Raw genomic sequence first — 54472 nt, forward strand, 5'->3', positions numbered from 1 at the left:
GACGGCGGGTGATCGTGCTCGACCAGGAGCCCGCGGCATCGCTCGGCGGGCAGGCGTACTGGTCCTTCGGCGGGCTCTTCCTCGTCGACTCGCCGGAACAGCGCAGGATGGGCGTCCGCGACTCGCGGGAGCTCGCGCTGCAGGACTGGTTCGGCAGCGCCGGGTTCGACCGCGGCAGCGACGACCCGGCGGGCGAGGACTACTGGGCCCGGCGCTGGGCGCAGGCCTATGTCGACTTCGCCGCCGGGGAGAAGCGGTCCTGGCTGTACGCGCAGGGTATGCGCTGGTTCCCGGTGGTTGGCTGGGCCGAACGCGGCGGCTACCTCGCCGACGGGCACGGCAACTCCGTCCCCCGCTTCCACGTCACCTGGGGCACGGGGCCCGCGGTGCTGGAGCCGTTCGTGCACCGGGTCCGCGCGCATGTGTCCACCGGACGGGTCGAGCTGCGGTCCCGGCACCGGGTCGACGAGCTGAGCGTCACCGACGGGGTGGTCGACGGCGTCCGCGGCGCGGTCCTGGAACCCTCCGGCGCCGTGCGGGGCGCGGCGAGCTCGCGGACCGAGATCGGCGGGTTCGAGCTGCGGGCGCAGGCGGTCATCGTCACCGCGGGCGGGATCGGCGCGAACATCGACCTGGTGCGGGCCAGCTGGCCCGCGCGGCTGGGGCCCGCGCCGAGGAGGCTGATCTCCGGGGTGCCCGAGCATGTCGACGGGCGGATGCTCGGCATCACCGAGGCGGCGGGTGGGCGGGTGGTGAACCGCGACCGGATGTGGCACTACACCGAGGGCGTGCGCAACTGGAACCCGATCTGGGCCCGGCACGGGATCCGGATTCTGCCCGGCCCTTCCGCGCTGTGGTTCGACGCCCGCGGACGCCGTTTCCCGGCGCCGAACTTCCCCGGTTTCGACACCCTCGGAACGCTGCAGACAATCATGGAAACGGGCTACGACCATTCGTGGTTCGTGCTCACCCAGAAGATCATCGAGAAGGAGTTCGCGCTCTCGGGGTCGGAGCAGAACCCCGACCTGACCGGCAAGGACATCCGGCTCACCCTGAGCAGGGTCAGCCCCGGCGCGCCCGCCCCCGTCGAGGCGTTCAAGCGCCACGGCGCCGACTTCGTGGTCGCCGACACCCTCGCCGAGCTCCTCGCCGGAATGAACAAGCTGGCCGCCGACACCGGCGCCCCGCCGATCGACCTCGCCGATCTCGAACGCCAGATCGTCGCCCGCGACCGCGAGATCGACAACCCGTTCACCAAGGACCTGCAGATCACGGCGCTGCGCGGGGCGCGCCGCTACCGCGGCGACCGGCTGGTCCGGGTGGCGCGACCGCATAAGATCCTCGATCCCCGCAACGGGCCGCTGATCGCCGTGCGGCTCAACATCCTCACCCGCAAGACGTTGGGCGGCTTGCAGACCGACCTGTCCGGGCGGGTGCTCGGCGCCGCAGGCGAGCCGATCCCCGGGTTGTACGCCGCGGGCGAGATCGCCGGGTTCGGGGGCGGCGGCATGCACGGCTACCGTTCACTGGAAGGGACCTTCCTGGGCGGCTGCCTGTTCTCGGGGCGCCAGACCGGGCAGGCGGTCGCGGTCGCGACCGCCTGATCACCGGGTCGACGCGAGCTCGACCGGGCTCCTGCGAGGAGATCCACCCCGCAGACGCCGCTACGGCTTCCGGCGGCGAGGTGGGCGCCGGCACGGCAGCATAGGGCACGATGCCGGACATGCCCGACGACGCCGAAGAGGAGCCGCTGGTCCGGCTCGACCGCTGGACCGGCCCCTGGCCTGAGGACGACCCGGACGCAAACTTCAAGGCCGAGGTCGCCGACTACATGCGGCTGGACCCGACGGCAACCATCCGCGGGCTGAGCCGCACCACCGGGGTCCCCGAGGGTGCTCTCGTCCGCTACGTCCTGGCGCGGTTCGCCACGACCGGCTCCGGCGGCCTGCTGGAGCTGGGTCCAGCGATGATCCACCGGCTGTGGGAGCCCATCGCCGCCGCCGAGGCGGCGGGCACCGACGAGGCCAGGCTGGATGCCTACCGGCGCCTGTCGGCAATGGTGAACTGGTTGCGGGCCCCGCTGCAGGAGCCGTCGCTGTATCCCGGGACGGATCAGACCGAGACGCGGTCATATCGCTGACGTAGCCCTCCGGGTCACCCTCGCGCCGCCACGATCCGGGCGTCGATGGAGTCGAGGACGAGGTCGAGACCGAAGGCGAAGCGGTCCAGCGCCCGCTGATGCGCTCGTACAGGAGCGGGGCGCGTCGCTCCCGCCACTCGTCGTCGCTGCTGCCGGTGTGGACGGGCACCTGCGCGCCGCGTTCGGGAAGGTGCCGGTGTCCGGGATTTCCGCGGATGACCCGGCCACGGCGCAGGCGCCCCCGGCGGATTCACGGTCGTCGATCCCGGGGGCAACTGGCTGCGGATCAGCAGGCACAGCGACAGCGACGACGAGCCCGCCGCGTCAGGGCGCTGGTCTACCTCGCCGGGCTACGGCTGCGCACCGGCGAACGCGACGCCGCGGTCGCGCTGCTCGCCGAGGTCAACGCGCTGGAGCTGTCGGTGGCCGACCGAGAGGCATTGGCCACCGACCTCGCGACCGCGGCCGAACTGGCCGTCGAGCTGGGCTCCTGACCCGTCAGAACAGCCGCGTGCCACGCTCCGTCGAGCGTCGTCCGACCTGGTTCGCGGTCCGGGCCAGGACCAGCCCGGTCCGGACCGCGCTGGCGGCGTCGAGGGTCGCGTCGCGGGCCGCGGCGCTGGCCGCCGTGAAGCTCGCGTAGCCGTGGACCAGTCCGGCGAACCGCCGTGCGACCACCGGGACGCCCGAAGCGCGCAGCCGGTCGACCAGCTCCTCGCCCTCGTCGCGCAGCGGGTCGAACCCGGCTGTCGCGAGGTAGACCGGCGGCATCCCGGACAGGTCCTCGGCGCGCAGGATCGCCCCGCGGACGTCGTCGGAGGGCACGCCGTTGGGCAGGTACAGCCGTTCCAGCTGGGCGAGGAACTCGGCGGTCAGCCCGAAACCCGTCCCGAACAGCTCGCGCGAGCCGCCGCCTCGCTCCGCGTCGGTGACCGGGTAGAGCGCGAGGACGAACGCCGGGCCCTCGGTCGCACCCTCCTGGTGCGCGACGACCAGCGCGAGGTTGCCTCCGGCGCTGTCGCCGCCCACGGCCAGCAGTTCGGGGTCCGCGCCGAGCGACGCGGCCTGCGACCGGGCACAGCGGAACGCCGCGATCGCGTCCTCGAGACCGGCCGGATAGGGGTGTTCCGGCGCCAGCCGGTAGTCCACCGACAGCACCCGCAGCCCGGACTGTGCGGCGATGAGCCGGCACAGCGGATCGGTCGAGGCCAGGCTGCCGAGGACGAACCCGCCGCCGTGGTAGTAGACGAGCAGCCCGGACGGCTCGGGCGCCGCGGGCGGGACGTAGAGCCGGGCGGCGATCGGCCGGTCCGGTCCGGGCAGATCGAGGTCGCGGGTGTGGATATCGTCGAGCCCGCTGTCGTTCGCGAGATCGGCCGCGAGATCGGCCTGCCTGCGCTGCTCCGCCAGCGTCGCCTCACCGATCGGGCCGTCGTTGGCGCTGACCAGGACCTGACCGGCGCGGTTGAGCAACTGCAGGTCCAGATCGAGGACCTGCCCGTCGACCCGCACCGGTGCCCCCGCCAGCCGCCGCTTCACCGGCCTCGGCAATCCGAAGAGGACTCTGAACCCCATTCGCAACGCCCGCACCCGGGCCCTCGATCGGACCATGTCCGCACGGTACGCCGAGGGCGCGCACCGCTCACCCGGAGAACGTGTAGCGCAGCACCGCGAGCATCGCGTCGTCGTCGGCCGGTTCGGTCCGCTCGCAGGCTCGCAGCGCGGCCCGCAGCGGATCATGGTCCACACCGGACCCGATCAGCTCCAGGCTGGTCCGGCGCGGCTCACCGCGGGGCCACGGCGAGCGATCGAACCGCAGGTACCGGCCGACGGCGTGCAACCCGAACCGCTGCCGGTGACCGGTCGATCCGAAGTGGACGAAACCCTTGATCCGGTAGGTACCCGTGGGTCGCTGGTCCAGGAAGTCGACGAAGCGTCGCGGGTCGAGCGGCCGGTCGCTGACGAACGAGCAGACATCATAGGCGGCGTGCAGGTGCCCGTCGTGATCGTGACAGTCACGGCCGGGCTCCGGCGCCTGGCCGAGCATCAGCTGCCGCCCGGCGACCACCCGGATATCGAACAGCAGCCGCGGGTCGACCGCCCCGTGGCTCGCCGGGACGATCGGGGCCCGCTCGTTGGCGTCCCGGCACAGTCGCCGCACCCGCCACAGCCGCGCCGCGTCCACCCGGTCGACCTTGTTGAGCACGACCAGATCGGCGAGCTCGAGATGGCGGTCGATCTCGGGGCGCCGCCCCCGGGTGGCCTCGAACTCCGCCGCGTCGACGACCTCGACCAGCCCGCCGTAGGTGATATGCGGATTCCCGCAGGTCAGGACGAGCTGCACGAGCACGCCCGGTTCGGCGATCCCGCTGGCCTCGATGACGATCACGTCGATATCGGTGCCAGGATGGGCGAGCCGGTCGAGCAGCGGGCCCACGCCCTCCTCCCCGACGGTGCAGCACAGGCAGCCATTGCCCATCGACACCACCCCGTCGGCCTGCCCGCCGATCAGCATCGCGTCGACGCCGATGTTGCCGAAGTCGTTGACGATCACGCCGATGCGCACATCGAGGCTGTGTGCGAGCAGGTGGTTGAGCAGTGTCGTCTTGCCCGAGCCGAGGAATCCGGCGAGGACGAGAACGGGGACACGCCTGCTGCGCACCGGCCATCCCTATCACGCGGCCCGGGACGGCGGCAGGATAGGCGGCATGGCTACCGTCACCGCTACCGCGGAGCGCACGATCGGCGCTCCCGTCGACCGGGTGCGCGCCGCCGTGGCCGACTACCGGACCACCCGCCCGTCGATCCTCACCGGGCACTACCGCGACTACGCCGTGCGCAGCGGCGGCCTCGGCGCCGGGACCGATGCGGAGTGGAAGCTCGCCGCCACCCCGAGGCGGGTGCGCGACGTGCATGTGGAGGTCACCCAGCCCACCCCGGGACAGCTCATCGAGCGGGACATGAACTCCAGCATGGTCACGACCTGGACGGTGAACCCGGTCGGCGCCGACTCCAGCTCGGTCACCATCACGACGAGCTGGCAGGGCGCGGGCGGGATCAGCGGGTTCTTCGAGAAGACCTTCGCGCCGAAGGGGCTCAAGCGGATCTACGACACGGTGCTGGCGAACCTCGACCACGCCGTGCGGAGCTGACCGGCGTTGCGGCCGGGGATCGTCGCGGTCGCCGGCGAGGCGCTGGTCGATATCGTGCCCGCCCCGGTCGGCGGGTACTTCGAGCTCGCCCCCGGCGGCAGTCCGGCCAACGTCGCCGTGGGGCTGGCCCGGCTCGGCGTCCCGACCCGGATGCTCGCCCGGCTGGCCGCCGACCCGCTCGGCGAGCGGCTGCGTACCCATCTCGCGGCGAACAGCGTCGACCTCACCCATGCCGTCGCGGCGACCGAGCCGACGTCGCTCGCGCTGGTCTCGGTGGACGCCGACGGCGTCGCGAGCTACGACTTCCGCATCGACGGCACCGCCGACTGGCAGTGGTCGCCCGGCGAGCTCGCCGGCGCCCTCGACCCCGGGCCCGCGGGCCCCGTCGTCGCGGTGCACTCCGGCTCGCTGGCGTTGACGACCCCGCCCGGGGCCGCCGTGCTGCGCGAGCTGCTCGCCGCGGCCGCGGCCGCGGCGACGATCAGCTACGACCCGAACTGTCGGCCGCCGCTGATGGGTGATCCCGGCCGCGTCCGGGCCGGGGTGGCGGAGCTGTTGGCGACCGCTGACGTCGTCAAGGTCAGCGCGGAGGACCTGGTGTGGCTGCTGCCCGGCCGTGCTCCCGCGGACGTGCTCGACGACTGGCTCGGCCGCGGTCCCGCCCTGGTCGCCATCACGCTCGGCGGAGACGGCGTCCTCGCGGGCACCGCATCCGGGCTGCGCGCCCGGCGGCCGGGCCGCGGCGTCGCCGTGGTCGACACCGTCGGCGCCGGCGACAGCTTCTCCGCGGCGCTGCTCGCCGGACTGCACCGCCGGGGTCTGCTGGGCGCCGCCAACCGGGCCGCCCTGCGCGCGATCGACGCGACGAGCCTGGACGACGTGCTCGACGACGCCGTCGCCGCCGCGGCGATCACCTGCTCGCGGCGCGGGGCGGACCCACCCACGGCCGGCGAGCTGGCAGGCCGGTGGCAGGCCGCGCGGCGAGGGTCGTGAGCGGCGGCGAACGGCCCCAGATCGATTCGCCCGCCGCCGCCCACGAGATCTAGCCGAGCCGGCGCGGGGCGCGCTCGGGGTAGTCGCGCGGCTGACCGGTGGCCGGGTCGCCGGGAGCCAGCGACAGTTCCGCGGGCTCGCTCTCGGGCAGTGCCCACTGCTTGGCCCAGTCGAGATGCATCGCGGCGTCCCCGGCCGCGGGCGGGAAGTAGTCCAGCTGCATGGTCATGTTCATCGGTCGCGGCGGGAAGTGGTCGGTGTCGGTGTTCGTGTACCACGGCTCGCCGTTCACGTAGGCCGTCATCCGCTCCGGCGTCCACTCCAGCGCATACGCCGACCATTGGGTGGAGTCGTGCCGCACCGACCCGTAGTCCTGCTGGTTGTCCGTCCCGTAGTGCAGGAAGAAGCTGGTCTCCTGGCGGTCGTCGGACATGATCTCCATCCAGTCGATCTCACCGCCGACCGGGAAGTCCTCCGCCACCGGCCACAGCAGAAGCAGTGCGTTGAACCCGCCGTGTGCGGGGTCGGAGCGGACACACGCCTCCCAGCGGCCGAAGCGCTGCCCCGGATGCCAGCTCATCGCCCCGGTCGTCCCGTCGACGGTGCCGCGGATGGTCGCGACGCCGGCGCTCACCGTGATGGCGTCCGGGGTGCGGACGCCCTGCTTGTTGTGCCCCGGCTCGGGACCGTAGGCGTGCCAGTCGGGGGGCAGCGCACCGTCCTGCTCGAAATGCGAGGCCCGGGTCGGTTCGCCCCAGCCGTAGCGGTCGGCCGCGGTGACGGTGCACTGCGACGACGGGACGGCGGGTTCTGGCTGCTCCGAGTCCGGTACCGCACACGCCAACAGGGCGAACCCGCTGAGCACCGCGACCAGTACCCGCCGGGTATCCGACATGCGCACCACTGCCCCCCTCCTGTCACATCTGCCCCACCAGCCTCCACATTCCACCGCGGATCGTGATCGGAACGGAGCGAATCCACCCGCAAGAGTGGCATCCGGGCGCCGTCGATGGCCACTGTCCGTGAAGAATTACTCACACGCGGTAGTGGATGCCGCGAGCACCCACGCCCGCCTGGCCCGACGGCAGCGGGATCCTCGGCGGTCGCTGCCACGATGTGCGGGTGGTGATCGTCCGATACCGGTACCGCGTCTATCCCACCCGGGGGCAGGCGCGGGCGTTCGGGTGCGCCCGGGTGGTCTACAACGACGCGATCGGCGAGGTCATTGAGAACCCGCGGTATCTACGGTCGCGACGGCGGCTCGCCCGCGCCCAGCGAGCGTTGGTGCGGAAGCAGAAGGGTTCGGCGAACCGCCGCAAGGCGGTCCGTCTTTCGGTCCGGTCATGGACCCGTCCGCCCTGCGGCACCGCATACGATCGCGACCTGAATGCCGCCCGCAACATCCTGGCCGGGGGTCGCCGGGTGGCCGCCGGGCCGGCGGAGACGGCAAACGCCTGTGGAGGCGACGTCAGACCGGAGCCCGCTCCGGCGGTTGCCCGCGAAGCGGGAACCCACCGAGGTGCCGCATGAGCGGCACGGCCGGAGTCCCGGCCGGTTACGGCCGGGAGGAGACCAGGAGACCGCGGCTGGCCATCGAGCTCGACCTGACGGCGCATCCCGAGGGCGGCTGGTACCGGCGGACGTGGACCTCGCCGATGGTGGTCCAGACCGCATCCGGGCCGCGGCCCAGCGCAACCATGATCCTGTACCTGCTCGACGGCGAGTCCCGATGGCACCGGGTCCGCTCGACGGAGTTGTGGTGCTGGCACGGCGGTTCGCCGGTCGCGCTCTGCCTCGGCGGGGACGGCCCCGTCCCTGCCGACCCCACCACGGTGGTCCTCGGACCGCCCGGACCCGGGGCGCTCCCCCAGCGCCCGGTCCCGCCGAGGCGCTGGCAGGCGGCCCGGCTCCTCGGTCCGGAACCCGCACTCGTCAGCTGCGTCGTCTCCCCCGGGTTCGACTTCGCGGACTTCGAACTGCTGCCCGGGAAACAGGTGGTACCCGACGAACCGGACACGTAGGGTTGCGTCCATGAGCGTCTCGCCCCAGCCGCCGGAGTCACTCGATCCGCGGCGGCAGACCGCGCAGCAGCAGCTCGAGCGCGCGGTGGGTGAGGGCAGGCTGACCCTCGACGAGTTCACCGACCGCAGCGCGCTCATCTGGCGGGCCTCAACCCCCGCGGAGATCGACCGGACCGTCGCCGACCTGCCCGCCGCCGTTGTCGGGCAGACCGCCCCGGCGCGGTCCTGGCTGGTCGGCCTGATCGGTGACATCCGCAGGCGGGGCCGCTGGTCATTGCGCCGCCGGACGTCGGCGGTGCTGCTCATCGGCGATATCGAGCTCGACCTGCGCGGCGCCGTGATCACCGAAGAGGGCCCGATCGAGATCGACATCTACAGTCTGATCGGCGATGTCGAGGTGATCGCGCCGGAGGGCGTCGAAGTGGAGCTGGGCGGGTTCACCCTGCTCGGGGACCGCAGGATCGACCTGGCACCGGTCCCGCGGGTGCCGGGGACGCCGACCGTGCGGGTGCGGATGTTCTCCCTGATCGGCGACGCCAAACTCCGCAGCTCCCGCTGACCCATCCCCGCGAGTCGGGGTGTTCCGAGCGCGAGTCGCGGTATTTCCGTGACCGAGGCGGGCCGGGCTCACCGCCGCTGGGCGAGCAGCCGCTCCACCGGCCAGCTGTTGACGACCCGCCCCGCCGGCACCCCGCACGCGATCGCACGCGAGACCCCGTGGTCGAGCCAGTCGAGCTGGCCGGGCGCGTGGGCATCGGTGTCGACGGCGAACTCGCAGCCGGCCTCCACCGCGAGCCGCAGCAGCCGCTTCGGCGGGTCGAGCCGCTCGGGTCGCGAGTTCACCTCCACAGCGACGCCGTGTTCGGCGCACGCGGCGAACACGGCGTCGGCATCGAACTGCGACTCCGGCCGTGTGCGCCTCCCCGTGACCATCCGGCCGGTGCAGTGGCCGAGCACGTCGACGTGTGGGTTCGCGATGGCCCTGAGCATCCGTTCGGTCATCTCCGCGCGCGGCATCCGCAGCTGCGAATGCACGCTGGCGACGACGAGGTCGAGCTCGGCGAGCAGCTCCTCCTCCTGGTCGAGGGCGCCGTCGGGGAGGATGTCGACCTCGATGCCGGTCAGCACCCGGAACCCGTCGAGCTCGGCGTTCAGCTCGGTGATCTGCTCGATCTGGGCCCGCAGCCGCTCGGCCGACAGCCCGTTGGCCACCGTCAGCCGGGGCGAGTGATCGGTGATCACCAGGTACTCGTGGCCCAGCTCGCGGGCGGTCTCGACCATCTCGCGCAGCGGCGAACCGCCGTCGGAGGCGTCGGTGTGGGTGTGGCAGTCCCCGCGCAACGCCGCCCGCAGCCCGGCGGCCGCCTCGTCGAGCGGCGTCCCCTCCGTCGCCTCGAGCCGCCGCAGATAGACCGGCACCTCACCGGCCAGCGACTCCGCCACGCAGCGGGCCGTCACCTCGCCGACGCCGCGCATCTGCCGCAGCTCGCCCGACTCGACGAGCCGGATGAGCTCGTCGGGCGTTCGGCGGCGCAGCGCCGCAGCGGCGCCCCGGAAGGCGCGGACGCGGTAGGTCGACTCGTGGGCGCGCTCCAGCAGAAAGGCGATGCGCCGCAGGTCGGCCACCGGGTCGCGAGGGTCGGTCACGACCGCGATCGTGCCACCGCGGCCGTCGGCGAGCGCGATGCCTCGTCGCGGAAGTACCGCGACTCGGCCACGGAAATACCGCGACTCGCGGACGAGTTACAGGCGGCGCTTCTGCACCTTGCCCATGTCGTTGCGCGGCAACGCCTCGACGAACCGGATCTCCCGCGGGCGCTTGTGCGGGGCGAGCAGCGCGGCGACGTGGTCGATCAGTGTCCGCGCGGTGGGCGGCTCACCGGCCGGGACGACGACGGCGACGACGCGCTCGCCGAGATCGTCGTCCGGGACCCCGATCACCGCGGCCTCGGCGACGCCCGGGTACTCCAGCAGCGCGTTCTCGATCTCCCCGGCCCCGATCTTGTATCCGCCGGACTTGATCAGATCCGATGCCATCCGGCCGACCAGCGCGAGTGACCCGGACAGCGTCCAGCGTCCGATGTCACCGGTCGCGAACCAGCCGTCGGGAGTGTGGGCGGCGGCGGTGGCGTCGGGCCGGTTGAGGTAGCCGGAGAACAGGCCGGGGCCGCGCACCTCGACCGCGCCCAGCTCGTCGTCGCCCACCGGGGCGTCCGGGTCGGCGGCCAACGGGGCCAGCCGGACCTCGGTTCCGGGGAGCGGGCGCCCGACGGTGCCGGGCTCGGCCTCGTCGTCGGCCCGGGCCGCGGTGAGGATGAGCGTCTCGGTCAGCCCGTAGCGCTCTCGGACGGCGAGCCCGGTGGCCTTCTCGATCCGCGCGTGGTCGACGGCGGTCAGCGCCGCCGAACCCGACACCAGCAGGCGGGCGCGCCCGATCGCCGCAGCGGCGTCCGGGTCCGCGGCGAGCTCGTCGGCGAGCCGGTGGTAATGCGTGGGGACGCCGAACACCATCGTCGCGCCGCTGCTGACCGCGGCGGCGAGGCCGGCGGCGTCGAACCCGCCGAGGTGATGCAGCGAGCCGCCCCGACGCAGCGGGCCGAGCACCCCGAGCACCAGCCCGTGGACGTGGAACAGCGGCAGCGCGTGGGCGAGCCGGTCGCGGTCGGTCCAGGCCCAGACGTCGGCGAGCGCGTCGAGGTTGGCCGCGATCGCGGCGCGGGTGTGAACCGCGCCCTTCGGCGGGCCGGTCGTGCCGGAGGTGTAGATGACGAACGCCGGGGCGTCCGGCGCCGGCTCGTGCGGCGGAGCGCTGCACGACGCCCCGACTCGCTCGCGGAAAAACCCCGGCTCGCGGGAGAGGTGGGTGAGCGGGGCGGGGAGCTCGGCGTCGGGGGCGGCCAGCACCGTGTCGGGGGCGGCGTCGGAGACGACGTGCTCCAGTTCGCGCTCGCCGATCCTCGGATTGATCGGGACCACGGGCACACCGGCCATCAGCGCGGCGACGACCCCAACGGCGGTCGGCAGCGTCGGCGTCGCCCACACCGCGACGCGGGCGCGACCGGCGAGGGCCCCCGCCAGCTCGGTTGCGGCGGTGGCCAGCTGCGCGTAGGTCAACTCCCCGTCGGGGAAGGTCAGGGCGGGGCGGTCGGACGGGTCGAGCAGGGCTGGGAGAAGCGGCTGGCTCACCCCACTACCTTGCCCGGGTTGAGGATGTCGTGCGGATCCAGGGCCGCCTTGACCGCGCGCTGCAGCGCCAGCACCCCCGGGCCGAGCTCCTTGTGCATCCCGGCCCGTTTGAGCAGGCCCACGCCGTGCTCGCCGGTGACCGTGCCGCCCAGCGCGATCGCCGCGTCGACGATCTCGTCGAACGCCACCTGGGCGCGCGCCTTCGCGGCCTGGTCCCGGTGCGGAACGATGATCAACGGATGCAGGTTGCCGTCGCCGGCGTGCGCGACGTTGGCGATGAAGGTGTCGTTGCGGGCCGAGATCTCCTCGACCCGCTCGAGCATCTCGGCCAGCCGCCCGCGGGGCAGGCACACGTCCTCGGTGAGCAGGGCGTCGCCGCGCTGCTCGAACGCCGGGTAGGCGAGCCGCCGCGCCTCGAACAACGCCTCGGCCTCGACCGGATCGGTCGACATGATCGCCTCGCTCGCCCCGGCGCCGACGAACGCGGCGTGGAACGCCTCGGCCTCCGCGGTCGCGGCAGGCTCGGGCAGGTCGGTCTGCGCGAGCAGCAGCGCGGCCGCGTCCTCGGGCAGCCCGGCGCGGCGCCATTCGTTCACCGCGCGCAGGCAGTGCCGGTCGATCAGCTCGAACGCGGCGGGCTGCAGTCCCTGCGCGGTGACCGCGGCGACGGCGGCGCCGCATTCGGCGAGCGTGTCGAAGAACCCGACGACGGTCCGCGGTGGAGTGGTGCGCAGCGGCCGCAACCGCACGGTGATCTCGGTGATCACGCCGAGGGTGCCCTCGGAGCCGACCATCAGCCCGGCCAGGTCGTAGCCCGCCACGCCCTTGGCGGTGCGCCGGCCCAGACGGACCACCTCCCCGGCGGCCGTGACGACCTCGAGCGCGAGCACATAGTCGCGGGTCACGCCGTACTTCACGCAGCACAGGCCGCCGGCGTTGGTCGCGACGTTGCCGCCGATCGTCGACCACGGGGCGCTCGCCGGGTCCGGCGGGTACCACAGCCCGCGCTCGGCGCAGGCCGCGCGCAGATCGTCGTTGACCACGCCTGGCTGTACCACCGCGAGCCGCTCGGCCTCGTTGATCTCGACGATGTCGCGCATCCGCTCGGTGCACAGCAGTACGCAACCCTCGACGGCGTTGGCGCCGCCGGAGAGCCCCGTGCCGGCCCCGCGGGTGACGACAGGGACCCGGTGCCGCGCGCAGGCGGCGACGACGGCGGCGACCTCGGTGGTGCCCCGCGGACGGACCACCACGACCGGATGGCCGTGGTCGGCCCATTCGGCCTCGTCGTGCACGTAGGGGGCGACGGTGTCGGGATCGGTGAGCAGGCGATCGGCCGGCAGCGCGGCACGCAGCTCGGCGAGCACCGCCTCGGCGGCGGGATCGTGTGGCCCGGCCTCGGTGAGCGTGGCCTGCGGATGCTGGTCCCCGAACGGTCGGGTGGACGGCGCTGGCACGACGTCAACCTAGCCAATGCGGCCGACACCGCGCTGTCCACGATCCGCCGCGGCGCCCGTCCAACCCAGTGACCACATCCGCGACCTGCTACGGAGGCCTCACGTGGGTTTCGTCAAGTTCATGACCCGGTCCGGCCGGACGGCTGCTGCGCATCGTCGTCGGCCTGGTCGCCCCGCTGTTCCGGGCCGATCTCCGCGGGCGCCCGAGGCCGCAGGCCGGCTGACGACCGGTCGGCCGCGCGGACGGGCGGGCCGCGTTGTCCCGGTTGCGTTTCGACGAGCGGATGATGCTGGCGCTGCACGACGGCGAGGGCTGGACGGCGCGCCGCATCGGGGAGGTCCGGGCCGGCGAGCCGCCGGAGGACATCCTCCTGTCGCTGCACGCCCTCGACTGATTCAGTCGCTGCGCCGCCGGCGAGCCAGCTCTCGGCCGAGCAGGGTGCCGGACCGCCAGGCCGTCTCGATCCGCGGGCTGCCCCAGCCGTCACCGGCCAGCCCGATGCCGTCGTCGCCGAACAGGAACGGCTCGTCGCGTCCGATCTCCGGCGCGGCGCACGGCCACCAATGGATGTCCGTCCACACTGTATAACTTGCGAGTCCGAGTAGGTCGCGAACCGCACCGACCACCGCGGCCACCGCGGCGTCGGGGTCGCTGTCGTAGCGGCGGGCGAGCGCCGCGGTGGAGTGCGCGACGAGCACCGGCGCGCCGTCGCCGCGGCGGTCACCGTCGTCGGCGACGAGCGAGAGCACGGGATGGTCGTTGACGAACGCGGCCGGCAGGTCGGCCCACTCACGCTCCGGGAAACCCGCGGCGACGGCGAGCACCGGGTGCCAGGCTCGACCGGTCACGCACGCCGCGGCGGGCGAGGCCGGATCGAGCAGACGGACGGCCTGCGGGTCCGGCATGGCGAGCACCACGGCGTCGGCGGGTTCGCCGTCGACCACCGGGCCGGGGCCGACGCGGCGCACCTCGTGGCCGAGTTGAAGGTCGAGTCCCGCGGCGAGATCGGCGACCAGGCTGCGCAGCCCGCCCGGGGCGGCCCAGCGCATCGGACCCGGTGAGTGCCCCCTGCCCCCGGCGTCCAGGACGGCGAGCTCCGCGGTCCACGGCCGGGCGAGGCCACGCGCCTGCCAATGGGCAACGACGTCGGCGAACTCGCGGTCGCGCACGGTGAAGTACGCGGCGCCGTAGTCGACGACCCGCCCGTGCAGCTCTCGGCTGGCCATCCGCCCGCCGACAACCGGCGCCCGATCCAGCACACGCACGGCCACCCCGGCCGCCCGCAGCTCGAGGGCGCAGGCGACCCCGGCGATGCCGGCTCCGACGACCACCACGGACATGGTCCGGTCAGCCTAGAGGAGATCCACGCGGGCCCCGCCGAATAACCCCAGGTGAAACGCCCTGTGAGTGCGTAACAGTGTTCTAACACTGTTACGCACTCACAGGGGGATCAGACCAGCAGCTCGTGGTCGGCCGGATCGATCCTGCGGGTGCGCCTGCGGAAGCTGAACGTGGAGCCGGGCCAGAGCGTGCGGTTGCGACCGTGCTCGTCGAGGTACCAGCTCACACAGCCGCCCTGGCTCCACACCGCGTTCTCCAGCCGGGACTGGATCTCGGCGTTGAACGCGTCCTGCCGCTCGGCGACGGTGTCGATCGCCGTGGCTCCGTGTCGGTCGACGACACGCAGCGCGTCGAGAATGTAGTTCAGCTGCGACTCGATCATGTAGATCATCGAGCTGTGCCCGAGGCCGGTGTTCGGACCGACCACGAGGAACAGGTTCGGGAAGCCCGCGACGGTCGTGCCGAGCAGCGCCTGGCTGCCGTCGCGCCAGGCGTCGACGAGCTTGACGCCGCCGCGGCCCGTGACCGCCACCTGCGCCATCCCGTCGCCGACCTTGAATCCCGTGCCGAAGATGATCGTGTCGACCTCGTGCTCGACGCCGTCTGCGGTCACCACGCCGTTCTCGGTGATCCGGGCGATGTCGCCGGTCTCGACCGTGACGTTGTCCCGGCGCAGCGTCGGGTAGTAGTCGTTGGAGAGCAGGATGCGCTTGCAGCCGATGGTGAAGGTCGGGGTGAGTTCGGCCTTGAGCGCGGGCGCGCCGGCGAAGGCGCGGTCGAGGCAGCGGCGGCCGAAGCGCGCGATCAGCGTCATGAACCGCGGGTTGAGGAAACCCGCGACGAGCATCTCGTGCTGCCAGTAGAGCTTCCAGCGGATCAGCTTCTGCAGCACCGGGAACCGCGCCGTCAGCCGACGGGTGCGGTCGCTGATCGGGCGGTCGGGTTTGGGCAGCACCCAGGGCGCGGTGCGCTGGAACAGCGTCAGGGATGCGACGCCGGGTGCGATGGCCGGGACGAACTGGATCGCACTGGCCCCGGTGCCGATCACGGCGACCCGCCTGTCCCGCAGGTCGTGCGAGTGGTCCCACCGCGCGGAGTGGAAGGCGGTGCCGGCGAACCGGTCGAGCCCGTCGATCTCCGGGATCGACGGCACGTGCAGCGCTCCGGTACCCCAGATGACGAACCGGGCGCGGACCGTCGAGCCGTCCGCGATCCGGACCTCCCAACGCGAGCCGTCCCATTCCGCGCCGACGACCCGGGCTCCGAAGTGGATGCGATCGCGCAGCCGGTAATGATCGGCGATGTCCTCGAGGTAGTCCCAGATCTCCGGCTGCCGCGCGAACGTGCGGGTCCAGTTCGGATTCGGCCGGAAGGAGAAGGAGTACAGATAGGACTCGACGTCGCAGGCGCAGCCGGGGTAGTCGTTGTCCCGCCAGGTGCCGCCGAGGGCGTCGTCCTTCTCCAGGATCACGTAGTCGGGCCGGCCGGCCTCATCGAGTTTCACCGCGGCGCCGAGGCCGGCGAACCCGCTGCCGACGATGACGATCTCGACGTCCGAAGGGACCCGTTCGGCCATCGCCCGCCCCTCCAGTCTCATTACCGAACGGTAAGTTACCACGGGTAAGTTCCCTGGGATAGGGTCTCCGCCGTGGAGACCAGGGCCCCCCGCCAACGTGTCGGCCGGGCCGAGCGCGAGCGGCAGATCCTCGACGCCGCCGTGGCCGTATTCTCCGAGCGGGGATACCAGAACGCGTCGATGGACGCCGTCGCCAAGCAGGTCGGCGTCACCAAACCCGTGCTGTACAGCCATTTCGGCTCCAAGGAGGGGCTGCTGCTGGCCTGCATCACGCAAACCCGCACCCAGCTGCTCGAGGTCACCTCCGTCGCGGCGGCCGCCGCCGACGGTCCGGAGGACATGCTGCGCCGCGGCACGAAGGCGTTCTTCGACTTCCTCGACGTCCAGCGCCCCGCGTGGGCGCTGCTGTGCTCGGAGTCGGCGATCTCGGCCGCCACCTGCTCCGCGCTCGAGGAGATCCGCCGCCAGCAGACCGACTTCATCGCCGGGATGCTCGCGGTGCAGGTTCCCGACGCCGACCCGCACCGGCTCATCGGCTGGGCCAACGTGATCGTCGGGGCTTGTGAGCGGCTGGCCGTGTGGCGCGGCCGCGACCCACGGCTCACCGGCGAGCAGGCCACCGAGTACCTGATGGACCTGGTCTGGACGGGGCTTGCGCCAAGGCGCCCGTGAGCAGCGAGTAGCGCGGAGGCAGAATGCCATCCGTTGACTTCCTCCCCACGCTTGGAAGCGGGGATTCCCAACCTCGCGGTGGGGATCTTCCTGTTTCAGCGACGGTCGCCCGCCGGGGCTTTCGCCCTGGCCGGTCTTACCCCGTCTCCGCAGGCGAGCACGGCCAGCCCGGCCGCTTTGATGTTGACCGCCGCATTCACGTCCCGGTCGTGGACCGCGCCGCACCGCCACGTCCACTCCCGCACCGCCAGCGGCAACTTCTCGGCGATCGCCCCGCACGCCGAGCAAGTCTTGCTGCTCGGATACCGGCGGTCGATCGCGATCACGGTGCGGCTGTATCAGTCGGCCTTGTACTCCAGCATCCGCCGCAACTGCGACCACGACGCGTCGCTGATCGCGCGGGCCGGACGGTGGTTGCCCACCAGATTGCGGACGTTCAGGTCCTCGATGACCACCGTTTGGTTCTCACGGATGATCCTCGTGGACAGCTTGTGCAGGAAGTCGTGGCGACGATCCCGGATCCGGCAGTGAATCTTCGCTACCTTCGCACGGGCCTTGGCCGGTTCGCCGGTCCCTTCTGCGTGCGGGCCAGCCGACGCTGCGCCAACGCCAACCGCTTGCGGTCGCACCGTTCGTGCCGCGGGTTGGCGATCTTCTCCCCGGTGGAGAGGGTGACCAGGCTGGTGATCCCGGCGTCCATCCCTACCGTCTGCTCGTTGGTCGGGTAGCAGCGGTAGCGGTACGCCCGCTTCACCACCCGGGACCCCATACTCACATGGTAGGGCTTCATTCAGTGAAAGGAGGGAGCGGCGTTTCCTCCCCACGGCTGAAGCCGGGGCTTCCACGCCGCAGACTCGATGACGACGACGGCACCACGGCTGCTGCAGGTCCGGCGCAGCGAGCGGATCACCCCGCGGATGATCCGGATCACCCTGACCGGCGACGAGCTGACGGGTTTCCCTGGCTGCGGCCCGGACCGCAGAGTCAAGATGTTCTTCCCGGTCGAAGGCCAGGAGCGTCCGGCCGTCCCCCGCGCCAGCACCGGCGGGCCGGTGTGGCCCGCGGGCGAGGCTCGCCCCACGATCCGCACGTACACCGTCCGGCGCTTCGACGAGGGCGCCGGGGAGCTCGACGTCGACTTCGTGCTGCACTCCGGCCACGGCCCCGCCGCGGCGTGGGCGCGCGACGCCCGACCCGGCGCGTGGGTGGGGGTCTCCGAGCCCGGCGGACGCTGGACGCTCGACCCGGCGGCGGAGTTCCACGTCGTGATCGGCGACGAGACGGCGATGCCCGCCGTCGCCACGGTGCTGGAAGCGATTCCACCGCAGGTCCCCGCGGTGGCCTATCTGGAGGTCGCCGACACCGACGAGGAACAGCGACTCCCCGGGTCGGCGCAGGTGCACTGGGTGCACCGGGGCGCCCGTGCCGCCGGCGAACCCATGGTCGATGCGGTGCGCGCCGCGACGTATCCGGACGGGCGCGGGCAGGCGTGGCTGGCGGGCGAGTCAGCGGCGGTCAAGGAGCTGCGCGGACACCTGATCGGCGAGCGCGGCTTCGACCGCCGCGCCGTCTACGCGACGGGCTACTGGCGCGCTCGCTGAGCGCTCCGCCCGCCGGCCGTCAGGCCGGATCCACCACCGCGAAGCCATCCCGAAGCTCGACCCGGACCCGACGCCCGACCACCTCCCTGCTGGCCTTCTCCCCGTAGAGCGAGAGCACCTGCACGCTGGCCGCGTCGCCGGGAGCGGTCTGCACGGCGAAGCGCTCGCCGGCGGCGGTCCGCGCGACGAGGAAAGCCCGGTCCGGACCACCCTCGCGACCGTGCTCGACCGTCGCGGTCTCCACGACAGCCTCGCCCTCGACCGGTGAGATGACCCGCGGCGCCGGGCCGGCGGTGGCCACCGGCTCCGGGTCGCCGATGTATCCGCGGGGGTGCGGGTCGCGGCCGAGCAGCACCGCGTGCTGCTGCGTGAGATAGCCGCCGTTGGCCTGAACGAGCGCGGTCCGCGCCCCGGAACGCAGCCGCCCGGCCGCGGCCACGAGCGCATGCAGGCTGTAGTTGCTCAGCGGTCCGCCGAAGGCTGAATGTCCGCCGGTCACGGTCGGCACCGCGGCGGAGGGCAGCCCGAGGTGGCGGATCGCGATCTTCGGGACGACCGGGAAGCAGCTGTAGACATCGATGACGTCCAGCTCGTCGACGGTGAGACCGCCCGCCGCCAGGCACCGGTCGAGCACCGACGCGAGCGCCGCGGAGTCGCCGAACGACGGCCGCTGCAGCACGTCCGCGGCGTCGACGGCACCCGCGCCGCCCCACACGTGCACGATCTTCTCCTCGGGGACGCCGTACTCGCGGGCGGCGGCGAGCGAAGTGAGCACGACCGCGGCGGCCTGGTCGACCAACGGCATCGCGTTCATCGCCAGCGGATAGGGCTCGCAGACCATCCGGTTGCCGGGCGCCACCTCGGCGATCTCGGCCGCGGTGCGCACCCGCGGGTCCCATGCCGCGGGATTGGCCGCCGCGACCTGCGAGAACCCCGCATAGAGCGCGGCCGACCAGGCAGCGGCCTCGGCGGGGGTGTGGCCGAGCCGGTGGGCCAGCGCGTTCTCGAACAACGGATAGACCCTGGTGGGCAGCACGAGACCGGCGGCCCGCATGGCCGGGCTGCCCAGCACGTCGGGGTCGAAGCAGGCCGGGCCACCGGGCTCGGCGCTCCAGCTCAGATCACGGGCCGGGTCGACCCCCGCCCTGGCCAGCACGGCGACGCTCGCCTGCGCCTCTCCGCCGACGATCGCCGATACCCGGGACTCCCCGGCCGCGATCCGCGCCGCGGCGCGGTCGACCAGTTCGGCCGGGTGATGCCCGCCGACCGGAACTCCGCCACGGTACCTCGGATCGGCGCCGAGCCGCTCGGCGAGCATGCTCGCAAGATCGGCGTAGGTCCAGCTCACGACGTGCACGGTGTCGATCGCGTCGAGGTCGCGCACCAGCCGGCAGCTCGCGTCGGGGGTGGCGTCGGCCGCGGCGGCGCACAGCGCGTCGAGGATGAGCCGGACCGGCTCGCGGGCCCCCGCGACCGTCCGCTCCCGGTTGCCCCGGACCTGGCCGATCCCCACCAGCACCGGCAGCTGCCCTGCATCGCGCATCGCGTGACGCTAGTACAGACGGACCAGCCCGTGCCCTCGGGCCGGACGCCCGTCCGGGCCGTCGCTGCCGGTCTCCCGTCGGGTCCGCCCGATCGGCAGGGAGCGCGGCCTGGGCCGCGCGGTGGACGCCTCGCGAGTCCACCGGCTGATCTCATCCGGAGCGTCCGATCGCCGCGACCCGGGTCCGGCAGAGTGGAGCCATGCAGACCGCGCTTCCGTTGCGCCCGCCCGCCCATCAGGTGAACCCCCGCGCGATCCGGTGGTGGCAGCTGCGGGCCGTCGTCGCGCTGATTCTGCTGACCGTCCCGCAACTCTCCGCGCTGGTGGTACTCGCCGACTCCGCCCCGGGCTGGCTGGTCGGTACCACGATCGCGACCGCTGTGACCGTCGCCGGGTATGCGCTGATCGTCCCTCCGATCCTGTTCCGGATCCATCGCTGGGAGGTCACCGACCAGGCGGTCTACACCCTTTCGGGTCTGCTGGTCCGGGAATGGCGGATCGCCCCGATCTCGCGGGTTCAGACGGTGGACACCGAACACGGGCCGTTGCAGCAGCTGCTGCGGCTGGCCAGCGTCACCGTGACGACGGCGTCCGCACGTGGTCCGGTGAAGATCAACGGGCTGGCCGCGGCCGACGCCGCCGAGCTCGCCCGGATGCTCACCGAGACCACCCAGGCCACCCCCGGGGACGCGACGTGACCGAGTCCCCCCACCACGCCCGGCAGGCAGGTGTCGCTCCGGATGAACCGCGGCGAGACGACCCACCCTGGCGCCGTCTGCACCCGCGGATGCTCGTGGTCACTCCGCTGGACACCATCGTGCGGCTGCTGCCGGTGTTCGCGATCGTGCTGCTCACCGGGCGTGGTGACCCCGTCCGGGTGTGGATCGCACTCGGCATCACCGGCCTGCTGATTCTGCTGGGTGCCATCCGCTGGCTGACCACTCGCTACCGCATCACCGCTGATCGCGTCGAGCTGCACAAGGGCTGGCTGAACCGGCAGCGCACCTCGGTGCCCCGCGACCGCATCCGCACCGTCGATCTCACTGCCAAGCTGGTGCACAGGATCTTCGGGCTGAGCGTCGTGCGGGTGAGCGCCGCCGCTGGTTCGCACGCCGGGCTTCATCAGCTCGACCTCGACGCGGTCGACACCGCGGAGGCCGAGGGGTTGCGCCGGGAGCTGCTGGCGCTTCCCGTACCCGCGCCCGACGGCTCGGCCGAGGCTCCGGCTCCCGCGGCGCCGCCCGCCGAGGAGCTGGCCCGGCTGGACCCGTCGTGGGTGCGCTACGCGCCGCTCACGGTCTCCTCGCTGGCCGGGATCGGCTTGGTGCTCGGGGCGGTCTGGCGGCTGTTCGACGACCTTGGCGTCGATCCGCGGGACGTCCCCACCGTCGACACGGCCGCGGACCGCCTCGCCGAGGCCCCCGTCTGGGTCGGGACGGCGGTGGTGGGCGTGGTGCTGCTGGTGATCGCCGTCGTCGGCTCGGTGCTGCTGTTCATCGAGCGCTGGTGGAACTACCGGCTGACCCGCGAGGCCGACGGGACGCTGCGGGTGCGGCGCGGGCTGCTGACCCGGCGATCGCTGTCGGTGTCCGGGCGACGGCTGCGCGGGGTCCTGGTCAGCGAGCCACTCCTGCTGCGGGCCGGTCGCGGGGCGCAGGCGCGGGCCGTGTCGACCGGGTTGGCCGAGGACACCCACGGTGGTGCGCTGCAGCCCCCGGCCCCGCGCGCCGAGGCCGGCCGGGTTGCGGCGGTGGTGCTGCACGAGGATCCGTCCATGATCGTCGGGGCTCCGCTGCGGCGGCATCCGCGGGCGGCGCTGACCCGCAGGCTGACCAGGGTCCTCGGGTCGGCGGTCGGGCTCATCGCGGCGGCGTGGCTGGTCGCGGCGCTGCTCCCCGGCCTCGCCTGGCTCGGGCCGGTGTCGCTGGCGCTGCTGCCGATCGCCCTGCTGCTGGGGCTCGATCGCTACCGCAGCCTCGGCCACGCCCTGACCGCCCGCTATCTGGTCGCGCGGCAGGGCAGCCTGCACCGGCGAACCGTCGCGCTGCAGCGCACCGGCGTGATCGGCTGGACGTTCCGGCAGAGCGTGTTCCAGCGGCGGGCCGGGCTGGTGACCGTGCAGGCCGTGACCGCGGCCGGCGACGGCGGCTACCGGGTGCTCGACATCGCCGCCGCCGACGGGGCGGCCCTGGCCGACGCGACCACCCCCGATCTGCTCGACCCGGTGCACCACACTCACAGGGGGGTCAGCGCCTCCGGCGGCGGGTACCGAACAGGCCCCGGTTGATCTCCCGGCCCAGCGCGCTGGCGGCCGAGCGCAGGAAGGACTTCACCACCGGCGAGCCGAGCACCTCGGCGACCACGCCGGGCTCCTCCCGCTCCGCGCGACGAGACTCGGGCGCGGCGGCAGCCGGCGGAGCGGGGGCCTCGGCGATCTTGGTGGTGAGTCGCTCGTATGCCGACTCCCGGTCGACGGTCTCGCCGTACGTGGCATACAGCGGGGAGCCCTTGGCCGCCGCCGTCACGGCGTCGTCGCCGATCGCGGCCATGAGCGACCGCGGCGCCCGCATCCGGACCCAGGCGACCGGCGTCGGCGCACCCCGCTCGGACAGCACCGTGACGATCGCCTCGCCGATGCCCAACGACGTCAGCGCCTCGTCGAGGCGGTAGTGCTTCGTCGTCGGGTAGGTCTTGACCGTCCTGGCCAGCGCCGCCTGATCCTCCGGGGTGAACGCCCGCAGCGCGTGCTGGATCCGCGCGCCGAGCTGGGACAGCACCGCGTTCGGCACATCGGTGGGCAGTTGCGTGCAGAAGAACACCCCGACGCCCTTGGACCGGATCAGTTTCACGGTCTGCTCGATGCGTTCCAGAAACGCCTTCGACGCGTCGGTGAACAACAGATGCGCCTCGTCGAAGAAGAACACGAGCTTGGGCTTGTCCAGGTCGCCCGCCTCGGGGAGCTCCTCGAACAGCTCGGCGAGCAGCCACATCAGGAAGGTGGAGAACAGCCGCGGGTTGGTGGTCTGATCGGCCAGCTCGAGCAGGGTCACGACGCCCCGGCCGTCGACCACCCGCATCAGCTCGGCCGGATCGAACTCCGGCTCACCGAAGAAATCCTCGCCACCCTGGGCCTCCAGGTTGACCAGCGCCCGCAGGATGACCCCCGCCGTCGCCGACGACACCCCGCCGATCCCCTTGAGGTCAGCCTTGCCCTCGTCGGAGGTCAGGTGCTGGATGACGGCGCGCAGGTCCTTGGTGTCCAGCAGCGGCAGCCCCCGCTGGTCGGCCCAGTGGAAGATCAGTCCGAGGGTCGACTCCTGGGTGTCGTTGAGATCGAGCACCTTCGACAGCAGGATCGGGCCGAACTGGGTGAGCGTCGCCCGGATCGGAACGGCCGAGCTCTTCCCGCCCAACGACACGAACTCGACGGGGAACGCGGCGGGCGCCCAGTCGTCGCCGGTGTCCGCGGCCCGGCTCTCGATCTTGGCGTTCGGTACGCCCTGCCTGGCCAGCCCGGACAGATCGCCCTTGATATCGGCGAGCAGCACCGGAACCCCGGCCGTGGCGAGCTGCTCGGCGAGCCCCTGCAGGGTCTTGGTCTTCCCGGTTCCGGTGGCACCGGCGACGAGGCCGTGCCGGTTCAGGGTGGCGAGGGGGATGCGCACCCGCGCGGCCGGATCGACCGCCCCGTCGATCAGAACGGTGCCGAGCTCGAGGGCCGCCCCCTCGGTCGTATAACCGGCGGCGATCTGCTGTGTGGGACTCGTCTGTGCGGGACTCTGCTGGGCCGCGTTCGGGTTCTCCCCCACGTCCGGGGAGCCTAGCGCTTAATGTGGCGGAATGAACGATCGTCTGGTGTGGATCGACTGCGAGATGACCGGGCTGGATCTCCGGCGCGACGCCCTCATCGAGATTGCCGTGCTGGTGACCGACGGCGAGCTGAACGTGCTCGGCGAGGGCGTGGACGTCGTCATCCACGCCGACGAGTCTGCGCTTCGCGGGATGCCGGAGGTGGTGCGGGACATGCACGCCCGCTCCGGGCTGACCGACGAGGTGCGCAGCTCCACGGTGCGCCTCGCCGAGGCCGAGCAGCTCGTGCTGGCCTATATCCGCAGCCACGTTCCCGAGCCCCGCACCGCGCCGCTGGCCGGAAACTCCATCGCGACCGACCGCGGCTTCCTGGCCCGCGACATGCCTGAGCTCGACGCTCACCTGCACTACCGGGCGGTCGACGTCTCCTCGCTCAAGGAGCTCGCCCGGCGGTGGTACCCGGACGTGTACAACGCCAAGCCGGAGAAGACGCTGGCCCACCGCGCCCTCGCCGACATCCGGGAGTCGATCCGAGAGCTGTCCTACTATCGAAGGACGATGTTCGTGGCGGCGCCCGGCCCGAGCGCGGAGGAGGTCAAGGCGGTCGTTGCGGCGCTCGCCGAACCGCAGCCGGGGTCCCCTGTCGAGGGGGACGCGGCCGGGCGCTAGGATCGTTCTCGACACCGACCGCGGTCGGTGCTGATGGTGGGTGTAGCTCAGCTGGTAGAGCACCTGGTTGTGGTCCAGGAAGTCGCGGGTTCGAGTCCCGTCACTCACCCGGTGCGGTTCCCACCGCCCGGTGCCTCCGAGACGCTGTGCTAGCGTTCCGCAGGCGTCGAGCGGTGGGGCGCAGCAGCACAACAAGTCAAGATCTGCGCCGCTAGCTCAATTGGCAGAGCAGCTGGCTCTTAACCAGCGGGTTCGGGGTTCGAGTCCCTGGCGGCGCACAACTCAGCAGACCACGGGGTTGGTCCGTTTCCGGTTCACGAGTGAGGAATCGTTGTCGGATCGGAAACCCTTGCGCCCATGATCGGTAATAAGGGACATACGCCGCAGACGTGCGGCGTATGCCCCCTTTCTGGTGATCACCGGACGGGCAGGTGTGACAGCCGCCGCCCACAACGGGTGCGGACCTCACCGGCTCCTCATCGCGGCGTTCCGCCGCTCGATCAGCCGCAGGATCATCGGCGTGAAGATGAGCTGCATCGCGAGGTCCATCTTCCCGCCCGGGCACACGATGGTGTTCGCCCGCGACATGAACGAGTCGTGCAGCATGGCGAGCAGATACGAGAAGTCGATTCCGTGCGGGTCACGGAACCGGATGATGAGCATCGACTCGTCCAGCGTCGGGATGGTCCGGGCGATGAACGGGTTGGACGTGTCCACCACCGGCACCCGCTGGAAGTTGACGTCCGTACGGGAGAACTGCGGGCAGATGTAGTTCACGTAGTCGGGCATCCGGCGCAGGATCGTCTCGGTCACCGCCTCGGTGGAGTACCCGCGCGCGGTCTTGTCCCGTTGGAGCTTCTGGATCCATTCCAGGTTGATCACCGGGACGACACCGATGCGCAGGTCGGCGTGCCGGGCGACGTCCACCTCGTCGGTCACGACCGCACCGTGCAGGCCCTCATAGAACATCAGGTCCGAGTCCGCGGGCAGATTCTCCCAGGGCGTGAACGTGCCCGGCTCCTGCCCGTAGGGCGCCGCCTCCTCCTCGTTGTGCAGGTAGCGCCGCACCTTGCCGGTGCCGCTCTCGCCGTACGTCCGGAACAGCTCCTCGAGCTCGCCGAACAGGTTCGCCTCCGGCCCGAAGTGGCTGAAGGCATCGTCGCCGCGGGCGTGCGCGTCGGCCATCGCGGCCCGCATCTCGGCCCGGTCGTGGCGGTGGAAGCTGTCGCCCTCGATGAACGCCGCGTCCACGCCCTCCCGACGGAAGATCTGCTCGAACGTACGCATGACCGACGTCGTCCCGGCGCCCGAGGAACCGGTGACCGAGATGATGGGGTGCTTCTGTGACACGTGTCGCCCTTCCTCAGACAGCCGTCGCGCGGAAGAGGCCGCGGGTCCCGTACAGCGGAGAGTCGAAGGCGCGCTCGTTGTGCTCGCGGTGGTACCGCTCGATCCGCTCGACCTCCTCGGTCACCCCGAAGATCAATGCGATGCGCTGGTGCAGCCCGCCCGGAACGACCTCGAGCACCTGACCCCACCCGGTGCTCGCTGCGCCGCCCGCCTGCTCCACGAGAAACGCCACCGGATTCGCCTCGTACAGCAGCCGCAGCCGCCCCGGTTTCGCCGGGTCCTTCGAGTCCCGGGGATAGAGGAAAACCCCGCCCCGGGTGAGGATGCGGTGCGCCTCGGCGACGAGCGACGCAACCCAGCGCATGTTGAAGTCCTTCGCGCGGGGACCGGTTCGGCCGGCGAGGCATTCGTCGACGTAGCGCTCCACCGCCGGTTCCCAGAAGCGCCGGTTCGAGGCGTTGATCGCGAACTCGCTGGCGGTGGCCGGGAGCCGGATCGACGGGTGGGTGAGGATGAACTCCCCGAGCTGGGGCTCGAGGGTGAAGCCGTGCACGCCGGTCCCGACCGTGAGGACCAGCATGGTCGAGGGGCCGTAGATCGCGTATCCCGCGCAGACCTGCTCGGTGCCGGGTTGCAGGTAGTCCTCCGCGGTCGCGTCCACGCCGGGGTGGGGGGCCCGCAGGATCGAGAAGATGCTGCCGACCGCGACGTTGACGTCGATATTGGACGAGCCGTCGAGCGGGTCGAACACCAGCAGGTATTTTCCGCGCGGGTACTGCGCCGGGACGAAGTAGGGCTCGTCCATCTCCTCCGACACCATGCCCGCCACGTATCCGCCCCACTCGTTGGCGCGCAGGAACAGCTCGTTGGCCAGCACGTCGAGCTTCTGCTGGGCCTCGCCCTGGACGTTCGTCCGGTCTGCGGCGCCGAGCACCCCGCCGAGCGCCCCCTGGGCGACCCGCTTGGAGATCGCCTTGCAGGCGAACGCGACATCGAGGATCAGCCCGTTCAGATCCCCGCTGGCGTCCGGATGGTGCCGCCGCTGCTCGATGAGGAACTGGGCGAGCGTCGTGCGGTCGGCGAGCATGATTCTCCCTCGGGCCGGCGGACAGGTGACCGGTGGGCAGGCCGGTCCTTGCCCGGGGACCGAACCGCCCAGACGAGGGTCCTGGCGAGAGGCGCGCCGGCCATCCCCCAGCGGGGTGGGCATGTGGGTGGGGCCGCGTGCCGTCCCTCACTCGCACCATCGAGATCGCGGGTGTCCGATGCTCGCCGAGGATGCGCGAGGGTCGACGGCTCGGTCCGGGGCCCGCCGACACCCCGGGAGGGACGGGTGGTCGCAGCCATCCAGGCGTACCCCTGGTGGCTGGGCGGCACCGGACGCCCGGTGACCCGGTTCGTCGAGGGTGTTCCCGGGCTGGTCGCCAAGGACGATGCGGAGGGCGTGTTCGCCGCGGCCCTGCCCGACGGGCGGGCGCTGGCGATCAAGATCCTGGACGGTTCGCTGCGGCCGGTTCCCGCGGTCGTCGCGGCGGCCCTGCGGCAGCTCGGCGTCGACGCGCCGGCGCTCGGCGAGATCGGCCGCGTCGACGTGCTGGGGCACGGCGTCCCGGTGGGCCGCGTCGGGGCCGCCGGCTACGCCTCTTCGGCGTAGGCCTCCACCAGGCGTTTGGTGCGCCTGCGCACGATCCAGCCGATCGTCAGGCCGACGGCGAGCGCGACGGCCAGCCCGATCCAGGAGAACCGCGAGAGCCACGTCTCGGCGACGATGCCGAGGTAGTACACCGCGGCCGTGGTCCCCCCGGCCCAGACGATCCCGCCCGCCACGTTGGCGGCCAGGAAGTGGCGGTAGACCATCCGCAGGGCGCCGGCGAGCGGGCCCGCGAAGATCCGCAGCAGCGCGATGAACCGGCCGAAGAACACCGTCCAGACGCCCCACCGGTTGAACACCCGCTGGGCGGCGGCGACGTGTGCCGGCCCGAAATGCCGCGGGAACCGGCGTCCTGCCCAGTCAAACAGCCGCATCCCGAAGCGCCGCCCGATGAAGTAGCCGATCGAGTCGCCGATCACCGCGCCCGTGATCGCGGCCGCGCCGATCCACACCGGCGAGACGTCGAGCTCGTGGCGCGACGACAATAGGGCCGCGCTGACCAGGACGATCTCACCGGGCAGCGGAACGCCGAGGCTTTCCACCCCGACGACCACACCCACGACGATGTAGACCGCCAGCGGCGGGATCAGCTGCAGCAGATGATCCACCGACATTGTCCGTTGCTCCTTTACCGCCGACGCTCCGCCGGCCAGTCTGCCCGAGCGGTGGATCACGGCCTCGGCCGCCGTCGGCCGAACCTTGTCGAGGGAGTCGGTCAGCTCGCGCAGCCGCGCCTCGTCCAGCGCCCTTCGGATCTCCGCATCGGTCACGTCGGGGTGCGCGAAACACAGGTTGTCGCGGATCGTGCCGGGCACGATCGGCGTCTCCCGCTCGGCGCAGGCCAGACCCGCCCGCACCTGCTCGGTCGATGCCGGACACCACCGGAGCCAGCTGCGGCCCGGAGGCCTCGGTGACCTCTGTGCCGACCTCCCGGGGGCGCCGCGCGGCCACGATCCCCGACTGCAGCGTCGTGGCGTTCTGGGTGAGCTCCGTGATCGGTCGGCGGCTGAGCCGCTCAGCTCAGCGGAACCACCAGGATCCGGTCGTCCTCCGTGGTGGGTGAGCCGCGGCCGTCGCGGTTGCTGGTGGTGATCCACAACGCCGAGCCGTCCGGGGTCGCGACGACCGTGCGCAGCCGGCCGAACTCGCCGGTGAACAGCGGTGCCGGCGTGCCGACCCCGCCGGCACCGTCCGCGAGCGGGACCCGCCACAGCCGTTGGCCACGCAGCGCACCTGCCCACAGCGAACCGCCCGCGTAGGCGAGTCCGCTGGGTGAGGCGACGTCTGTCTCCCAGGTGAGCAGCGGGTCGGTGAGCCCGGCCCGGTGCCCGATGCCCTCGACCGTCGGCCAGCCGTAGTTCGCGCCCGGGGTGAGGAGATTGATCTCGTCCACCCTGTTCTGCCCGAACTCGGCGGCGTACAGCCTGCCCTCGGGGCCGAACGCCAGGCCCTGAACATTGCGGTGACCGTAGGTGAACACCGCCGTGCCGAACGGGTTGCCCGCGGCGGGTGCGCCGTCGGGAGTGATCCGCAGGATCTTGCCGCCGAGATCGTCGAGATCCTGTGCCGGATCGCGACGGCCGGCGTCACCGGTCGCGACGTAGAGCAGGCCGTCGGGGCCGAACGCGAGCCCGCCGCCGTTGTGGATCGAGGCCGCCGGGATGCCGGAGACGAGGACCTGCTGCGCCGCGCCGTCGATGGTGCCGTCCGGGGCGGCCCGCAACCGGACCACCCGGTTGTCGGTCACCGAGGTGTAGTAGACGAAGACCGCCCGGTCCGTGCGGAAGTTCGGCGACACCGCAATGCCGAGCAGCCCGCCCTCGCCGCGGACCGCCACCCCCGCCACCGTCCCCACCGGGGTGACGGCGCCGTCGGGGGACACCCGCAGCAGCCGGGCCGACTCCCGCTCGGTGACCAGCGCCGAACCGTCCGGGAGAAACGCGAGGCCCCACGGGACCTCCAGGCCGGTCACGAGCGTTCGGGGCGTGCCGACCGGACGCTGCGGGAGCAGGGACCCGCTCGGCGCCGTGGCGGCGACCTCGACGGCCGAACCGGCCCCGGATGACGTCGGCGGCGTCGCACCGGCGCACGCGGCGAGCACGAGCGAAAGGCCGAGGACGATGCCGGCAGCTGCGATGCGCACGCTCGCACGCTATCGGTCCGGGCATGGGATCTGGGTGGACGCCCGGATCCTCAGCGTTGCGGTGTCGAGGGCACCCACCCGTAGCTGCGGTGGACGGCGCGACCCCAGTTCTCGTGCTCGCGTCGGTGCAAGCGCAGCCGCGGACCCGCGAAGCACGGTTGCCGGGGCGCGGCCGCTGAGCTCGGTGAACAGCGGCGCCAGCCCGTCGGTGACGAGCCGGGCGACGATCTCGTCGATAATGGCGAACGCTGCCCGTTGCCGCCGTCATCTCCGGTTTACCGTCGGACCGAGACCCGAGCGGAGACGATCAATGGCTGAGTTCATCGGTGCGGTCGACCAAGGCACGACCAGCACCCGTTTCATGATCTTCGACCACGGCGGCAACGAGATAGGTCGCCACCAGCTCGAGCACGAGCAGATCCTGCCGCGAGCGGGCTGGGTCGAGCACAACCCGGTCGAGATCTGGGAGCGCACCTCGGCGGTGCTCCAGTCCGCGCTCAACACGACCGGCCTGAGCTCTCGCGACCTCGCCGCGCTGGGCATCACCAACCAGCGTGAGACCGCGGTGGTCTGGGACCGGCGCACCGGGCGGCCGTTCTACAACGCCATCGTCTGGCAGGACACCCGCACCGACCGGATCGCCGCCGCGCTCGACCGCGACGGCCGCGGCGACGTCGTCCGGCGGAAGGCGGGCCTGCCCCCCGCGACCTACTTCTCCGCCGGCAAGGTCCAGTGGATCCTGGAGAACGTCGACGGCGTACGCGAGGCCGCCGAACGCGGCCACGCGATCTTCGGCAACACCGACAGCTGGCTGATGTGGAACCTCACCGGCGGCCGGGACGGCGGCGTGCACGTCACCGACGTGACCAACGCCAGCCGCACCATGCTGATGGACCTCGAAACCCTGGACTGGGACGACGAGCTGCTCGGGTTCTTCGGCATCCCGCGCCAGATGCTGCCCGAGATCAAACCCAGCTCCTCGCCCGACCCGTACGGCCTGACCCGTGCCGCGGGCCCGCTGAGCGGCGAGGTGGCGCTCACCGGCGATCTCGGCGACCAACAGGCCGCGACCGTCGGCCAGGTGTGCTTCGCCCCCGGCGAGGCCAAGAACACCTACGGCACCGGCAACTTCATGCTGCTCAACACCGGTACCGAGCTGGTCCGCTCGAAGGCCGGGCTGCTGTCCACGGTCTGCTACCGGTTCGGCACCGAGCCCGCGGTCTACGCGCTGGAGGGCTCCATCGCCGTCACCGGCTCGGCGGTGCAGTGGCTGCGCGACCAGCTGGGCATCATCTCCGGAGCGGCGCAGTCGGAGTCGCTGGCCCGGCAGGTCTCCGACAACGGCGGAGTGTACTTCGTGCCCGCGTTCTCCGGGCTGTTCGCGCCCTACTGGCGCTCCGATGCGCGCGGCGCGATCGTCGGGTTGTCCCGGTACAACACCAACGCGCATCTGGCCAGGGCCACCCTCGAGGCGATCTGCTACCAGAGCCGGGACGTCGCCGAGGCCATGGCGGCCGACTCCGGGGTGCAGCTGGAAGTGCTCAAGGTCGACGGCGGCGTCACCGCCAACGAGCTGTGCATGCAGATCCAGGCCGACGTGCTCGGCGTGCCGGTCAGCCGTCCGGTCGTCGCCGAGACCACCGCGCTGGGCGCGGCCTACGCGGCCGGGCTCGCCGTCGGGTTCTGGTCCTCGACCGACGAGCTGCGGGAGAACTGGAACGAGGCCAGGCGGTGGGTCCCGCGGTGGACCGCCGAGCAGCGCAAAACCGGGTACGCCTGCTGGAAGAAGGCCGTGCAGCGCACCCTGGACTGGGTCGACGTCGGCTGAGGACCGGCCGATGCCCGCGAGTCGCGGTATTTCCGAGCGCGAGTCGCGGGGGCCGAGCTTCCGGTTGACGCGGGGTTCGCCGAGAAGGTCGGATGAGGTGATGACGCCACCCCACCCGACCGCCGCACCCGCCGGCGCGCACCGCGACGCGATCGCCCGTGACGTGGTCGGCCGGCGCCGGGAGCTGGACCTCGTGCTGGCCGCCGTGTCGGCGGGGCGGGACATCCTGCTGGAGGGCCCGCCTGGCACGTCGAAGTCGACGATCCTGCGGGCGATCACCACGAACTGGGACGTGCCGTTCGTCCTGGTCGAGGGTAACGCGGAACTGACGCCGGCCCGGCTCGTCGGGCACCACAACCCGGCGCGGGTGCTGCGCGAGGACTACAGCGCCGAGAACTTCGTCCCCGGCCCGCTCGTGGAGGCGATGCAGTCCGGCGGGTTCCTCTACATCGAGGAGCTCAACCGGGCCCCGGAGGACACACTGAACACGCTGCTGGCGGCGATGGCCGAACGTGAGGTGGCCGTGCCGAGGGTCGGGCTGATCGCCGCGCTGCCGACGTTCCGGGTGCTGGCCTCGATGAACCCGTTCGACAATGTCGGGACCGCACGGATCTCCGACAGCGTCTACGACCGCTGGTGCCGGCTGGCCATCGGCTACCAGGACGCCGCCGAGGAACGCGCCATCGTCGCGGTGCGCACCGGCGGGAACGGCGCCGCGGACCAGCAGCTGATCGCGGACGCGGTGGCGCTCACCAGGGCCACCCGCACGCACCCCGACCTGCGCCGGGGCAGCTCGGTGCGCGGCGCGATCGACCTGGTCGCGATCGCGGTCGAGCTCGCCGAGCTGGGCTCCTTCCCGCAGCGGGAGCGGCTGATCCTCGAGGCGGCCCTGCTCGCGCTGTCGGCCCGGATCGGCATGGACGAGACCGTCGACGCGACCCCGGAGCAGGTGATCACCGAGATCTGGGAGAACCATTTTTTCTCCGCCCCCGGCGGGCAGCGCCGGGTCCGCACCGGCTGAACGTCGACAACGCCGTCACGCTGCCCGGAGCCGGCGATACCCGACGCGGACTCGCACCGCTGCGCCGCAGGCCGAAACAGCTGGCAGAAGCCCCCGCACTGTTCCAGACGGGCCCGGGCGCGCCGCTGGTCGTCGAGCTCGGCGACACCCGCGGGACCGGCGACCTCACGGCGCCCGCAGGCGGGCAGGGTGTCGTCGCCACCGCGCAGGCCGCCACCCAGCGCGACATCACCGAGCTGCTCGAGGACCGGCCTCCCGATCGCGAGGTCGCCGCGATGGCCCAGCACATCGCGCGCAGGCTGTCGATCCGTCGTCGTCCCCGCGACCCGCGGGCCCAGCGTGGCGCAGGCACACTCGCCTCGGTCCCGTACCGCTACCGCTCCGACGACATCGACCTCGACAAGACCATCGACGTGCTCACCGAGCGCCCCGTCCCGGAGGACACCGACATCATCGTGCGCGAGCGGATGCGTTCCCGGCGCGCCGCGGTGTTGATCGTGGACGTATCCGGGTCGATGCGCGGGGAGAAGGTCCGGATCACGGCGGCAACCGTCGCCGCACTGGCCGCCGAGCTGGCCGACGACCAGCTCGCGCTGGTGGCGTTCTGGTCCGACGCCGCGCTGCTCAAGCGGCTCGAGGCCGCGGTGGCGCCGGCGAAGCTGCTCGACCAGCTTCTGCGCATCCCGGCCCGCGGACTGACCAACGTCCATTTCGGACTCGCCGTCGCGCACGCCGAGCTCGCGGGCTCCGCCGCCCGGCAGCGCACCGCGATCCTGCTCACCGACGCCGTGCACAACGCGGGCCCCGACCCCCGCACGCTCGCCCGCCGCTTCCCCGAACTGCATGTCCTGCTGCAGACCGACGGCGAGCACGACGTTCCGCTGGCCACCGACCTCGCCCGCCTCGGCCACGGCCGCCTCGCACCCGTCCGTACCCATCGTGACGCGGCACCGGCCCTCAACCGTCTCCTGGCGGGTTGACGTGCACCAGGTGGGCGGACTCGTCGATATCTCCGACATCAGGGCAGCGGCCGAGCGGATCAGCAGGCATGTCCTGCGCACCGCGACGCTGCCGAGCCCGGGGCTGAGCGCGCATCTGGGTGTGCCGGTGACCGGCGAGCTGGAGCTTCGGGTGGCTTCGCCTCATGAGCGCCGGGTAACGCTATCGCGGTATGCGACGCGCACGGGCGCGCTCGCGCACGATGAGGACGACGATCGCGACGTCGATCGCGGCGAGGAACGGCAGCACCACCGAGCCGGTCTGCGTGGCGCGGAAGATCTCGTATCCCGCGAACGCCCCCAGCACGACGATCGCGATCGGGTAGGCGGGCGACCACCGGCGCAGCAGCGCCACGACCAGCGCGACCTTCACGATGCCGTGCAGGGCGAGATAGAGCACCGCGAACGTCCGGTTACCGGAGGCGAACTCGGCGGTGCCCGCCACGAAGTGGCGGGCGAGCGAGCCGTCGGGCGGCCCGAGCAGGTCGTGCGCCAGCACCTCGCCCACCAGCCGGTGCACCGTCGCGCCCGAGACCAGCAGCAACACGACGGCCCCGATCAGCTCCGCGGCCCCGTCGATCCCCTTGATCAGCAGCGCGAACCCGAACAGCCGATCGGTGGCGTTCGCGGCCCGAGGTTCGTTCACCGGGTGATCCCGGTGTGCCCCAGCGAGTACCGGCCCGGCTGCGGCCACACGCAGAGCCCGTGCGGGCCGGCGCCGACGGGGATCTTCTTGATCAGATGCCCGTCACCGGTGGACAGCACGTACACCGTCGCGTCGTACCGCCCGGACAGCCACAGCTGGCTGCCGTCGGCGGTCACATTGCCCATGTCCGGGCTTCCGCCACCCGGGATCCGCCACTTCGTCAGCACCGCGCCGGTGTAGGCGTCCAGCACGCTGACGCTGCCCTCGTGCCGATTGGTGACGAAGAGCCGGGTGGCGTCGCGGGACAGGTAGAGCCCGTGCGCACCGTGTCCGGTGGGGATCTCGCGCAGCACCTTCGTCGCCGCGGCATCGAGCACCCAGAGACCGTTCTGCTGGCTGTCGGCGATGTAGAACACCGAACCGTCCGGGGCGAGTTTGATGTCCTGCGGCCCCATCCTGGAGTTGCGGACCGGCATGTCGATCATCCGCAGCAGCTTCCGGTTCACCACGTCGACGACGGCGATGCGGCCGGCGAACTCGCAGGTGAAAACGGCGGTCCGGCCGTCAGGGGTGAACTCGGCGTGGTCGATGCCCGCACAGTCCGGGGTGAGCAGCTGGCCCTGCTCGGCCCAGGTATGCGGGTCGTAGAAGACCAGCCGCTTGCGCGCCTCGGCGACCGAGATGGCCGACGTCCCGTCCAGCGTGAAGTACAGGTTGTAGGGATCGATCACCGGGATGCTCGGGCCCGGCAGCCCGGTCCGCGGGTCGAACGGGGTGAGCTTGTTGCCGGTGTCGTCGCTGGCGTAGAGGGTCCGCATGTCATATGACGGGACGACGTGCTGCAGCTCCCCACCGAGCCGGTACTTCCCGACCACCGCGTAACTGGCCGGGTCGATCACCCATACGTCTCCCGACTTGGTGTGCGGCACATACACCAGCGGTCTCGCGGCTCTCGCGGCGTCGGACAGCATGCCGGCGCCCGCGCTCGCATAGATGTTGTGTCGGTCGAGCACCGGCGGCATCCCGGGTGGCGGGGCGGTCGCCGGGGCGGCGGTCGCGGGTACCTGTGCCGCGGGACCCGGCGGCGGCGCCGGGCCCGCCGCGCAGCCGGCGAGCAACAGCGCGGCCGCGATCAGCCACGGCGTTCGGGATGATCTCATCACCTGCGCCCCCAGACCGGTCGATCAGCGCTCCGCTGCAGTCATGTGCTCGGCGCGCAGCTGCCTCTTGAGGAGTTTGCCGGACTCGGTGCGCGGCAGCAGAGCTCGCTCGCTCCACGTCCGCGGACATTTGTACCCGGCGAGATGCAGGCGCACATGCATGTCGAGGTCGTCCGGATCGAGCGCGCGGCCCGGACGGGGCACCACCACCGCGTGCACTGATTCGCCCCATTCGGCCGACGGCACCCCGAACACGGCGGCGTCGTCGACGTCGGGGTGGGCGTACAGCACCGCCTCGATCTCGACGGGATACACGTTCATCCCACCGGTGATGATCATGTCGCCGAGCCGGTCGCAGATGTAGAGGTAGCCCTCCTCGTCGAGATAGCCGACGTCGCCGACGGACTTCCAGCCGTCGCGATCCCCGGCGGGGCCGTGACCGTGGTAGCCGCGGTAGGTCGACGACGACCGGACGAACAGCTCCCCGGCGACTCCGCTCGCCGCCGGTTTCCCGTTCGCGTCGAGCACCGCGACCTCGACGCCGGGCACCGGCAGCCCGCAGGAACCGGGCTTGCGCAGCTGGTCCTCCGGGGCGAGCACGGTGTCGACGCCGAGCTCGGTGGAGCCGTAGACCTCGAAGAGGAAGCCGCCACCGAACCGCGCGATCACCTCCTGTTTGAGGGCATACGGCATGGGCGCCGCGTTGACCACCAACGACCGCATCGACGAGAGGTCGGCGTGTCTGAGCGCCTCGGCGGGTAGCGAGACGATCCGCTTGAGCGGTGTCGGCGCGGTGAACGTGTTCGTCACCCGATGCTCGCGGACCAGCTCGAGCCAGCGCCGGACGTCGAAGCGGCGCATGAGCACCACCGTGGCGCCGAGCGTGTGGTTCAGGCTCGCCCAGGCCAGCGGCCCGGAGTGGTAGAGCGGCCCGGTGGTCAGATGTACCTCGTTACCGGGCCGTAGCCGCAGCGTCCGCACCAGCGCGGCGGTCATCTCCGGGTCGGGCGGCCCGCGGAGCGCGCCCTTGGGTTTCCCGGTCGTCCCCGAGGTGTAGATCATCGAGCCGCCCGGTCGCGCGGGGGCCCCAGGTTCGGTCTCCGTGCCGCCGGCCAGCACATCGTCCCAGGCCAGCGCCCCGGCGGTGCCGAGACGGGGCTCGCCGCCGAAGACGAGGACATGCCGCACCACGGGCAGCGACGCCCGGATCTCCGCGACCCGATCGGCCTGCTCCGCGTCGACCACGACGAGCACGGCCTTGCTGTCGGCGATCACGTAGCGCATCTCGTCGGCGGTGAACCGGTAGGCCAGCGGCACCGCCATCAGCTGGATCTTGCGCGCGGCGTGCAGGAACGTGATCACCTCACGACTGTTCGGGCCGCACCACACCGCGCGGTCGCCCGGCCGGAACCCGAACCCGAGCAGGCCGTGCGCGAGCCGGTTGACCAGCGCGTTGAGCTCGCCGAAGCCGATGGCCCCGTGGTCGTCGATGATCGCGGGGCGCCCGGGATCCGCGGCCGCGTGGCCGGCGAGCGCATCGGGGACGGGGGCGGTGGGATCGGCGACCATCGGACGACCTCCTGCACGCGACGACGGGTGCCACCCCACTGTGGTGCATCACCGCGCCCCGGGGAACTCCTCGCGGACCCGGCGGTGAGCCGGGCCCGCTCAGCCGTCGGTGCGGACCTCGACGCCGTCCTGGGCCCAACGGGTGTGGAAGCTGCCCTCGGCGTCGAGCCGCCGGTAGGTGTGCGCCCCGAAGTAGTCCCGCAGCCCCTGGATGAGGTTGGCCGGGCCGCGCTCGCGACGGTAGCCGTCGTAGTAGGACAGCGACGAGGAGAAGGCCGGGATCGCGACCCCGTGCTCGGTGGCCATCATGACCACCCGCCGCCAGGCGTCCTGCGCGTTCGCCACCGCCTCGGTGAAATACGGCACCATCAGCAGGTTGTCCAGGTCAGGGTGCTCGGCGTAGGCGTCGCGGATCCGGTTGAGAAACTGCGCCCGGATGATGCAGCCGCCCCGCCAGATCGTGGCCATCGCGCCCAGATCGAGGTTCCATCCGTTGGCGATCGAGGCGGCACGCATCTGCGCGAAGCCCTGCGCGTAGGCGACGACCTTGCTCGCGTACAGCGCCTCGCGGATGTCGTCGACCAGGTCCGGACGGTGCTCGCCGCGGCCCGGCGCCGGGCCGGCGAGCGTGGCCGCCGCGGCCCCGCGCTCGTCACGCAGCGCCGAGAGGGTGCGCGCGAACACCGCCTCGGTGATGGCGGTCAGCGGGACGCCGAGCTCGAGCGCGTCGATGGCCGTCCAGCGCCCCGTGCCCTTCTGCTCGGCCTGGTCGACGATGACGTCGACGAGCGGGCCGCCGGTGCGCTCGTCGGTCTTCACGAGCACCTTCCCGGTGATCTCGATGAGGAACGACTCCAGGTCCCCGGTGTTCCATTCGGAGAAGATCGAGCCGATGGCCGGGGCGTCGAGCCCGGCGACGTGGGTGAGCAGGTCGTAGGCTTCGGCGATCAGCTGGATATCGGCGTACTCGATGCCGTTGTGCACCATCTTCACGTAGTGCCCGGCCCCGTCGGGGCCGACGTGGGTGCAGCAGGGCGTGCCGTCGACCTGCGCGGCGATGGACGCCAGGACCTCCTCGACCTCCGCATAGGCCGCCGGGTGCCCGCCGGGCATGATGCTCGGCCCGAGCAGTGCCCCTTCCTCACCGCCGGACACCCCGATCCCCATGAACCGCAGGCCGTGGCGCGCGCAGTCCTCGGTGCGCCGCTTCGTGTCGGCGAAATGCGAGTTGCCGGCGTCGATGATGATGTCGCCCGGATCGAGCAGCGGTACCAACTCGCCGATCACCCCGTCGACCGGGGCGCCCGCCTTGACCATGACGATGATCCGCCGGGGTTTCTCCAAGACCGCGACGAAGTCCTCCAGGGTCTCCGCCCCGGTGAACGTGCCCTCCTGCCCGTGGGCCTCGATGAACTCGGTCGTCCGCGCGGTCGTTCTGTTGTGCACGGCGACCGGGACGCCGTGGCGCGCGATGTTGCGGGCCAGGTTGGCCCCCATCACCGCGAGCCCAGTGACCCCGATCCGGCTCTGTCCCGTCATCGTCGCTCCCTCGTTGCGCTGTGCGTCCTCGCGGTCATCCTGTGAGTGCGTAACAGTGTCCTAACACTGTTACGCACTCACAGGGGGTCAGAAGGCGGGCCAGGGGATGGCGGGCCCGTAGCCGGAGGGCTCGGGGTAGCACCGCTGCCGCAGCAGGGCATCCACCCGGGCCGACAACGCCGCGACCTCTCGGCGGGTCACGTGCTCGCCCAACGTCTCGCACAGCCCGCCGTCGAGCGCGGCGCGCAGCTTGCGCAGCCCGGCCAGCACGTCGTCGGGCAGCTGTTGGCCGATCCAGCCCCACAGCACGGTGCGCAGCTTGTCCTCGGCGTGCAGCGTCAACCCGTGGTCGACGCCGTAGATCCGGCCGTCGGCCCCAGCGAGCACGTGCCCGCCCTTGCGGTCGGCATTGTTGACGATGACGTCGAACACGGCCATCGCCCGCAGCTCGGGCAGATCGGCGTGGGCGAGCACCGCGGGTTCGCCGAGCCGGTCGCGGGCGCGCAGCACCGCGAGCCATCCGGGCGGGAGGTCCGAGGGCGAACAGACGTCGACGAGCTCACGCTCGTCGTCGGTCTCCACCCAGACCTGCACCATTCCGGGTCCGAACGGGCCGTCGCGCAGCAGCGTCGGCGGGACGACGTGCCAGCCGGCGGCCTCCGAGACCAGGAAGCTGGCGACCTCGCGGCCGGCCAGGGTCCCGTCCGGGAAGTCCCACAGCGGGCGCTCGCCGCGGATCGGTTTGTAGACGCAGCGCAGGTCGACGCCGTCGAGGGCGATGGCGCCGAAGAGGGTGGCGTTCGAGGCGTCGACCAGCCGTCCGGTGATCTCGATCCGGCCGTCGCGCAGCGCTCCCGGCACCGCCGGGTCGAGGGGGTCCAAGTGCGTGAATCTAGTCCGCCATCGCGGACCGCTGGTGGTACCCGTTCAGCCGGACGCACACGTGGCCCTGGGGATCGAGCGGCTCGGCGCACAGCGGGCACGGCGCTCGCCCCGCGGACACGACCATCTCGGCGCGTTCGGCGAACGCCCTGGCCTGAACCGGTGAAAGGAACACCCGCACCGCGTCCGGGCCCTCGTCGGTGTCGTCGAGCACGACCGACTCGTCGATCTCCTCCTCGGTCACCGCGAGCAACTCGACGACGATCGATCGGGAGTCGGCGTCCCAGCCAAGGCCCATCGTGCCGACCCGGAACTCCTCCTCGAGCGGGACGACGAGCGGGTCGGTGTCCTGGTCGGACTCGTTGTCCGGCAACTCGGTCCCGAACCGGCGGGCGATCTCGGCCAGCAGAGCGCTGATGCGCTCGGCCAGTACCGAGACCTGCTGCTTCTCCAGCAGCACGCTGACGGTTCTGGCGTCCTCCATGGCCTGGAGGTAGAAGGACCGGTCGCCGGGTTCACCGACGGTCCCGGCGACGAACCGCTCGGGCTGGCGGAAGACATGGATGACGCGTGACATGGCACCTCCGAGGGTAGGCCACCAGCGCGCGCCGGGCACGCCTCTGCACGGCCCCGCCCGTCATGTCGATCCCCCGACGACGGCGTCCGAGCTGCGCTTGGCGGCCCGGCGCCGCCGCGGCTTGGGCGGGATCAGCGCGGCGAGCGCCCCCGGACCGTCGCCGAGGTCGTTGACCCTGGCGACGAACGGCCGGGTCTCGGTGTAGTGCACCACGCTCACCGAGCAGGTATCGACGATGATCCGCTGAAAGTTGTCCAGATGCGTGGCCAGCGCGTCGGCCAGCACCGCCTTGATCACGTCGCCGTGGCTGCAGGCCAGCCACAACGCGTTCGGCCCGTGTTCGACGGCGATCCGGGCGGCGTGCGCGCGGACCGCGGCCACGGCGCGGGCCTGCATCCCGGCCAGTCCCTCACCCTCGGGGAACACCGCGGCCGACGGGTGGGCCTGCACCACCTTCCACAGCGGCTCCTTGGCCAGCGACTTGAGCGTGCCGCCGGTCCACGAGCCGTAGTCGACCTCGTTGAACCGCTCGTCGAGGACCGGGGCGAGCCCGCGCGCGGCGGCCAGTGGCGCCACGGTCTGCTGACAGCGCGTCATCGGCGAGGTGACGATCTCCGCGATCGGCAGCGGCGCCAGCCGCTCGACCACCCGCTCGGCCTGGGCCCGGCCGGTCTCATCCAGCTCGACACCGGGGCTGCGGCCGGCCAGGACGCCTGCCGCATTGGCCGACGACCGGCCGTGCCGCAGCAGGATGAGGGTGGTCACGTTGATCGAGCCTACGTCCCGGGTCAGATCGGGGCGACCGCGCCGATCCCGAGTGCCGCGAACAACGCCACACCGAGGGCGATCCGATAGGCGACGAACACGTAGACGGTGTTGGTCTCCACGAACCGCAGCAGCCAGGCGATGGCCGCGTACCCGACGACGAACGCGATCGCCGTCGCCACCACCATCTGGATCCCGCTCGGTCCCCCGGGCTCGAACACGTCCGGCAGCTGGAAGATCCCGGCGCCGACGACGGCGGGAATCGCCAGCAGGAACGAGTAGCGCACCGCGGCCGGCCGGGTCAGCCCGAGGGCGAGCCCCGCGGTGATCGTCCCGCCCGACCGGGAGACGCCCGGGACCAGGGCCAGCGCCTGCGCGAACCCCAGCAGCACGCCGTCGCGCACGGTGAGCTGGTCCAGGGGACGCCGCTGCGTCCCGAGATGCTCGGCGAGCCCGAGCAGCACGCCGAAGACGACCAGCGTGGTGGCGACCAGCCACAGGTTGCGGGCGACCGTCTCGATCTGGTCCTTGAACAGCACGCCGAACACCACGATCGGGACGCTGCCGACGATCACCAGCCAGGCCAGCCGATAGTCCGGGCTCGCCCGCACCTGCCGGTCGCGCAGGCCGCGGAACCAGGTCACGACCAGCCGACCGATATCGCGGGCGAAGTAGATGAGCACCGCGAGCTCGGTTCCCAGCTGGGTCACCGCGGTGAACGCCGCACCCGGATCGTTGCCGAAGAAGGCCCCCGAGGCGATCCGCAGATGCGCCGAGGAAGAGATGGGCAGGAACTCCGTCAGCCCTTGGAGCAGGCCGAGGACCAGCACCTCGAGCCAACTCACGAACAGGCCTCCGAACGGGACACGGTCACGGCGAGGCACCGTACTCGGACGGCCGCGGGGCCCACCAATAGGCTGCGACGCGTGCGACACAGGCGGGTCGGAGCCAGTGGTCTTCAGGTATCCCGGATCGGGCTGGGCACGATGACCTGGGGTGACGGCGTCGACACCGAGGCCGCCACCGAGCAGCTCGTCGCGTTCGTCAACGGGGGCGGCACCTTCGTCGAGACCGCCGACATCTACTCCGACGGCCACTCCCAGGAGATCCTCGGCAAGATCATGGCGAGCAGCGTCCGGCGCGAGGACCTGGTGATCGCCGGCCGGGGTGGGCTGCCCGCCGGGGTGCTCGGTGAGGGTGCCGCGCGCGGCACCCTCCTGCATGCGCTCGACGCGACGCTGCGCCGACTCGGTATCGATCACCTCGACCTGTGGCAGCTCCCCGGCTGGGACGTCGAGGTGCCCCTGGAGGAGATGCTGTCGGCCGTGCAGGTGGCGGTGCTGACCGGACGGGTGCGCTACGCCGGGCTGGTGGCGCCGTCGGGCTGGCAGCTCGCGACCGTCGCCGAACGGGCCCGCGTCCTGAGCAGCGTCACGGTTCCGATATCGGCGCAGGTGGAGTACTCGCTGCTGGCACGCAGCGCCGACGCCGAGCTGATCCCCGCGGCCCGGCACCACGGCGTCGGGTTGATCGCCTGGGCCCCGCTCGGACGCGGCGTCCTCACCGGCAAGTACGTCAACGGCACCCCGGCCGACTCCCGCGGTGCTTCCCCGCTGCTGGCCCCCTATGTCGAGGCCCGGCGCAATGAGCGGTCGGCCAGGATCGTGCACGCCGTGCTGACCGCCGCCGACGGGCTGGGCACCTCTCCGCTGGCTGTCGCGCTGGCCTGGGTCCGCGACCGGCCCGGGATCGCCACCGCGGTCGTCGGTGCCCGAGACGCCGCACAGCTCTCGGCGTCGATGGCAACCGAGACGATCGAGCTGCCCGCCGAGATCCGGTCCGCGCTGGACGACGTGAGCGTCCCGGTCTGAACGACTGGCCGGAACTGGCCCCTGGCAGCGCTGCGTCACCACGCCTATGGTGTGGGGCAACCCCGCGTTCACGTGGGGTTTGGCTCGCAGCCGGGCCCGGCGGCGCCCGGCCGCAGGACCTGGCGGGAGGTGGGCCCGTGGGAGCACCCAGCGCGACCGCGGAGGACGCGGGGGATCTGAGCGAAGGGGAGTGGGAATACCGCCCCGTCCAGTTGCCCGGTGATGTGTCCCGGGTGACCGCGGCGGTGCGGCTGAGCATCCACGCCGAGTTCGGCGGCTGGGAGCTCGCCCGGGTGCGCCTCTACCCCGGCGGAGTTCGCAAGGTCGTGTTGCGTCGTCGTCGCTCCAACCAGATGCTTCCGGAGCTCTCGGTCTGACCGCGACCGGCGCGTCCTCCCGACGAGACGGACCCGGATTCGGACAGCACTGCCATCGCGCGGGAGGTACACCCGGGCGGACCTTCGCAATGCGCACCCGGGCGCATCTCCAGGGAGTTCGGCCTTCTTCCCGGACGCGCTGGGCTCCGGTCAGGGGATGAGCACGATCTTGCCGGTCGTCTCCCGCGACCCGAGCCTGCGCAGCGCCTCCTTGGCCTCGGTCAACGGCAGTTCGGCCCCCACAAGCGGATCGATCTTGCGCTCGTCCCACAGCGCGCCCAGGGCGTCCTGCCACTGCGGGATCAGTCCCGGGTTCATCTGCCGGTAGTAGCCCCAGTGCACGCCGACGACCGCATAGTTCTTGATCAGGATGTGGTTGGTCGGGGCCTCGGCGAACCGGCCCGCGACGAACCCGATGACCAGGATCCGGCCCTCGAACGCGACGACCTTGCGCGAGGCGTCGAAGACGTCGCCGCCCACCGGATCGAAGATGACGTCGGCGCCGCGCCCGCCGGTGAGGTCCTTCACCGCGGCGACCAGGTCGGTATCGCGGTAGTCGATGACCTCGTCGGCACCCAGTTGGGTGACCAACGCGCATTTCTCCGGCCCGCCCGCGGTGCCGATGACGCGGGCGCCCACGGCCTTACCCAGCTGTACCGCCGCGCTGCCCACCCCGCCCGCCGCCGCGTGCACCAGCAGCGTCTCGCCCGCACGCAGGTTCGCCCGGTGGTGCAGCGCACAGTAACCGGTCTGATAGGTGACGAACATCCCGGCGGCCTTCGCCGCGCTCATCCCGTCCGGCCACGGCAGGGTCGAGGGGGCGTCGAGCACGGCCAGCTCGGCGAACCCGCCCCGGCCGCTCGGCGGGCTGCCCAGCACCCGGTCGCCGACGGCCGCCGCCGCGCCCGTGCCCGCGGCGACGACCTCACCGGCGACCTCCAGCCCCGGCGTGAACGGCAGCGGCGGGCGCTCCTGGTACTTGCCCTGGCAGACCAGGATGTCGGGGAAGTTGCAGGCGACGGCGTGCACCCGCACGAGCACCTGGCCGGGCCCGGGCTGCGGATCGGGCAGGTCGTCGTGCCAGGTCAGGACGTCCTTCGGTTCCCCGAGCTCGTGAACCTGCCAGCCCCGCATCAGTGATCCTCCCAGTCCACCAGGGGCGGTGCGATCCCGCCCTTCGGGCCCGGCACACCCCGGAACCCGTACGGCGCGGGCTCCCGGCCCGGCTGGACGAACCAGCACTCACCCGGCCCGCCACGCTCCAAAATCCCCTCGATCGCGCCCGCCACGTCGTCGGCGGACAGCAGCGGGAAGTCCCCGAACTGCGCCTTCGCGTTCGCGATCAGCGGGGTGTCGGCGAAGCCGGGGCACACCGCGTTGACCCGGATGCCCTCGGGCGCCAGGGTCGGCGCCACCGACCGGACGTAGCCGACGACGGCGTGCTTGGTCAGCGTGTACAGCGCGTCGCCGGGCATCGGTACCAGGCCGGCGAGCGACGCCGTCGCGACGATGTGCCCACCGCCCGCGCGCCGCAGCGCCGGCACCGCCGAGGTCAGGCCGAACACCACGTGGTCGACGTTCACGCCCATGATCCGCCGGTACCGGGCGAGGTCGAGGTCCTCGACCCCCGACTGGCCCGCGGTGACCCCGGCGTTCAACAGCACGATGTTGAGCCGGCCGAAGGTGTCCTCGGCGACGTCGATCGACATCGCCATCGTGTCGTGCTGGGTCACATCACCGGGCAGCGCGAGCCCGCCCACCTCCTCGGCGAGACTGCGCGCACCCGCCTCGTCCTGGTCGGCGACGGCCACGACCGCCCCCGCGGCGGCGAGCCTGCGCACCGCCGCCGCGCCGATGCCCGATGCCCCGCCCGTGACCAGCGCAGCCTTGCCGATGAGGTCCATCAGCCGCTCCTCAGCACGTCCGCAGGAACCTGTCGAGCACCCGGGTGCCGAACATCAGCGCGTCGATGGGGACGCGTTCGTCGATGCCGTGGAACAGCGAGGCGAAGTCGAGGTCGGGCGGCAGCCGGAGCGGGGCGAACCCGTAGCAGCGCATGCCCAGGTCGACGAAGTGCTTGGCGTCGGTGCCCCCGGAGAGCATGTACGGGATCGCCGCGGCGGTCGGGTCCTCGGTGCGCAGCGCCGCGGCCATGGCCTCCACCAGCGGGCCCTCGAACGGCGTCTCCACCGGGGGAAGGTTCGTGACCCATTCGCGGGTGACATCCGGTCCGAGCAGCTCGTCGACCTCCCGCAGGAACGCCTCCTCGCGCCCCGGCAGCACCCGGCAGTCCACCACGGCCTCGGCCGTCGACGGAATCACGTTGGCCTTGTAGCCCGCCTGCAACATGGTCGGGTTGGCGGTGTCGCGGACCGTCGCGCCGACGATCCGCGCCAGCGGCCCGAGCTTCGCGAGCGCCCCCTCCAGGTCGTCCTCGGGGAACTCCAGGCCCGTGAGCTCGCGCAGGTGGGCGAGGAAGTCCCGGACCGTATCGGTGAGCACCAGGGGGAAGGTGTGGTTGCCCAGCCGGGCCACCGCCTCGGCGACCCGGGTCACCGCGTTGTCGTCGTGCAGGAACGAGCCGTGCCCCGGCCTGCCCTTGGCGCGCAGCCGCATCCAGGCGATGCCCTTCTCGGCCGACTCGATGAGGTAGACGCGCTGGTCCTCGCCCAGCGTCAGGGAGAACCCGCCGACCTCGCCGACCGCCTCGGTGCACCCGGCGAACAGGTCCGGCCGGTTCTTGACCAGCCACTGCGCGCCGTACTTCCCGCCCGCCTCCTCGTCGGCGACGAACGCGAAGACGATGTCCCGCGGCGGCACCACGCCGTCGCGCTTGAACCGCCGCGCGACGGCGATCATCATCGCGACCATGTCCTTCATGTCGACCGCGCCGCGGCCCCACACGTAGCCGTCCTGCACCGCGCCGGAGAACGGATGTACCGACCATTCGCTCGGATCGGCCGGGACCACATCGAGATGTCCGTGGACGAGCAGCGCACCTCGCTCGGGTTCGGCGCCCGCCAGCCGGGCGAACACATTCGTCCGGCGCGGCGCCCCCGATTCGAGCACCTCGACGTCGTAACCGACCTCGGTCAGCTTCGCGGCGACGTACTCCGCGGCCTCCTGCTCGCCGATCACCGTCTCCGGGTCGCCGGTGTTGGAGGTGTCGATCTGGATCAGCTCCGAGGTCAGCTCGACGACCTCGTCCTCGGCTGCAGTGGGGCGGGTCATGCGGATCTTCCTACCATCGCGGGTGCGGTTACGGACCCCCCGTGGCCGTCGGCTATCCTTCCTTCGTCGCGGTCACCGAGCCGCGTGTGGGTCCGAGTGGCGGAATGGCAGACGCGCTAGCTTGAGGTGCTAGTCCCCGAGTAGGGGGTGGGGGTTCAAGTCCCCCCTCGGACACAACCATGAAGGCCCCTGGGTCACCGTGCGGCCTCTTGGCCCACCTTCATTTGCGGCTGGTGACACGTCCGAGCAGGGGTCATGCCCTGGCCCGACCCGGCCTGAACCCGCGCTCAGAGCAGGTCGAGGGCGCGGGCCCGCAGCGCGGCGAACGCGTCTTCGTCGTCGTCGAACGTCGTCAGCACGATGACCTGGACATCGGGCTGTTCGACGCGCAGCCGACGGGCGGGGCATAACGAGGAACGCCTGAGCCTGTCACATCCGGGTCGGCTACCTCGTCCTTGAGGTGTTGGCGCGCAACCGCACGCCGTGGAAGGAGTATCGATGACCACCCGGCTCAATGTCCTCGAGGCCCAGCCCGAGGCCTACCAGGCCATGCTCGGGCTGGAACGCTACCTGGCCACCAGTCCGCTGCCGAAGCGGACCCTGGAACTGGTCAAGCTGCGGGCCAGCCAGATCAACGGCTGCGCCTTCTGCGTGGACATGCACAGCCACGACCTCAGGGCCGACGACGAAACCGACGAGCGGCTGTTCTCCGTGGTCACCTGGCGCGAGGCGCCGTGGTTCACCCCGGCCGAGCGGGCCGCGCTGGCCCTGACCGAACAGGCCACCCGGCTCGACCCGCAGGGCGTCACCGACGAGGTCTGGACCGAGGCCACCGAACATTACGACCCACCCACCCTCGCCGCGCTGGTCACCGCGATCGCGACGATCAACGCCTGGAACCGCTTCGGGGTGGCCCTGAGGCTCGAGCCGGGATCACAGCGGAAGGGTGCGGCGACGGCGTCCGTTTGAACCCTGCGGCCCACGCCCCAGCGCATTATGGAGCCACAACGTTCACCAGGCCCGCCCACCCGGTGCGTTGTGGAGCCATAATGTCGCCCGGGCGGGGCGGCCCTGCGGTCAGTGCCCTTCGGCCTTCTTCGTCGCCATCTCGATGGCAACGTCGATGATCATGTCCTCCTGGCCACCGACGAGTCCGCGCTCACCGCAGCGGCGCAGGATCTCGTGCGCAGGCACCTTGTAGCGCTCGGCTGCGGTCTCGGCGTGCAGCAGGAACGAGGAGTACACCCCGGCCCAGCCCTGGACGATGGCGTTGCGGTCCATCTTCGGCCAGCGGCCGAGGTACGGGCGGACGACCTCCTCGGCCGCCGCGAGTAGCCCCGGCACGTCGAGCCCGGTGTCGATGTCCAGCCGGTCGAACACCGCGGCGAGCACCTCGGTCGGCGAGTTTCCGGCGCCCGCGCCGAGCGCGCACAACGAGCCGTCGACGTAGCGGACGCCGACCTCGTATGCGATCACCGAGTTCGCCACGCCGAAGCTCATGTTCTGGTGGCCGTGGTAGCCGACCCACGCCTCGTCGCCGACCTCGGCGACCAGCGCCTCGAACCGGGCCCGGGCGTCGCGCATGAGCAGCGCGCCCGCCGAGTCGGTCACGTAGGGTGCCTGGCATCCCGCGTCGACCATGATCCGCGCCTGCTTCGCCAGGTCCTCCGGCGGCGTGCGGTGGGCCATCATGAGGAACCCTGCGGTCTCCATGCCGAGGTCGCGAGCCGCGGCGAAGTGCTGCGGGGAGACGTCGGCCTCGGTGCAGTGGGTGGCAACGCGGACCATGTCGGCTCCGGCGTCGCGGGCCTTCTTGAGGTCCTCGACGGTGCCGATCCCCGGGACGAGCAGTACGGCGATCTTCGCCTGCTTCGCCTCCTCGCGAGCGGCGGCGATGAGGGTCGTCTCGTCGGTGTGGGAGAAGCCGTAGTTGAACGAGCTGCCGCCGAGGCCGTCGCCGTGGGTCACCTCGATGACCTCGACGCCAGCCCGGTCCAGAGCTCGCACCGTGTCGCGGACCTGCTGCTCGGTGAACTGGTGGGCCATCGCGTGGCTGCCGTCGCGCAGCGTGGTGTCGACGATGCGGACGTCGTGCGCGAGCGTTGGACGAGTCATGCCGGATCCTCCTGCTTCGCCTTGGCCATCAGCTCGCCGACGCGGGCGGCCGAGGCCGTCATGATGTCGAGGTTGCCCGCGTACGGCGGCAGGTAGTCGCCGTTGCCCTTGACCTCGAGGAAGATCGCGACGCGGCCGTGGGGGGTGGAAGCCGGCGGGGCGGGAGAGACACTGCCCGACCAGACGTCGCGTGGTTCGTCGAACTGCGGCTCGGCGCGCAGCGTGTAGCCGGGAACGTACTGCTGCACCTCGGCGACCATCTCGTGCACCGACGCGGTGATCGCGTCGGTGTCGGCGTCCGGCCCGATCATGCAGAACACGGTGTCGCGCATGATCATCGGTGGTTCGACCGGGTTCAGGATGATGATCGCCTTGCCCCTGGCCGCTCCCCCGACCTGCGCGACCGCCTGGCCTGTGGTCTGGGTGAACTCGTCGATGTTGGCCCGAGTTCCGGGGCCCGCGGACCGCGAGGAAACCGAGGCGACGATCTCCGCGTAGGGCACCGGTGTCACCCGCGAGACCGCGTGCACCATCGGGATCGTCGCCTGCCCGCCACAGGTGATCATCGAGACGTTCGGGGAGTCGAGATGGGCGCGCAGGTTCACCGGCGGGCACACCATCGGTCCCAGATGCGCAGGCGTCAGGTCGACCGCCTGGATACCCGCCTGCTCGTAGCGCGGCGCGTTGGCGATGTGCGCCTTCGCCGACGTGGCCTCGAAGACGATCTCGGGGAGCGGGTCCTGGCGGAGCAGCCAGTCCACTCCCTCGGCCGACGCGGTGATCCCCTGCTTCCGGGCCCGCGCAAGGCCGTCGGACTCGACGACCCCGACCACGTATGCGACCTCGAGCGCGGAACTGTGCTGCAACTTCGCCAGCAGATCGGTACCGATGTTGCCCGGCCCTACGATGGCGGCCGTGACTCTCGTGGAGCTCATGGCATGCAGCGTGCGGCCCCGGGACCTGCGCGGGGAACCCCCGTATTCCAGTCAGCGGAACGAGGTGAGCGGACTTGGGCGGTCGGCCCGCGCCGGCGCATGACGGCGGAACCCGTTCCGTTGAACGAAACGGCCCCCCGAAGTCAGTTATCGGACGCACGATGACGCTGCTCACCGCGTTCCGCTCGGGCGACAGCGAGCTGAGCCTTGCGGAGCTCTCCCGCCGCACCGGCATCCCCAAGCCGACCGCGCATCGGCTGCTGGCCGAGCTCGCCGGCTGGAACATCGTCGAGCGCACCCCCGACGGCATCCGGCTGGGCATGGGCCTGTTCGAGCTCGGCCAGCTCGCCCCGCTGCAGCGTGGCCTGCGCGAGGCCGCCGTCCCCTTCCTCGCCGACCTGTTCGAGGCCACCCACGAGACCGTCCACCTCGCGGTACCCGACGGCGTCGACGTCGTCTACGTGCAGAAGCTGGCCGGGCGGCGCGGACCGAAGGTCGGCTCGCGGGTCGGCGGACGCATGCCCGCCTACTGCACGGGGGTGGGCAAGGCGCTGCTCGCCTTCGCCCCGCCCGAGCGCCTGGCCGCCGTCCTCGCCGCCGGGCTGGAGCGCCGCACCCCGCGCACCACCGTCGCCCCGGGCCTGCTCGATCAGGAGCTCGCCCGCATCCGGGAACGCGGGGTGGCCGAGGAGCACGAGGAGTCGACGGTCGGGATCGCCTGCGTCGCCGCGCCGGTCCTGGGCCGCGGCGGACGCGCGGTCGCCGCCATCTCGATCACCGGCTGGGCCAACCGGCTCGACACCGGACGGCTCGCGCCGGCCGTGCGCACCGCCGCGCTGGGGCTGTCCCGGGTGCTGCGAACGGGATCGGACCAGCTCTAGCGACGCCCGGGCCGACGCGGCCGCGTCGGCCCGGGCAGGCTACCCGAGCACGGCCGCGGCGTTGGGGGATCTGCTGGGCTGGGAGCGGGGCGAGGCCCGCCGCCGGGTGGGCGCCGCCGGCCCGGCGAGCCTGCGGCACGTCGAGACCATCGCCAAACTCTTGGCCACCCCCGGCCGCCGGACGGCTCACCCCCGAGGTGTGGGCCGGGGCCGAGGCCGAGCTGGCCGAGTTCACCCCGCCGAAATGGCTCGACCCGCAACAGACACCCCGCCGAAAACCCCGCCCCACCTGATGGTGTAGCCGCACCCATGGACGAAGCACAGCTTGGCGAAGGGTGCCGGCGGGGCGTCCTATGCGTCGAAGTCGACGGTCACCTCGTCGGAGACCGGCAGGGTCTGGCAGGTAAGCACGAACCCGGCGTCCACCTCGTCGTCCTCGAGGGCGAAGTTGCGCCGCATCAGCACCTCGCCCTCGGTCACCATGGCCCGGCAGGTGCCGCACACTCCGCCCTTGCAGGCGAACGGCAGGTCGCCGCGCACCTTCTGCGCGGAGTCCAGCAAGCTGTCGGACTTGGGCAGCGTGAGCGTGGTGGCCCTGCCGTTGAGGATGACCGTGACCGCGCTGGTCTCCCCCTCGACGGCGGCGTCCGGACGGTGCAGCTCGGGCGGCGGCTCATCGACGTAGAACAGCTCGCGGTGCACCCGCTTGCGCTCGACGCCGAAACCGAGCAGCACCTCGACCGCGGCGTCGGTCATGCCGAGCGGGCCGCACAACCACCAGTCGTCCACGTCGCGAACCGCGACCAGCGCGCCCAGCAGGGTGCGGACCTTGTCCGCATCGAGCCGGCCGGTGAAGATCTCGGCCTCCATCGGCTCCCTGGACAGCACGTGCAGCAGGTGCAGCCGCGGGCCGTAGGCGTTCTTGAGGTCGGCGAGCTCCTCGGTGAACATCACCGTGTCGGTGCGCCGGTTGCCGTAGATCAGCGTGACGCGGGTGTCGTCGCACGCCGCCAGCACGCTCGCCGCGATCGACAGCACCGGGGTGATCCCCGAACCGGCCGCGATCAGGCCGTGGTGGGAACCGGTCTCGATCTCGGGGGTGAACGACCCCGACGGCGGGGCGGTCTCGACCTCATCGCCGGGCGCCAGCCGGTCGACCAGCCACTCGGAGAACAACCCGCCGTCGATCCGGCGGACCCCGATCTTCGGCAGCGCCCCGGCCGGGGCGCAGATCGAGTACGAGCGCCGCTCCTCGCGTTCGTCGGCGAACCGCCGCAACGTCAGGTACTGACCCGGCCGGAACACGAAGGTCTCCTGCAGATCCGCGGGAACGTCGAAGATGACGGCCACGGCGTCCGCGCACAGCCGCTCGACGTCGGCCACCCGCAGCGTGTGGAATCCGCCGCCGGGGCGAGCGGCCTGCGCCGCCGTCGCGGTCTCGGTGGTCGTCATGTCACAGCTCCTTCATGTGCTCGAACGGCTCGCGGCAGCCGGTGCACCTGCGCAGCGCGGTGCACGCCGTCGGCCCGAATCGAGAGAGCTCCTCGGTGGCCGGCGAGCCGCAACGCGGGCAGCGCACCGTCGCCGCGGGCGCCGTCAGGGTCAGCGGCACCGGCCCCGTGCGGGACGGGCCGACGCGGTCCGGCGGAGCGATCCCATGTTCAGCCAGCTTGCGGCGCCCCTCCTCGGAGATCCAGTCGGTACTCCAGGGCGGGGCGAACACGATGCGCACCTCGACCCGCGCGAACCCGGCCGCGCCGAGCGCAGCCCGCAGGTCGTCGCGCATGACCTCGACCGCCGGGCAGCCCGAGTAGGTCGGCGTGATCGTGACGGTGACCGCCTCGCCCGTCACCTCGACCTCGCGCACGACCCCGAGGTCGTCGAGGGTGAGCATCGGCATCTCCGGGTCGACCACGGCCGCGACGGCGCTGCGCGCTCGTGCGTGTTGCGTCGCGCTGGAGCGCGACTTCGCGCTCACGGGCGTGCAGCGCACTACCATGTCGCCCCCGGGTGCTGGCGGGCCAGGCTCTGCATCTCGGCGAGCACGTGGCCCAGGTACTCGGTGTGCAACCCCTGCCGGCCGCCGCGGCCGCCGATCATCCCGACCGGCGGCACCTGCGGGCGGGTGAGCGTTGCGCGCGTCAGGACCTCGTCCAGGATCGCGTCCACCTCCGTGCGGCTCTGCGCCGGATCGACGGCCACACCGGCATCGACCAGCCGCCGCTCCACCTCGGAGGCCCGGAACAGCTCCTCGTGGTACGGCCACACCGTGTCGAACGCCGCCTGTATCCGCCGGTGCGACTCCGCGGTGCCATCGCCGAGGCGCAGCGTCCACCGCGCGGCGTAGTCGCGGTGGTACGCCAGCTCCTTGACGCCCTTGCCCGCGACCGCCGCGACCACCGGGTCGCGCGAACCGAGCAGCCGGTGCAGCAGCGCCAGTCGCCAGGTCGAGAACAGCAGCAGCCGGGCGATCGCGCGGGCGAAATCCAGGTCGTCGGGCAGCTCGGCCAGCGCCACGTTGCGGAACTCCGACTCCCCACGCTGATAGGCCAGAGCGTCCTCGTCCCGCCCCGCGTCCTCCACGTGGCCGGCGCGGGCCAGCAGCACCCGGGCCTGGCCGAGCAGATCCAGCGCGATGTTGGCGAGCGCGACCTCCTCCTCCAGTTCCGGCGCGTTGCTCACCCATTCCGCCAGCCGCTGCGCGCACACCAGCGCGTCATCGCCGAGCATCAGGCAGTACTCGGCCAGGTCCGCCGCGTCGACGCCGTCCGGAACCGGCGCGGTGATCTCGGCCTGCACGTCCTCCACGCCCGAGCCGAACGCCCAGCGCGGGTCGTCGTGCGTGACGGTATCGGCGAGCGACTGGTAGGCGTTGGTCGCGTCGTGCTCCGCGACGTCGGTGTGGTGGCGGTTCACCAGAGTGCTCCGAGGAAGCCCCCGGCTTCGGCCGCGGGGAGGAATCGGAGCCGCTGATTACTCAAGTCAACCTCCGAGGTAAGTTCGATGTCGTGCGCACGGCGTACAAGGTCCGGGCCTACCCCGACTCTGGGCAGGCGGCCCTGCTGGCCCGCACGTTCGGCTGCGTGCGCCTGGTCTGGAACCGCACCCTCGCCGAGCGGCAGCGCCGCCACACCACCGAGCGGCGCGACACCTCCTACCGGGAGACCGACGCGAACCTGACCGCGTGGAAGAAGACCGCCGAGCTGGCGTTCCTGAACGAGGTGTCCTCGGTGCCGCTGCAACAGACGCTGCGCCACCAGCACAACGCCGTCCAGGCCTTCTTCGCCGGCCGCACCCGGTACCCGCGGTTCAAATCCTGCCGCGGCCGCCAGTCCGCGCACTACACCCGCTCGGCGTTCCGCCTCAAACCCGACGGGCTGTGGCTGGCCAAGACCACCGCCCCGCTGCGGGTGGCCTGGTCTTGGCCCGAGATCGACCCGGTCATGCTGGATCCGACCATGGTCGTGGTGTCCCGGGAGCCGGACGGACGCTGGTTCGTGACCTTCCTGGTCGACACTCCCGACCCGGCCCCGGCCCCGCCGACCGGCGAGACGGTCGGGATCGACCTCGGGGTGACCGACTTCGCGGTGCTGTCGACCGGGGAGCGCATCCCCAATCCCCGCCACCTGGTGAAGCGGGAACGCGGGCTGCGCCGCCAGCAGCGCCGGCTGGCGTGCTGCCGGCCCGGCTCGACCAATCGGGCCAAGGCCAAACACAAGCTGGCCCGCTTGCACGCCCGGGTGCGGGACGCCCGCCGCGATTTCCTGCACCAGACCTCCACCGCGCTGGTCCGCCGGTTCAACCGCATCGGCATCGAAGACCTCGGCGTGGGGAACATGGTGCGCAACCGGAGCTTGGCCCGCGCGATCTCCGACACCGGCTGGGCCGAGTTCCGGTCCATGCTGGAGTACAAGGCGCAGCGGGCCGGCCGTCAGGTCGTGGTGGTCAGCCGCTGGTACCCGTCGAGCAAGACGTGCTCGGCGTGCGGGCATCTGCTCGCCGCCCTCGCGCTCGGGACACGGCAGTGGACCTGTCCCGGCTGCGGCACCCGGCACGACCGGGACCTCAACGCCGCGCAGAACATCGACACCGCGGCCGGGCTGGTCGTGGCTGCCTCCGGAGGGGTGGTGAGACCCGACCAGGCAACTGGTGGGCGCGCCCCGGTGAAAGAGGAATCCCCACAGGTGACTGCGGGAATCCCCCGCCTTCAGGCGCGGGGAGGAAGTCAAAGGTGCGGCACCTCCTCCGGGATCGCGTAGAAGGTCGGATGCCGGTAGACCTTGTCGCCGGACGGCGCGAAGAACGGGTCCTTCTCCGCCGGGCTCGACGCGGTGATGTCCTCGGCGCGCACCACCCAGATCGACACGCCCTCGTTGCGCCGGGTGTAGAGGTCGCGCGCGTTGTGCAGCGCCATCTCCGCGTCGGCGGCATGCAGCGAGCCGACGTGCACGTGGTTGAGCCCGCGCTTGCCGCGCACGAACACCTCGTACAGCGGCCAGGATCCTCGCTCGGTCATGCCGCCACCCTTCCCGTCCGCTTCGCGGTCTGCTTCTCGGCGTACGCCCGGGCCGCCTCGCGGACCCACGCGCCGTTCTCGTGCGCCCGGCGCCTGTGCGCCAGCCGCTGCGCGTTGCACGGTCCGGAGCCGGAGATCACGGCCTTGAACTCGTCCCAGTCGGGCTCGCCGAAGTCGTAATGACCCCGCTCCTCGTTCCACCGCAGGTCCGGGTCGGGCAGCGTGACACCGAGCGCCTCGGACTGCGGGACGGTC

Annotated in this window: 58 protein-coding genes, 3 tRNA genes and 1 pseudogene (2 of these 62 cut by a window edge); 27 read left to right on the forward strand and 35 right to left on the reverse strand. The window is 72.0% G+C overall.

The features are described 5' to 3' along the window. The 3 genes from G567_RS0112195 to G567_RS0112205 form a co-directional block, all read left to right on the forward strand. Window positions 1–1604 carry the 3' portion of an FAD-binding dehydrogenase gene (locus tag G567_RS0112195; RefSeq protein WP_028930212.1) on the forward strand. Its footprint begins 73 nt before the window's first position, so only the last 1604 of its 1677 coding nucleotides appear in the window; the start codon falls outside the window, past its left edge; it ends in the stop codon at window positions 1602–1604. Between the two features lie 119 nt (window positions 1605–1723). Continuing rightward, window positions 1724–2140, forward strand: a complete 417-nt coding sequence (locus tag G567_RS28415) for a DUF6027 family protein (protein ID WP_211223908.1) — start codon at window positions 1724–1726, stop codon at window positions 2138–2140. Window positions 2141–2355: 215 nt separating this feature from the next. Next, window positions 2356–2634 (forward strand): hypothetical protein, encoded by a 279-nt coding sequence (locus G567_RS0112205; protein WP_028930213.1) that lies wholly within the window; start codon window positions 2356–2358, stop codon window positions 2632–2634. Window positions 2635–2638: 4 nt separating this feature from the next. On the opposite strand, the gene G567_RS0112210 is transcribed toward G567_RS0112205, so the two are convergent. Then, on the reverse strand, window positions 2639–3751 hold the full coding sequence (locus G567_RS0112210) for an alpha/beta hydrolase (protein WP_028930214.1): 1113 nt from the start codon (window positions 3749–3751) through the stop codon (window positions 2639–2641). 31 nt (window positions 3752–3782) lie between these two features. Beyond that, the gene (locus tag G567_RS0112215) at window positions 3783–4802 is read right to left on the reverse strand and encodes a CobW family GTP-binding protein (RefSeq protein ID WP_028930215.1); all 1020 of its coding nucleotides are present in this window, start codon (window positions 4800–4802) and stop codon (window positions 3783–3785) included. A 46-nt stretch (window positions 4803–4848) separates the two neighbouring features. On the opposite strand from G567_RS0112215, the gene G567_RS0112220 reads away from it, so the two are divergent. After that, on the forward strand, window positions 4849–5292 hold the full coding sequence (locus G567_RS0112220; RefSeq protein ID WP_028930216.1) for an SRPBCC family protein: 444 nt from the start codon (window positions 4849–4851) through the stop codon (window positions 5290–5292). Between the two features lie 6 nt (window positions 5293–5298). Next, window positions 5299–6285: a carbohydrate kinase family protein gene (locus G567_RS28420; RefSeq protein WP_245585640.1), complete on the forward strand. Its 987-nt coding sequence runs from the start codon at window positions 5299–5301 to the stop codon at window positions 6283–6285. 49 nt (window positions 6286–6334) lie between these two features. Here G567_RS28420 and G567_RS28425 read toward each other — a convergent pair whose 3' ends face one another. Further along, the gene (locus G567_RS28425) at window positions 6335–7180 is read right to left on the reverse strand and encodes a glycoside hydrolase family 16 protein (RefSeq protein ID WP_245585642.1); all 846 of its coding nucleotides are present in this window, start codon (window positions 7178–7180) and stop codon (window positions 6335–6337) included. A 155-nt stretch (window positions 7181–7335) separates the two neighbouring features. Here G567_RS28425 and G567_RS36185 point away from each other — a divergent pair, with 155 nt between their 5' ends. The 3 genes from G567_RS36185 to G567_RS0112245 are packed head-to-tail and all read left to right on the forward strand — an operon-like array spanning window position 7336 to window position 8865. Further along, entirely contained in the window at window positions 7336–7815 is a 480-nt protein-coding gene (locus G567_RS36185; RefSeq protein WP_147201014.1) for a helix-turn-helix domain-containing protein, read from the forward strand. Then, window positions 7812–8306, forward strand: a complete 495-nt coding sequence (locus tag G567_RS0112240; RefSeq protein ID WP_084796091.1) for a cupin domain-containing protein — start codon at window positions 7812–7814, stop codon at window positions 8304–8306. Before G567_RS36185 ends, G567_RS0112240 begins: the two co-directional genes overlap by 4 nt. Window positions 8307–8316: 10 nt before the next feature. Then, on the forward strand, window positions 8317–8865 hold the full coding sequence (locus G567_RS0112245; protein WP_028930219.1) for a DUF1707 SHOCT-like domain-containing protein: 549 nt from the start codon (window positions 8317–8319) through the stop codon (window positions 8863–8865). Between the two features lie 68 nt (window positions 8866–8933). Here G567_RS0112245 and G567_RS0112250 read toward each other — a convergent pair whose 3' ends face one another. The 3 genes from G567_RS0112250 to G567_RS0112260 form a co-directional block, all read right to left on the reverse strand. Beyond that, a complete protein-coding gene (locus G567_RS0112250) occupies window positions 8934–9953 on the reverse strand; it encodes a PHP domain-containing protein (RefSeq protein WP_028930220.1) in 1020 nt (339 codons plus the stop codon). A 96-nt stretch (window positions 9954–10049) separates the two neighbouring features. Then, window positions 10050–11492 (reverse strand): AMP-binding protein, encoded by a 1443-nt coding sequence (locus G567_RS0112255; RefSeq protein WP_037056986.1) that lies wholly within the window; start codon window positions 11490–11492, stop codon window positions 10050–10052. Next, entirely contained in the window at window positions 11489–12859 is a 1371-nt protein-coding gene (locus G567_RS0112260; protein ID WP_028930222.1) for an FAD-binding oxidoreductase, read from the reverse strand. Before G567_RS0112260 ends, G567_RS0112255 begins: the two co-directional genes overlap by 4 nt. Window positions 12860–13206: 347 nt before the next feature. Between G567_RS0112260 and G567_RS35480 the strand changes: the two genes are divergently transcribed. Beyond that, window positions 13207–13344 (forward strand): hypothetical protein, encoded by a 138-nt coding sequence (locus tag G567_RS35480; protein WP_186814198.1) that lies wholly within the window; start codon window positions 13207–13209, stop codon window positions 13342–13344. 1 nt (window position 13345) lies between these two features. Here G567_RS35480 and G567_RS0112270 read toward each other — a convergent pair whose 3' ends face one another. Together G567_RS0112270 and G567_RS0112275 are read right to left on the reverse strand one after the other, a co-directional pair. Continuing rightward, entirely contained in the window at window positions 13346–14290 is a 945-nt protein-coding gene (locus G567_RS0112270) for an NAD(P)/FAD-dependent oxidoreductase (RefSeq protein WP_028930223.1), read from the reverse strand. Window positions 14291–14400: 110 nt separating this feature from the next. Further along, window positions 14401–15888, reverse strand: a complete 1488-nt coding sequence (locus G567_RS0112275) for a flavin-containing monooxygenase (RefSeq protein WP_245585641.1) — start codon at window positions 15886–15888, stop codon at window positions 14401–14403. Window positions 15889–15939: 51 nt separating this feature from the next. Between G567_RS0112275 and G567_RS0112280 the strand changes: the two genes are divergently transcribed. Next, a complete protein-coding gene (locus G567_RS0112280; RefSeq protein WP_028930225.1) occupies window positions 15940–16539 on the forward strand; it encodes a TetR/AcrR family transcriptional regulator in 600 nt (199 codons plus the stop codon). 95 nt (window positions 16540–16634) lie between these two features. Here the strand turns inward: G567_RS0112280 and G567_RS33155 are convergent, their stop codons facing one another. From G567_RS33155 to G567_RS35165, 3 genes and pseudogenes are all read right to left on the reverse strand, one after another. Beyond that, window positions 16635–16865: a zinc ribbon domain-containing protein gene (locus tag G567_RS33155; protein WP_084796093.1), complete on the reverse strand. Its 231-nt coding sequence runs from the start codon at window positions 16863–16865 to the stop codon at window positions 16635–16637. 12 nt (window positions 16866–16877) lie between these two features. Beyond that, the gene (locus tag G567_RS37165; RefSeq protein ID WP_245585643.1) at window positions 16878–17036 is read right to left on the reverse strand and encodes an IS200/IS605 family accessory protein TnpB-related protein; all 159 of its coding nucleotides are present in this window, start codon (window positions 17034–17036) and stop codon (window positions 16878–16880) included. Then, window positions 17016–17329: pseudogene (locus G567_RS35165) on the reverse strand (transposase); the annotation flags it as partial. The gene G567_RS37165 and the pseudogene G567_RS35165, both read right to left, overlap by 21 nt. Before the next feature lie 67 nt (window positions 17330–17396). Here G567_RS35165 and G567_RS0112295 point away from each other — a divergent pair. Beyond that, window positions 17397–18140: a siderophore-interacting protein gene (locus G567_RS0112295; protein ID WP_028930228.1), complete on the forward strand. Its 744-nt coding sequence runs from the start codon at window positions 17397–17399 to the stop codon at window positions 18138–18140. 19 nt (window positions 18141–18159) lie between these two features. On the opposite strand, the gene G567_RS0112300 is transcribed toward G567_RS0112295, so the two are convergent. Then, window positions 18160–19683: an acetyl-CoA acetyltransferase gene (locus G567_RS0112300; protein WP_028930229.1), complete on the reverse strand. Its 1524-nt coding sequence runs from the start codon at window positions 19681–19683 to the stop codon at window positions 18160–18162. A 200-nt stretch (window positions 19684–19883) separates the two neighbouring features. On the opposite strand from G567_RS0112300, the gene G567_RS0112305 reads away from it, so the two are divergent. Together G567_RS0112305 and G567_RS28435 are read left to right on the forward strand one after the other, a co-directional pair. Continuing rightward, the gene (locus tag G567_RS0112305; protein ID WP_028930230.1) at window positions 19884–20381 is read left to right on the forward strand and encodes a PH domain-containing protein; all 498 of its coding nucleotides are present in this window, start codon (window positions 19884–19886) and stop codon (window positions 20379–20381) included. Further along, window positions 20378–21970 (forward strand): PH domain-containing protein, encoded by a 1593-nt coding sequence (locus G567_RS28435; RefSeq protein WP_147201013.1) that lies wholly within the window; start codon window positions 20378–20380, stop codon window positions 21968–21970. Before G567_RS0112305 ends, G567_RS28435 begins: the two co-directional genes overlap by 4 nt. On the opposite strand, the gene G567_RS0112315 is transcribed toward G567_RS28435, so the two are convergent. Beyond that, window positions 21930–23492, reverse strand: coding sequence for a helicase HerA-like domain-containing protein (locus tag G567_RS0112315; protein WP_051232871.1), 1563 nt, complete (start codon window positions 23490–23492; stop codon window positions 21930–21932). The genes G567_RS28435 and G567_RS0112315 overlap by 41 nt on opposite strands. A 31-nt stretch (window positions 23493–23523) precedes the next feature. Here G567_RS0112315 and orn point away from each other — a divergent pair, with 31 nt between their 5' ends. The 3 genes from orn to G567_RS0112330 all read left to right on the forward strand — a co-directional run bounded on the left by orn (window position 23524) and on the right by G567_RS0112330 (window position 24440). Continuing rightward, window positions 23524–24162: an oligoribonuclease gene (orn, locus tag G567_RS0112320; RefSeq protein WP_028930232.1), complete on the forward strand. Its 639-nt coding sequence runs from the start codon at window positions 23524–23526 to the stop codon at window positions 24160–24162. A gap of 36 nt (window positions 24163–24198) precedes the next feature. Next, window positions 24199–24271: transfer RNA gene (locus tag G567_RS0112325), tRNA-His, on the forward strand. 96 nt (window positions 24272–24367) lie between these two features. Then, window positions 24368–24440 (forward strand) — tRNA-Lys (locus G567_RS0112330). 187 nt (window positions 24441–24627) lie between these two features. Here the strand turns inward: G567_RS0112330 and G567_RS0112335 are convergent. Beyond that, window positions 24628–25512 (reverse strand): phosphoribulokinase, encoded by an 885-nt coding sequence (locus tag G567_RS0112335; RefSeq protein WP_028930233.1) that lies wholly within the window; start codon window positions 25510–25512, stop codon window positions 24628–24630. Window positions 25513–25525: 13 nt separating this feature from the next. Beyond that, the gene (locus G567_RS0112340; RefSeq protein ID WP_028930234.1) at window positions 25526–26599 is read right to left on the reverse strand and encodes a class 1 fructose-bisphosphatase; all 1074 of its coding nucleotides are present in this window, start codon (window positions 26597–26599) and stop codon (window positions 25526–25528) included. On the opposite strand from G567_RS0112340, the gene G567_RS36640 reads away from it, so the two are divergent. Next, window positions 26543–27166: an asparaginase gene (locus G567_RS36640; RefSeq protein WP_084796094.1), complete on the forward strand. Its 624-nt coding sequence runs from the start codon at window positions 26543–26545 to the stop codon at window positions 27164–27166. The two genes, G567_RS0112340 and G567_RS36640, sit on opposite strands and share 57 nt — an antisense overlap. Here the strand turns inward: G567_RS36640 and G567_RS0112350 are convergent. Both G567_RS0112350 and G567_RS0112355 read right to left on the reverse strand, forming a co-directional pair. Continuing rightward, window positions 27148–27777: a DedA family protein gene (locus G567_RS0112350; RefSeq protein ID WP_028930236.1), complete on the reverse strand. Its 630-nt coding sequence runs from the start codon at window positions 27775–27777 to the stop codon at window positions 27148–27150. The two genes, G567_RS36640 and G567_RS0112350, sit on opposite strands and share 19 nt — an antisense overlap. Before the next feature lie 401 nt (window positions 27778–28178). After that, window positions 28179–29306: a PQQ-dependent sugar dehydrogenase gene (locus G567_RS0112355; protein WP_028930237.1), complete on the reverse strand. Its 1128-nt coding sequence runs from the start codon at window positions 29304–29306 to the stop codon at window positions 28179–28181. Window positions 29307–29616: 310 nt separating this feature from the next. On the opposite strand from G567_RS0112355, the gene glpK reads away from it, so the two are divergent. The 3 genes from glpK (at window position 29617) to G567_RS0112370 (ending at window position 33135) form a co-directional block, all read left to right on the forward strand. After that, complete coding sequence (glpK, locus tag G567_RS0112360) at window positions 29617–31134, forward strand: glycerol kinase GlpK (protein WP_028930238.1); 1518 nt, start codon at window positions 29617–29619, stop codon at window positions 31132–31134. A gap of 100 nt (window positions 31135–31234) precedes the next feature. Next, on the forward strand, window positions 31235–32155 hold the full coding sequence (locus tag G567_RS28440; RefSeq protein WP_037056991.1) for an AAA family ATPase: 921 nt from the start codon (window positions 31235–31237) through the stop codon (window positions 32153–32155). A 275-nt stretch (window positions 32156–32430) separates the two neighbouring features. Beyond that, on the forward strand, window positions 32431–33135 hold the full coding sequence (locus tag G567_RS0112370) for a vWA domain-containing protein (protein WP_211223909.1): 705 nt from the start codon (window positions 32431–32433) through the stop codon (window positions 33133–33135). A 181-nt stretch (window positions 33136–33316) separates the two neighbouring features. On the opposite strand, the gene G567_RS0112375 is transcribed toward G567_RS0112370, so the two are convergent. From G567_RS0112375 to G567_RS0112410, 8 genes are all read right to left on the reverse strand, one after another. Beyond that, entirely contained in the window at window positions 33317–33799 is a 483-nt protein-coding gene (locus tag G567_RS0112375; protein ID WP_028930239.1) for a DUF2127 domain-containing protein, read from the reverse strand. Then, window positions 33796–34959, reverse strand: a complete 1164-nt coding sequence (locus G567_RS0112380) for a YncE family protein (RefSeq protein ID WP_028930240.1) — start codon at window positions 34957–34959, stop codon at window positions 33796–33798. The genes G567_RS0112375 and G567_RS0112380 overlap by 4 nt, the downstream gene beginning before the upstream one ends. A 24-nt stretch (window positions 34960–34983) precedes the next feature. After that, the gene (locus G567_RS28445) at window positions 34984–36528 is read right to left on the reverse strand and encodes an AMP-binding protein (RefSeq protein WP_051232873.1); all 1545 of its coding nucleotides are present in this window, start codon (window positions 36526–36528) and stop codon (window positions 34984–34986) included. Between the two features lie 99 nt (window positions 36529–36627). After that, window positions 36628–38067: an NADP-dependent phosphogluconate dehydrogenase gene (gndA, locus tag G567_RS0112390; protein ID WP_028930241.1), complete on the reverse strand. Its 1440-nt coding sequence runs from the start codon at window positions 38065–38067 to the stop codon at window positions 36628–36630. Window positions 38068–38154: 87 nt separating this feature from the next. Further along, complete coding sequence (locus G567_RS0112395) at window positions 38155–38949, reverse strand: SCO1664 family protein (protein ID WP_028930242.1); 795 nt, start codon at window positions 38947–38949, stop codon at window positions 38155–38157. Window positions 38950–38959: 10 nt separating this feature from the next. Next, complete coding sequence (locus G567_RS0112400) at window positions 38960–39526, reverse strand: DUF3090 domain-containing protein (RefSeq protein ID WP_028930243.1); 567 nt, start codon at window positions 39524–39526, stop codon at window positions 38960–38962. A 60-nt stretch (window positions 39527–39586) separates the two neighbouring features. Beyond that, window positions 39587–40291 carry a histidine phosphatase family protein gene (locus G567_RS0112405; protein WP_028930244.1) on the reverse strand — a complete coding sequence of 235 codons (705 nt, stop codon included), beginning with the start codon at window positions 40289–40291 and terminating at the stop codon, window positions 39587–39589. 23 nt (window positions 40292–40314) lie between these two features. Continuing rightward, complete coding sequence (locus G567_RS0112410) at window positions 40315–41136, reverse strand: undecaprenyl-diphosphate phosphatase (RefSeq protein WP_028930245.1); 822 nt, start codon at window positions 41134–41136, stop codon at window positions 40315–40317. An 81-nt stretch (window positions 41137–41217) separates the two neighbouring features. Between G567_RS0112410 and G567_RS0112415 the strand changes: the two genes are divergently transcribed. Further along, complete coding sequence (locus G567_RS0112415; protein ID WP_028930246.1) at window positions 41218–42162, forward strand: aldo/keto reductase; 945 nt, start codon at window positions 41218–41220, stop codon at window positions 42160–42162. A gap of 137 nt (window positions 42163–42299) precedes the next feature. Beyond that, the gene (locus G567_RS0112420; RefSeq protein ID WP_051232879.1) at window positions 42300–42539 is read left to right on the forward strand and encodes a DUF5703 family protein; all 240 of its coding nucleotides are present in this window, start codon (window positions 42300–42302) and stop codon (window positions 42537–42539) included. A gap of 150 nt (window positions 42540–42689) precedes the next feature. Here G567_RS0112420 and G567_RS0112425 read toward each other — a convergent pair whose 3' ends face one another. From G567_RS0112425 to G567_RS0112435, 3 genes are read right to left on the reverse strand one after another with little or no spacing between them, the layout of a single operon-like run. After that, a complete protein-coding gene (locus tag G567_RS0112425) occupies window positions 42690–43673 on the reverse strand; it encodes an NADPH:quinone oxidoreductase family protein (RefSeq protein ID WP_028930248.1) in 984 nt (327 codons plus the stop codon). After that, a complete protein-coding gene (locus tag G567_RS0112430; RefSeq protein WP_028930249.1) occupies window positions 43673–44443 on the reverse strand; it encodes an SDR family oxidoreductase in 771 nt (256 codons plus the stop codon). Before G567_RS0112430 ends, G567_RS0112425 begins: the two co-directional genes overlap by 1 nt. 10 nt (window positions 44444–44453) lie before the next feature. Beyond that, window positions 44454–45770: a M20/M25/M40 family metallo-hydrolase gene (locus G567_RS0112435; RefSeq protein WP_028930250.1), complete on the reverse strand. Its 1317-nt coding sequence runs from the start codon at window positions 45768–45770 to the stop codon at window positions 44454–44456. A 90-nt stretch (window positions 45771–45860) separates the two neighbouring features. Between G567_RS0112435 and G567_RS0112440 the strand changes: the two genes are divergently transcribed. The 3 genes from G567_RS0112440 to G567_RS0112450 all read left to right on the forward strand — a co-directional run bounded on the left by G567_RS0112440 (window position 45861) and on the right by G567_RS0112450 (window position 46739). Further along, a tRNA-Leu gene (locus G567_RS0112440) sits at window positions 45861–45944 on the forward strand. A 59-nt stretch (window positions 45945–46003) separates the two neighbouring features. Continuing rightward, window positions 46004–46180, forward strand: a complete 177-nt coding sequence (locus tag G567_RS35490; protein ID WP_154667144.1) for a hypothetical protein — start codon at window positions 46004–46006, stop codon at window positions 46178–46180. An 88-nt stretch (window positions 46181–46268) separates the two neighbouring features. After that, the gene (locus tag G567_RS0112450; RefSeq protein ID WP_028930251.1) at window positions 46269–46739 is read left to right on the forward strand and encodes a carboxymuconolactone decarboxylase family protein; all 471 of its coding nucleotides are present in this window, start codon (window positions 46269–46271) and stop codon (window positions 46737–46739) included. 108 nt (window positions 46740–46847) lie between these two features. On the opposite strand, the gene dmpG is transcribed toward G567_RS0112450, so the two are convergent. Continuing rightward, window positions 46848–47885, reverse strand: coding sequence for a 4-hydroxy-2-oxovalerate aldolase (gene dmpG / locus G567_RS0112455; protein WP_028930252.1), 1038 nt, complete (start codon window positions 47883–47885; stop codon window positions 46848–46850). Further along, window positions 47882–48820 carry an acetaldehyde dehydrogenase (acetylating) gene (locus G567_RS0112460; RefSeq protein WP_028930253.1) on the reverse strand — a complete coding sequence of 313 codons (939 nt, stop codon included), beginning with the start codon at window positions 48818–48820 and terminating at the stop codon, window positions 47882–47884. The genes dmpG and G567_RS0112460 overlap by 4 nt, the downstream gene beginning before the upstream one ends. Before the next feature lie 161 nt (window positions 48821–48981). Between G567_RS0112460 and G567_RS0112465 the strand changes: the two genes are divergently transcribed. Then, window positions 48982–49701, forward strand: coding sequence for an IclR family transcriptional regulator (locus G567_RS0112465; RefSeq protein ID WP_037056997.1), 720 nt, complete (start codon window positions 48982–48984; stop codon window positions 49699–49701). A 351-nt stretch (window positions 49702–50052) separates the two neighbouring features. Here G567_RS0112465 and paaE read toward each other — a convergent pair whose 3' ends face one another. Genes paaE through paaC form a run of 3 tightly spaced genes read right to left on the reverse strand, consistent with a single transcriptional unit; the run spans window position 50053 to window position 52617 of the window. Next, window positions 50053–51153 carry a 1,2-phenylacetyl-CoA epoxidase subunit PaaE gene (gene paaE / locus G567_RS0112470; RefSeq protein WP_028930255.1) on the reverse strand — a complete coding sequence of 367 codons (1101 nt, stop codon included), beginning with the start codon at window positions 51151–51153 and terminating at the stop codon, window positions 50053–50055. A 1-nt stretch (window position 51154) separates the two neighbouring features. Continuing rightward, the gene (gene paaD / locus G567_RS0112475) at window positions 51155–51679 is read right to left on the reverse strand and encodes a 1,2-phenylacetyl-CoA epoxidase subunit PaaD (protein ID WP_028930256.1); all 525 of its coding nucleotides are present in this window, start codon (window positions 51677–51679) and stop codon (window positions 51155–51157) included. Between the two features lie 14 nt (window positions 51680–51693). Beyond that, window positions 51694–52617, reverse strand: a complete 924-nt coding sequence (gene paaC, locus G567_RS0112480) for a 1,2-phenylacetyl-CoA epoxidase subunit PaaC (RefSeq protein WP_037057000.1) — start codon at window positions 52615–52617, stop codon at window positions 51694–51696. Window positions 52618–52709: 92 nt separating this feature from the next. On the opposite strand from paaC, the gene G567_RS28455 reads away from it, so the two are divergent. Further along, window positions 52710–53960 (forward strand): RNA-guided endonuclease InsQ/TnpB family protein, encoded by a 1251-nt coding sequence (locus G567_RS28455; protein ID WP_051232882.1) that lies wholly within the window; start codon window positions 52710–52712, stop codon window positions 53958–53960. Here the strand turns inward: G567_RS28455 and paaB are convergent. Then, complete coding sequence (gene paaB / locus G567_RS0112490; RefSeq protein WP_028930258.1) at window positions 53927–54217, reverse strand: 1,2-phenylacetyl-CoA epoxidase subunit PaaB; 291 nt, start codon at window positions 54215–54217, stop codon at window positions 53927–53929. The two genes, G567_RS28455 and paaB, sit on opposite strands and share 34 nt — an antisense overlap. Then, on the reverse strand, window positions 54214–54472 hold the 3' end of the coding sequence (paaA, locus tag G567_RS0112495; protein WP_028930259.1) for a 1,2-phenylacetyl-CoA epoxidase subunit PaaA. Its footprint extends 698 nt past the window's final position; 259 of the gene's 957 nt are visible here — the last part of the coding sequence; the start codon falls outside the window, past its right edge; it ends in the stop codon at window positions 54214–54216. Before paaA ends, paaB begins: the two co-directional genes overlap by 4 nt.

This window comes from Pseudonocardia asaccharolytica DSM 44247 = NBRC 16224, from assembly GCF_000423625.1.
Classification (GTDB): domain Bacteria; phylum Actinomycetota; class Actinomycetes; order Mycobacteriales; family Pseudonocardiaceae; genus Pseudonocardia; species Pseudonocardia asaccharolytica.

What these genes read in the sequence shown, in the direction of transcription:
- G567_RS28415 (WP_211223908.1), top strand. Translation starts at nt 1,724, where the DNA reads ATGCCCGACGACGCCGAAGAGGAGCCGCTGGTCCGGCTCGACCGCTGG.
- G567_RS0112205 (WP_028930213.1), top strand. Translation starts at nt 2,356, where the DNA reads ATGACCCGGCCACGGCGCAGGCGCCCCCGGCGGATTCACGGTCGTCGA.
- G567_RS0112210 (WP_028930214.1), bottom strand. Translation starts at nt 3,751, where the DNA reads ATGGTCCGATCGAGGGCCCGGGTGCGGGCGTTGCGAATGGGGTTCAGA.
- G567_RS0112220 (WP_028930216.1), top strand. Translation starts at nt 4,849, where the DNA reads ATGGCTACCGTCACCGCTACCGCGGAGCGCACGATCGGCGCTCCCGTC.
- G567_RS28425 (WP_245585642.1), bottom strand. Translation starts at nt 7,180, where the DNA reads ATGTCGGATACCCGGCGGGTACTGGTCGCGGTGCTCAGCGGGTTCGCC.
- G567_RS36185 (WP_147201014.1), top strand. Translation starts at nt 7,336, where the DNA reads ATGCCGCGAGCACCCACGCCCGCCTGGCCCGACGGCAGCGGGATCCTC.
- G567_RS0112240 (WP_084796091.1), top strand. Translation starts at nt 7,812, where the DNA reads ATGAGCGGCACGGCCGGAGTCCCGGCCGGTTACGGCCGGGAGGAGACC.
- G567_RS0112245 (WP_028930219.1), top strand. Translation starts at nt 8,317, where the DNA reads ATGAGCGTCTCGCCCCAGCCGCCGGAGTCACTCGATCCGCGGCGGCAG.
- G567_RS0112270 (WP_028930223.1), bottom strand. Translation starts at nt 14,290, where the DNA reads ATGTCCGTGGTGGTCGTCGGAGCCGGCATCGCCGGGGTCGCCTGCGCC.
- G567_RS0112275 (WP_245585641.1), bottom strand. Translation starts at nt 15,888, where the DNA reads ATGAGACTGGAGGGGCGGGCGATGGCCGAACGGGTCCCTTCGGACGTC.
- G567_RS0112295 (WP_028930228.1), top strand. Translation starts at nt 17,397, where the DNA reads ATGACGACGACGGCACCACGGCTGCTGCAGGTCCGGCGCAGCGAGCGG.
- G567_RS0112300 (WP_028930229.1), bottom strand. Translation starts at nt 19,683, where the DNA reads ATGCGCGATGCAGGGCAGCTGCCGGTGCTGGTGGGGATCGGCCAGGTC.
- G567_RS0112305 (WP_028930230.1), top strand. Translation starts at nt 19,884, where the DNA reads ATGCAGACCGCGCTTCCGTTGCGCCCGCCCGCCCATCAGGTGAACCCC.
- orn (WP_028930232.1), top strand. Translation starts at nt 23,524, where the DNA reads ATGAACGATCGTCTGGTGTGGATCGACTGCGAGATGACCGGGCTGGAT.
- G567_RS36640 (WP_084796094.1), top strand. Translation starts at nt 26,543, where the DNA reads ATGGTGCCGCCGCTGCTCGATGAGGAACTGGGCGAGCGTCGTGCGGTC.
- G567_RS0112340 (WP_028930234.1), bottom strand. Translation starts at nt 26,599, where the DNA reads ATGCTCGCCGACCGCACGACGCTCGCCCAGTTCCTCATCGAGCAGCGG.
- G567_RS0112350 (WP_028930236.1), bottom strand. Translation starts at nt 27,777, where the DNA reads ATGTCGGTGGATCATCTGCTGCAGCTGATCCCGCCGCTGGCGGTCTAC.
- glpK (WP_028930238.1), top strand. Translation starts at nt 29,617, where the DNA reads ATGGCTGAGTTCATCGGTGCGGTCGACCAAGGCACGACCAGCACCCGT.
- G567_RS28440 (WP_037056991.1), top strand. Translation starts at nt 31,235, where the DNA reads ATGACGCCACCCCACCCGACCGCCGCACCCGCCGGCGCGCACCGCGAC.
- G567_RS0112370 (WP_211223909.1), top strand. Translation starts at nt 32,431, where the DNA reads ATGGCCCAGCACATCGCGCGCAGGCTGTCGATCCGTCGTCGTCCCCGC.
- G567_RS0112380 (WP_028930240.1), bottom strand. Translation starts at nt 34,959, where the DNA reads ATGAGATCATCCCGAACGCCGTGGCTGATCGCGGCCGCGCTGTTGCTC.
- G567_RS28445 (WP_051232873.1), bottom strand. Translation starts at nt 36,528, where the DNA reads ATGGTCGCCGATCCCACCGCCCCCGTCCCCGATGCGCTCGCCGGCCAC.
- gndA (WP_028930241.1), bottom strand. Translation starts at nt 38,067, where the DNA reads ATGACGGGACAGAGCCGGATCGGGGTCACTGGGCTCGCGGTGATGGGG.
- G567_RS0112400 (WP_028930243.1), bottom strand. Translation starts at nt 39,526, where the DNA reads ATGTCACGCGTCATCCATGTCTTCCGCCAGCCCGAGCGGTTCGTCGCC.
- G567_RS0112425 (WP_028930248.1), bottom strand. Translation starts at nt 43,673, where the DNA reads ATGCGGGGCTGGCAGGTTCACGAGCTCGGGGAACCGAAGGACGTCCTG.
- G567_RS0112430 (WP_028930249.1), bottom strand. Translation starts at nt 44,443, where the DNA reads ATGGACCTCATCGGCAAGGCTGCGCTGGTCACGGGCGGGGCATCGGGC.
- G567_RS0112435 (WP_028930250.1), bottom strand. Translation starts at nt 45,770, where the DNA reads ATGACCCGCCCCACTGCAGCCGAGGACGAGGTCGTCGAGCTGACCTCG.
- G567_RS0112450 (WP_028930251.1), top strand. Translation starts at nt 46,269, where the DNA reads ATGACCACCCGGCTCAATGTCCTCGAGGCCCAGCCCGAGGCCTACCAG.
- dmpG (WP_028930252.1), bottom strand. Translation starts at nt 47,885, where the DNA reads ATGACTCGTCCAACGCTCGCGCACGACGTCCGCATCGTCGACACCACG.
- G567_RS0112460 (WP_028930253.1), bottom strand. Translation starts at nt 48,820, where the DNA reads ATGAGCTCCACGAGAGTCACGGCCGCCATCGTAGGGCCGGGCAACATC.
- G567_RS0112465 (WP_037056997.1), top strand. Translation starts at nt 48,982, where the DNA reads ATGACGCTGCTCACCGCGTTCCGCTCGGGCGACAGCGAGCTGAGCCTT.
- paaE (WP_028930255.1), bottom strand. Translation starts at nt 51,153, where the DNA reads ATGACGACCACCGAGACCGCGACGGCGGCGCAGGCCGCTCGCCCCGGC.
- paaB (WP_028930258.1), bottom strand. Translation starts at nt 54,217, where the DNA reads ATGACCGAGCGAGGATCCTGGCCGCTGTACGAGGTGTTCGTGCGCGGC.